Source organism: Paenarthrobacter sp. FR1 (assembly GCF_051106045.1).
Classification (GTDB): domain Bacteria; phylum Actinomycetota; class Actinomycetes; order Actinomycetales; family Micrococcaceae; genus Arthrobacter; species Arthrobacter nitroguajacolicus_A.
The window spans coordinates 111,815-166,198 of sequence record NZ_JBPFSF010000010.1; the positions used below are offsets into that span (position 1 = coordinate 111,815).

Sequence of the window (54,384 nt, forward strand, 5' to 3'; positions counted from 1 at the left end):
ACGGTGATGTGGGTGGACGGTCCGGTCACCCTACCCCGGGGTTCTGCGAGGGACAACGGTTGAAATTTGAAGGACGGTGGGTCAGGGGGAATCAGTGATCGTGCACAAGACGGCAGGGGAGACCTACCGAGCGCGGGTAGGATCGTCGCATGGGGACCAAAAGCAGGACCAAAATGTTTGCTGTTTTAGCAGGGGTGCTGGTGGCAGCGTTTTCGCTTTTCGCGGCACTATGGGTGAACGGAAACATTCCTTGGCCCGCGGCCACGGCCACGTCACTTATTCTCGGCGTGGCAACATTTCTGGCAACCTTCAAGGGCAACGCCAGACAAGCCGGTTAGCTAGCAGGCCCTCTTTGCGAATGTACCGTTGAGCGATGACGATCAACTTTGAGGTGCGTGGTGCCGAGCCGGCGGACGCGCCAGGCATGGCGAAAGTTCACGTTGACACCTGGCGTGAAACCTACCGGGGGTTGATGAGCGATGAAGTGCTGGACGATCCAGGGCTACTGGAATTTCGGGAGAAGTTCTGGACCGCAGCGCTCACTGATTCTCGCTATGAACAGAACAGCGTCGCCGTTGCTTCGCACGAAGACACCGTGATTGGCATAGCGATGTCGGGCCCCATTCCTGACTCCGCTGAGGAGTCACAGCAACTGTATGTCCTTTACGCCTATGCCGCCTTCCACGGTTCAGGGGTGGGCGAGGCCCTGCTTAACGCTGTCATCGACCCTGCCGCACCCGCTTTCCTCTGGGTCGCCGACCCTAATCCGCGCGCCCAAGCGTTCTACCGGAAGCACGGATTCGTAGCGGACGGAACGGTGAACATCGAAGATGACGTGCGGGACGTTCGTATGGTCCGCAGCATCCAAGCGATGACAGCCCGCTAAGGGGCCCTCAAGAGGTCGTTCGGGCGCACCGTGTTCACAGGCCGGGCAAGCTAACCCACGGCTTTTTGGGAGTTCCCGCGCGCTGCGATGGCACGCGCTCCGACGCCTGCGAGTGCGATGGCCAGTGCCGCCAAGATGGTGGGCAAAGCCCCACCGTCAGGCCCGAGTGTAGCTGCGAGGATTTGCCGGCTCATCAACAGCATTTCCTGGACATCGCCGGCCAGAGCCCGGGTTCCGAGGACGTATTGCACCGAGGTGAACAGAGCGGGCATCAGCCACAAGAACGCACAGTTGAGGACCCACGCCACCCCGCGGCGGATGGGACTGAGTCCACACCAAGCCAAAGCACAACCGACAAGTACCGCAGGAACCCATCGTGCGATGGTCGGCACAACTGGGGGTACGTTGATGTACCCCACTGAACCGACAACCCATTCCACCGCCCACGACGTGAACGGGATGGCCATGAGTCCAGCGCCCAGCGTCGTGGCCACTCGCGACGTCGAGGCGAACAGGAGTACTGCTCCGATGCTGGCGGCAAGGGAAAGAATGACTCCTGCCAGCAAGCCGAAGAAATAGAGGCTCGCCATCTTCCCGCTCTCCAGCCCCTGGTTGAGCACAGTGAACGACTGCGCTGCTGCCAAGATTTGGACGACGAGGACACCGCCCACTGCGCACCACGTTGCCAGCCTGCGGTACTCCGGCGACCAGATCCGGACTGCCAGTCCTGCCGCGGCTCCGCCCACGGTCACGAGGGCAACAATGGTGGTGAGCTCGTATTGGCTGAGGGGCAAGAGTGCTAAAGGCATGTGCTCGGGAAGAGCCTCGGACCGCCACAAGTTCTGCAGCGGCAGCTTCGCTCCGCCGATCAGCCACGGCGCGAGGCCCAGTGCGCCTGCCAGGAACCCGAGTAACCAGGCCCGCGCGGCAGTGCGACCACCCGAAGTGGTGGCCTTGGGAGCACGGACTTGTTCCGCGGTTTGCTCGGGATGGCTCAAGGGAGCTCCTCGGGTTGAGTCAGGAAGTGAGGCCCAGGGCATGAAGAAGCGGGCCAATCCATAAATAATACACCGAATGGATTAACCCGCTGCTGCTGATCAACGAGCTTAGGCTCAGAGGTAGCTCTTTACGCTCGCTCGGAGAGCCTCAGTGTGTTCGTAGATCTCCTCCAAAGAGCTAATCGGAACGCGAGTCTCCTCCTTGTTGGCATCGAACAATCCGATATATTTCTGCGTTCGGTTAAAGTGAAGCCGCGCGATGGGTTTGCGATTGTTGTCGTCCAGAAGGACGGCAAAGTAAGACTTGGCATCGCGCTGGACCACTCGAGTGGGTTTCACCTCGCTGCAAACAATGGCGCGGACAATCTGATAGCCCTCTATTTCTTCGAGAGTGGTCTCGATTGCGTCAGCCTCCGCGAGGTCTGCTTCCGCAACGGGCTGGCTGGACACGACGGCGGCGGCGACGTCGTCATTTGGTGCGTAAGCCTGTGCGCCAAGAGCTTTCTTCAGGCGTTCGTTGACCTGATCGTTAAGGAACTGCTTGGTGGCTTTGCCGACCAGAGTTGTGAACTGCTCGCGGACGCGCTGCGTGTACGCTCCGGTGTAAACGCGAGCCGTAAGGAACTTGACCCATTCATCCTCCGGTTCCCGGAACTGTGCCGCAAGAGTCCTTTTGAGTTCGCCGATGTACTTCAGTTCACCCGCCGCACTGATGATGGAATCCAAATCGAAAACGTCCTTGGACAATTTCTGAAGTTCAGGCAGGAGGGTCTCGTCGATGTCGTTCAGGTCGAGGACCAGGAACGGTTTCGCATCCATTCGGTTCGGTGCGTCGAGGTCCGTGAAGAACTGATAGGTCTCGCCGTTCGTGAGGATCGCTATCCTCGCATTGGTCACCGCGAAATAGCGGAAAAGTTGGGATGCGTGCTCGATCTTGACGGGCTCAATGGACTTCTTGCATTCGATGAGGATCTGAACTTCCCCGTCTTTCACGATGGCGTAGTCAACCTTTTCGCCCTTCTTTACGCCTACGTCGGCCGTGAACTCGGGGACAACTTCCAGCGGATTGAAGACGTCGTAGCCCAAGATGGACGAGATGAACGGCATGACGAATGCATTTTTCGTTGCCTCCTCAGTCTCTATAACCCCACGCTGCTGTCGTACTTTGGCCGCCAATGCAGACAGCCGTTCTGCAAATTCCATTTGACCCCCATGGTCTCAATTTCGACAAGTGAGCCAACATTAGCGGAGGTTGCGGACAAAGCCGGGCAAGTAGAGGATCGCCGATGTGGCGGGCAAGCGCCTAGCGACGTTTCCCCGCGGGCTCAAACAACCAACCGCAGCGGCCGCTGCCCCAGCTTCACCGTGATCTCCTGTCCCCACGAGGCAGTGAGCCGGTCGTCCTCCATGCCGTCGCCGAACACCACGAGCTGGTCTGATGCCACGGTGATCCGCAGCACTTCACCGGCCTCCAGCACGCCTTCAGTCAACGAAGCGCCGGTGACGGGGGAGGGCCACGCTTCCCGGACGAACCACGCGAGCCGCGGATCGGTGGGTGCCGGCAAGGCTCGCCCGCCGCGTTCCAGGGCAATCGAAGCGCACCATCCGGTTGCGCCGGTGCCGGTGGAAACGATAAGGCCCGACGACGATTGCCGCTCGGTCTGTCCGCCGGTCTGGGTGAAACTCGGCGCAGCGAGCGTGTACTTCGCCGACTGGTGCGAGGCGTGCCCCACGAAAACTTCGTTGAGCGCCGAAAGCTGCTGACCGTCGTCGAGCGTTGCCGTCACGGTGGTGAGGTCCTGCAGGCGCAGCCGCCCAACATCGCCACTGGCCAGCAGGGCTGCGGCGGCTGCCGGCGTGTGCCGGACCAGGACTCCGGGGTTTGCTCCGGGTTCGGGGTCGATGCCGATGACCGGTTGTCCGTTCAGGTACTTGGCTACGTTCGCCACTAAACCGTCCTGTCCCACCACGGCGATGATGTCCTCTGCCGTGAGAAGGAAGCGGCTGAGGTCCGCGCGTTCAACTTCCGCCTGCCGCCAGTCGGACGGCACCGCTGCCCGAATTGTTGCGAGGGCGGCGGTGAGGCAATCATGCCGGTCCTGTACGTCCTGGATACTGCGGCCGCGGGTGCTGAGGAAGAACTCTGCCTGGCCGCGGGTTGCGTGCCGGTCCAGGAGTTCCTGCAGTTCGGTCCGCCGGTGGACGAGGACGATGCGAGGGGTTGCCATGACGGGTCCTTACTTGGTGACTTCGGCGGTGGCAGCGGGTTCCTTGAGCAGTCCGGCAAGTGCTCCGCTGAGCAGGTCGGGGGTGATGGTGAGGTTACCAATGTTCGGCAGGCTGCCCGCTGCATCCTTGAGGGCCAGTGCCAGCAGGGTGGCTTGCTCCATGCCGCGGTAGACCTCCATGGTGGCGGCTTCGCGGGCTGCGGCTGCTTCGCCCACCAGGCGGATTTGGTTCGCTTCAGCGGCGGCGCCAATGCCCTTGCGTTCGGCAGATCCCTGGGCTTCGATCAGGCCTGCGGCTGCCTTCTCTTCGGCGGCACGCCGGGCATTTGCGCCCTCCTGGGCCACCAGGTTTTCGCGGCGGACCGCCAGTTCGATCTGGCTTGCCATCTCGTTCTCGGAGATAGTGCGTTCACGTTCGACGGCGACTGCCCGCCTTTCGTAAACCGCCCGGTCCGCTTCGGCTTGGAGCTGTTCGCGGACGGGTGTCTGCAAGGCCCGTTCCACGTCGGCTTCGGGCCGGACCGCCAGGACCTGCACACCGAGGATCTCGATGCCCGTGGACTGGAGCCTTGCATCGGCGCGGAGGGCATCGGTGAGCACCACCCGGAGTTGGCTGACCCCACGTTCCAGCGCTTCGGCGAGTGTGGTGGTCGCGATCTGGTCGATCGCGTGGCTCTGGCACAGCTGGCCGATGATGGTGGAAACCTGTTCGCGACCGGTGGCCGGCGCCTTTCCCGCGGTCTGCAATCCGAAGTCGAGGCGAGTGGATACGGCCACCGGATCGATAAAGCGGTAGGTCACGTTGGCCTGAACGCTGACGTCCTGGTGGTCGCGGGTGATGGCGTGGAAGAGGGTGGGCAGTTCCTGGTCGTCCACCGGAACCTCACTCAGCACCGAGTTCGCGGGGCGGAAGAAGAACGCTTGGCCCACTCCTTGGTGCCTGACCGTGCCCTTCTGCAGGTGGACGACGTAGCCCGTGGGGCTGCCGAGAAAGTGGCTGATCCAGGGGTAGCGCTTGATGATTGCCATGATGTTCTCCTTCGTTTGTTGTCGTCACCTTGACGATAACTAAACAGTAGGGCGAGTCGGGATTATTGTCAATGTGACGATAATTTCCTACGATTGATTTATGCCTGAATCCCATCCGGCGCCCCAGCGCTTCACGGTGACCGTCGACGTCGTCGCCCTCACCGTGCGCGACGGCGAACTGCGCGTACTGCTCATCACCCGCCTCATCGAGCCCTTCCGCGGCAAGCTGGCGCTACCGGGCGGCTTCGTCCTCGCAGGTGAGGACCTGCAGGAGGCGGCGGTCCGTGAACTCGCGGAAGAAACCGGCGTCGAGCATCTACCCGGGCACCTTGAGCAACTGGGCAGCTACGGACCCAAGGGCCGTGACCCCCGCGGCGACGTCCTCACCGTGGCGCACCTGCTGCTGGCGCCGGACTTCCCGGTGTTGGCTGCCGGCAGCGACGCGGAGCATGCCGCGTGGTACCCGGTGAGGGAAGTCCAAGGCGGCGCGCTGGAACTCGCCTTCGACCACCAACGGATCCTCGACGACGCCCTGGAACGTGCTAAGTCGAAGCTCGAATACTCCCCCCTGGGCGCGGCGTTCTGCGGAGAGGAATTCACCATCGCCCAACTTCGTGCCGTGTACGAGGCCGTCTGGGGCACCCGCCTGGATCCGCGCAACTTCCACCGGAAGGCGACAGGGACGCCCGGTTTCCTGGAGGACACCGGCCGTATGACAACAGGCGACGCCGGCCGTCCGGCTGCGCTTTTCCGGCTCGCCCCCGAGGCACGTCCGACGGCGGGCCACCCCACCCGCGCGGTGCTTAACCCGCCGCTGATGCGCCCCGCTGTACCAAAGTAGGTCTACCCAAGTGGGTCTACCCAAGTAGGGGGCAGACAACGCCCTTTCGAGCTCAGTAGGACGTTACCCGTCCCTCAGTTTGCCGGCGTGGGCGAGAATCGCCGCTGCTGTCGCCTCCGGCTCTGGCGTGGAGATGATCCATGTGCGGTTCGGTGTCTCCACCGTGATGGCTGGACCGCCCACCAGCAGGCCCCACGTTTTCTGCCCCAAGTACCGGATGCCGAAGCCCTCGGTCATGGAACTGGACGGGGCGGGGGAGGCGTCGACGATGTCTGCCAGCGGGATGGTCTTCGCGTGGAACGGCCGGCATCGGACCACCAGGTTTTCGGCTGATGCTTCGATTGTCACCCTCATACGCAGCACCAGCGCGGTCAGCAGCGCCATAAGAACAGCCAGGGTTGTGGTGATCAGCAGCACTCCGCTGGGAATAGCAGTCGCGATGATGAAGAAGCAGGCCACCCCCACGACGCCTGCGATGACCTTCTGAGAGTCGGGGCCGATCCGCGCCTCAGAGATTATTGTCTTCAAAGCTGGCCAACCAGCGTCTTGGTCCGGGACAGGAAACGGTCCCTCAACCCGGCGTTTGGGGCTACCGAATCAAAGACAGCGGCCAACATCACGGCTGCGTCCAGCCTGAGGAGCGGCCAGGACGCGCTCCCGACGTCGATGCTTCCGCCGCCTTGGGCGTAGCCGTCCAGGAAGGCGCTGAAGTTGATGCCGTTTTCCTCAATGATCGAGTACTCCTCAAGCCGGGCAAGCTCCAATTCGGGAGGCGCCACGAGGGCATTGCTCCAGTCGAAGATTGACGTCGGCTCACCGCGGCGGACCCTGACGTTTTGGCGTCTGAGATCCAGATGGGTGAGGCGAGGCGCGCTGGTATTGCTTTCAAGGGTTGCCAGCAGAGCTGCCGAGTCGGGCAGTACTGGAAGGACGTGGCGCTGACGGAGTTCCCCGTATCGCCCCTCCAGGCGATGTAGGAGCCGGGCTGCCAAGGGAACTCCATCCTGGGCGACCAACGTGATGTCGGGACAGGGCCGGCGATGCATGGCAGCAACTACTGAGCCGAGGGTAGCCGAACTCAGCTCCGAGCCATCGTCATCCACGACTTCCAGAATCAACACGGGAGAACCGTTCTGCTCGACCATATCCACGATGCCGGCAGTGGGGATTCCGTTGTCAGCAGCCCACCGGGCCAGGGCCATCTCCTGATCTTGAAGACTCCGGGCCGTGACGCCCCGGTTGTTGGCTGTGTTGAATTCGACGGAACGAGGAATTCGGTAGCCCTCCCGGTTCCCGCCCAAAGTTGCCTCGTAGAAGACGAACTCAGTTCCGGCTCCGGCCCATTTCACCGATCCGGCACCCCGGCGAGCCGCAAGCGCCAAGGCGATTCCCGCCGTCGTGCTTTCCGCTGGTTGGCTCAACGCGGCAGCTGCCGGTCGGCGGGGATATCGGGGGCCTTGATGTCAGCATGTTTGCTGCTGAACCTGAGTCGTAGCCATCCATCCAAGTAGATGGCAGCCGCGGCCACCAGAAGGCCCAGAAGGAGGGCCTGTAGCGGGCCCAACGTGGACAACAGAATGGAGTAGGCCCCGAATCCGCAGATGAAGATCAGAAGCCCTCGCCGGGTTTTGGCGCTCATTAGTTTCCCCCAAAATCACTACCCACGCCGTTGCCGGCATTTGGGGCGAGCCTACCCGGCGAGCGACAGAGAGCAAGTCAAACGGCGCCGCTGCTGGAAATGTAGGGGACAGCAAACGCGCTCATAAAGGCTCAAGAGGACGTTATCTGTCCCGTGGCTGGGTGATGGGTGGGTTCCGAGGCCGCGATCGCCCGGTTCAGCTGGGCCACGACATCGCCCGGTGCCCCATTGGCGTCCACCACCACGAAGTCGTCGAACTCAGGGAGCGAGCGGTAGGCGGACCGGAACGCCTCCAGATCGGCCAGCGATTCATTGTCGGTCCCACGGGCCGTGACCCGTTGGTGGGCGAGACGCGGATCGACGTCGAAGTGCACGTGGACATCGGGGCTTGGGAGTTTCTCGAGTAGCCAAGGAATCAACCAGCCCCGCTGCAACCCGCTGGCGTGGCGCAGCGCCAGTTGGCAGTGCAGGTGGCGGTCCATCACCACCAAACCGTCGAAACGCTGGGCGCGGGCGTGGTTGACCAGCACGTTGAACAGGCGAACGCCGGTCTCGATGAAGTCCGCAACGCGTGGCGGCAACCGCCCGCCGAAGCGCTCGCTGAGCAGCGACATCCGCCTCCGGGCAGCGTGGTTGCTGAGCAGCAGGGCTTTCCGGCCGTTAGTGCGTGCCGAGTCGACCAAGGCGCGGGCCGCCGTCGTTTTTCCTGAACCGTCAATTCCCGTCAGAACAATGAGCATGAGGCCTCCCCTCGTCACTGTTACAACGCAGGGTGGGCCGGGGATGTGCCGAGGTGCGGCGTGAGTCACCCCACAGGCAGTTCCAGTGACGACGCACTAAATTTCCTGACCAAAGCACTTCGCCGTAACCCAAAGGGTGCTTATCATGATGCTGTGAACGTGCTCCGCCCGGCACAGTTCGGTTTGAACCTTTTTCGGGTGGGTACGTAAAAGATATGGAGATGAATTTCTCCGATCGGTGCCCGTTGGCATGGGTGGCGCTCCATTACGGGGTGTCAGCGGACGCCTTCCTGAATAGACATCATTTATTGAAGGGATGCGTAGCTCAATGAATACACTCCTCATCATCGCCGGCGTGATCGCAATCATCTTGCTGCTTGTCGGTGGATTCAACCAAGCCCTCAGTTTCCTGCTGTGGGTAGGAATTATCTTGCTGGTGTTGGCCCTTATTGGCTGGGTTGTGGGCCGGGGCCGGTCGTCGCGCGTATGACAACTGATCCCAGCGAAGTCGCGGGCTTTGCCCAGGTTCGCGATGGAACCACCACTCCCGGGCATCCCATTCCACGGGATCCAAATGAGCCCGGCACCGGTGGCCAGGTTCCGGTGGGTGACGCAGCTTCGGAAGGTCCGGAGGATGCCGTTGACGCAGGTCCCAGCGAGTCTGCGAATCCACCCGGACCAGCAGAGGAGAAAGATGAGAAAACCGCTGATAATCGCGGTTTGACCACAGAGGCCAATCCCACCGACTGAGTGCGGACGAAGCGGCTGCGGGCCGGGAGTATCCCGGCCCGCAGCCGCTCTTCTTTGCCCTATCGCGCTTTCGTCAGTATGCTTACTAATAGCTGGGGTCTTAGCAGTCTAGCGATTGGGGCAGTGATGCGAATCGGGTCAATTATCGGTCTAATTGTCATCGTGTGGCTCGTTATTGGGGCGGTTGCCGCCGGTCAGCGAGGCTACTTCACCACTCCGCCGGCGCAGTGCTCGCAGGTGGCAACCATTGCGTTGAATATCGTGGCGGGTCCGTTGAATTACACCGGATTGGATCCTCAGGGTGGGTGTGAAATTCCGCAGCCATCGTGATTTCGCGGGAAGTCCATGCCGAACAGTAACGCCTCCCTCCGCAAATCGCTAAGATTACTGACTAATTTCGTCAGGGCATGGACATGCCACCAGAGGCACTTATAGGTTCGAAGAGTTCCATTAACACGTTCACCGTTTGGAAAGGACAGGTCACATGGACAAGCAGAATGCCACTCCCGAAGAGGAAGTAGGCGGTTACGGCACCCCTACCGCCGAGCAGGAAGCCGGCGGCGGACAGGCCCAGCCCCGCGTGGAAGAAGACCTCTCGGAGGCCGGATTGAGCCAAGACAGCCCCGACGGCGAAACTTACGCCACGGGTGCACCGAACCTTAGCCACTTGGATCCGGAGGACTCGGACAGCTCAGGCGAACCGGGAGCCGGACGCTTTGGCGGGATCGACGAGCAGTCCCACGCCGAACAGTCCCTGCAACCAGACTCCAGCGATGACCTGCCTGACGGCAGCGGCAACGACCTTCCCCAGGAAGAGTCGCCCAATGACGATGACGAAGAGAGTTTCGACGCCGGCTAGAACCTTTGGCTGGCGCGCTTAGACTGGCGCGCCACTGGTTAAGCAGCCAGCTGGCTGGCGCGCCGCCCAGCAGCAAACACATGAGCACCCGAGACACGATCGAAGGAGCAAACCCTATGGCTACTGTCAATAAATCAATCGAAGTAGACGTGCCTGTATCTGTCGCCTACAACCAGTGGACGCAGTTCGAAACCTTCCCCGAGTTCATGAACGGGGTGGAATCGGTGGAACAGATCGACGAAACCGCTCTGCACTTCTCCACCAACGTGGGCGGTGTGAAGCGAGACTTCAACGCACAGATCGTTGAGCAGATCCCGGATTCGTTGGTGAGTTGGGCGAGCGTCGATGGCCCCCGCAACGGCGGCACCGTGAGCTTTGAATCCCTGGAACAGACCAAGACCCGCGTCAATGTCGAGATCGTGTGGGAGCCCGAAAGCCTCACGGAAAAGGCAGGCTCGGCGCTCGGCGTGGATGGCATGCGGGTGGGCGCGGACCTGGACAAGTTCAAGAAGTTCATCGAGGCGCAGGGCCATGAAACCGGAGCTTGGCGCGGAACCGTGTCCGGCGGCGACGTAGACGACACGGGTGAGCCCACTCTGCCGCGCTCAATCGGGATCTAGCGCGGCACCCTAGTCTGATTCACACTGGATACAGCACCAATACATAGCTCCAACGAGGGCCGGCCACCGCAACGGGCCGGCCCTCGCGGCATTTTCCGGAGTTGGCAACCACAGAGGAGAACCGACAGTCATGGCAACGTCCAGCAATGTGGAAGCTGAGCGGAAGTTCGATGCCGAGGAGTCAACACCCATACCTGCCCTCGACACGATCGATGGAATCGGAAAAGTCGGTGAACCGGGGAGCCACAGCCTGGATGCCATCTACTTTGATACGCATCATCTGGCTCTCGCCGCCCGTGGCATTACCTTGCGTCGCCGCACTGGAGGACCCGACGCCGGCTGGCACCTCAAATTGCCCCTCGGCCCTGGTAAACGGACAGAGATCCAGGCGCCTTTGGGCACTGCAGAGACCGTCCCGGTGGAACTCATGGACCGTGTTCTGGCCTATACCCGCGGGCATGCAGTAGCGGCCATAGCCAACCTCAACACCGAACGCACCAGCTACGCACTGTACGGCAGCGGCGGGGAGCGGATAGCCGACTTTGTGGACGATCACGTCAGCGCTCACATCATTATCGGCCAGGGTCGCGAACTCCAGTGGCGGGAATGGGAAGTGGAGCTGACTGCGCAGGATGAGGCTGACGACGCGCTCTTGGACAGCCTGACCGAACAGCTTTCGGACGCGGGAGCAAAGCCCAGTCAGCGAACCTCCAAGTTGGCCACCGCACTGGGCGAATCATGGCCCGCGCCCCGGGCACCTGATCGCGGAACGGCCAGCGCCAAAGCACCGGCAGTAGTTCCCGTCCTGGACTATTTGGAAGCCCAAGTTGCCGATCTGCTTCTTCAAGATGCCCACGTGAGGCTGAATCGGGAGGATTCAGTCCATCAAATGCGCTCGCTGATCCGCCGCATCCGATCGGTGCTGCATACCTATCGCAAGCTCTTCGACGTAGAGGCCGTCCGCGGCCTTCAGCGAGAGCTGAAATCTCTGGCCAAAACCCTGGGCCGCTACCGGGACACCGAGGTCCTGCACCAACGCCTCAGGAACAGCATTGGTGAACTGCCCGAAAAGCTCGTTTTCGGTTCACTGCACGATGAACTTGACCAGCGCATGACGGTCCGGGCTGACACTGCGTTGTCTGCCGTCAAGACCCGGCTCAACAGCCCCCGGTACTTTCGCTTGCTGGATAACCTTGATGCCTTCATCAGCTCGCCGCCCGTGGCCCCGAAGGGGACAGAACCTGCACGGAAAACCACCGCAAAACTCGTCAACAAGGCAGTGAAACGGCTAGGCAAACGCCACGACGCAGCGGTGAGTGCCGCCGTCGGGCCTCAGCGCGACACGGCCTTTCACGAGGTCCGGAAGTCCGCCAAGAAACTGCGGTTCGCCGCCGCGGCCGTGGAGAGTGTTCACGGCAAGCGGGCGGCGAAGCTGGGCTACGCAGCCCACAAGGTGCAGTCCATCCTGGGCGAGCATCAGGACAGTGTGATGGCCCGCGAGGAACTGTTGAAGCTCGGCTCTGCGACGGACACCGGCAGCAGTGCTTTCACGTACGGAGTGCTCCACGCCATGGAACGCAACGCCGGCGACGCTACCGAGCAGGAGTATCTCCAAGGCGGTTCGAAGGCGCGGACGTTACGGCTCAAGAAATAAGGGTCCCGACGCCGGTACGACCGTGCGTCGGGACCCTCGCCTGTGGAGCGGCTACTTCTTGAGGAAGCCCAGCAAGGCGTTGTTGATTTCGGCGCCGTGCGTCCAGAGCAGTCCGTGCGGAGCGCCCTCGATTTCCAGGTACTCAGCGCTGGGGAGGGCGTCCTTGAAGCGGCGACCCGTGACATCGATGGGCAGGATGTTGTCGGCCGTGCCATGGACGATCAGGGCCGGAACATCGATCTTGGGGATGTCGGCGCGGAAGTCCGTGAGCCAGGTGGGCTGGGCAGCTACCGATGCAAAGGCGCCGGACTTGCTGGCGAGGTTCCAGCTGGCGTCCACGGATTCCTGGCTGAGACGTTCGGTGCCCAGAAAAGTGTCGCTGTTGTAGAAGTTCTTGAAGAAGTCGGTGAAGAAGGCGTAGCGGTCTGCTTTGACGGCGGACAGAAGCCCGTCGAACACGTCCTGCGGGACACCGTCCGGGTTGTCATCTGTCTTCAGCAGGAACGGTTCCAGGGAGCCAAGGAACACAGCCTTGGCAACGCGGGCCGAACCATACGTGCTGATGTAGCGTGCCACTTCTCCGGTGCCCATGGAGAAGCCCACCAGGACGGCGTCGTTCAGATCCAGGGTTTCCAGCACGGTCTTCAGGTCAGCGGCGAAGGTGTCGTAGTCGTAGCCCTCCGTGGGCTGGCTGGATTTGCCGAAACCACGGCGATCATAAGTGATCACGCGGTAACCGGCGTCGAGCAGGGCCGCGGTCTGCTTCTCCCAGGACGAGCCATCCAACGGGTAGCCGTGGATCAGGACCACCGCCTGGCCGCTCCCATGGTCCTCGTAGTAAAGCTCGATCTCAGTGCTGTTTTCGTTTCCGACAGTGATGTAAGCCAAAACTCAGGTCCCTTCGATGCGTTATCTACTCGAACCATTCCACCCTACTGTCCGGCTACGGCGGCGGCACGGTCCCTGTCATGTTGCTGCCGGGAAGCAGCAACGGCGTCCATATTGTCCTCTGCCCACTCCTTCATGTCGAAGATGATCGGAAGGAGGGATCGTCCACGGCGGGTGAGTTCATAGTCGGTCCGGACCGGAACGGACGCGGTGACCTCCCGCCCAATCAGGCCGTCGCGTTCCAGGGAACGCAGCGTGGACGTCAGCATCTTCTGGCTGGCTCCCGGGATCTGCCTGCGTAAATCACTGTGCCGCTGCGGCCCCTCCTCAAGGGCGAGCATCACCAGCGTCACCCATTTGCTGCTGATGGCCTCCAGCAGTTGGCGCGCCGGGCAGAGTTCCAGGGAAGCGTTGTAGCGGTGCTGTGCTTTCCGGCGGTTCTGTTCAGCAGTGAGTGTCATGCATCCATCATTGCCGGTGGCAGGCACTTAGAGGTTCCCTAGGCACAAGTAAGTGCGTTCTTACGCCGGGCGGGGCGTCCGGGCGAGGGTGGTTTTAGGGGCGCATCGCCCCCGAACCGCCTGAAAGGAATCCCATGCCCTCCATCCTCCATATCAACGCCTCACCCCGCTATTCCAACAGTGACTCGTTGCGGCTGGCCCGGCACTTCATCGACTCCGTGCAGGCCGCCGCCCCAGAGACGTTCGAACTGGAGACCGTGAACTTGTTCGACGACGGTGCGCTGCCGGCCTTCGGTCGGATCGCCGCCTCCGCGAAGATGGCCGTCTTTACCGGCCAGGACCAGACGCCCGAACAGGTTGCAGCTTGGGAATCAGCCCGTGCCGTGTTCGACCAGTTCGCCGCCGCAGACGCCTACGTCTTCAACATCCCCATGTGGAACTCCGGTGTGCCGTACGTCCTGAAGCAGTGGATCGACATCATCACCCAGCCCGGGTGGAGCTTTGGGTTCGATCCGCAACAGGGCTACCGCGGGCTGATGGAGGGCAAACATGCCCTGGCCGTCCACACCAGCGGCGTTTACGCTCCCGGCGTTCCGGCAGCTTTCGGTTCCGACTTCAGCAGCACCTACTTTGCCGACTGGTTGAACTTTGTTGGCATTGAAGATGCAACGCATGTCCGCTTCGCGCCCACCGTCCTCAACGGTGATGTGGACGGCACTCGGCAGTTTGCCGAAACGGAGCTGAGTGACGCGGCACTGCTGTTTACGGGGAAGCTTAGTGCTACAGGAAAGCAGCAGTTGGTGACCGACTAAAACACCCGCAATTCTCTAGTTGCCCGCAGCAACCAGACGTAAACTGGCCTTCGGTTCACACGGTGTCTGCTTGGAGTTCCCATGCTGTGGAAGGTTCTTGTTCGGTTCCTGCGGCCGCATCAGCGGCTGCTGATCGCCGTCGTCGTTTTCCAGCTGGCGCAGTCCATCGCTTCGCTGTACCTGCCGACGCTCAATGCCGACATCATCGATCACGGCGTCGCCACCGGGGATACGGACTACATCCTGCGCATGGGCGGGCTCATGCTGCTGATCACCCTGCTGCAGATCGCGTGCGCAGTGGTGGCCGTGTACTTCGGCGCCAAAGCCGCAATGGGGATGGGCCGGGACGTGCGCGACGCCATTTTCAGCAGGGTGGGCGAGTTTTCGGAGCAGGAAGTCACCAGGTTCGGGGCACCGTCGCTGATCACCCGTTCCACCAACGACGTCCAACAGGTGCAGCAGCTGGTCCTCATGTCCTGCACGCTGATGGTCGCGGCGCCCATGCTCAGTATTGGTGGCGTGATCATGGCCGTGCGGCAGGATGCACAGTTGTCCTGGCTGATCGCGGTCTGCGTGCCGGTGCTGCTGGTGGCCGTGGGGCTGATCGTGACGCGGATGGTGCCGCTGTTCCGGAAGATGCAGGTCCGCATCGACGCCGTGAACCGCGTCCTCCGCGAACAACTCACCGGTATCCGCGTGGTGCGGGCGTTCGTCCGGGAGGACATGGAAGCCACCCGGTTCGGTAAAGCGAACGACGACGTCACTGACGTCGCGCTAAGGGCAGGGCGTCTGATGGCGCTCATGTTCCCTGTGGTCATGTTGGTGATGAACGTTTCCAGCGTGGCGGTCATCTGGTTCGGATCCTTCAGGATCGAGGACGGCTCCATGCAGGTGGGCACACTGATCGCCTTCCTGAGCTACCTGATGCAGATCCTCATGTCCGTCATGATGGCAACGTTCATGGCCGTGATGATCCCCCGCGCGTCCGTCTCTGCCGACCGAATCGGCGAGGTGCTGGACACCGACTCAAGCGTGCAGCCGCCGTCGAACCCTGTCACAGGCGGGATCCGCCGTGGCGAGTTGGAGATGCGCGACGTCGGATTCGCCTACCCGGGTGCGGAGCAGCCGGTCCTGAGCGGCGTCACGTTCACCGCGAAGGCCGGGCAAACCACCGCGATCATTGGCAGTACCGGCGCCGGCAAAACCACGCTGGTGAACCTGATGCCCAGACTGTTCGACGCCACCAGCGGGTCCGTGCGGATGGACGGTGTGGACGTCCGCGACCTGCACCCCGACCTGTTGTGGGGGCACATTGGCTTGGTGCCGCAGCGGCCGTACCTGTTCTCCGGCACGGTTCGCAGCAACCTTCAATACGGCAAACCCGACGCCACTGAGGACGAACTGTGGCAAGCGCTCCGCGTGGCCCAGGCGGATGATTTTGTGCGGGAGATGGAGGGCGGCCTGGACGCCGTGATCTCCCAAGGGGGCACCAACGTTTCGGGCGGGCAGCGGCAGAGGCTCGCCATTGCGCGGGCGCTGGTGAAGCAGCCGGAACTCTACATCTTCGACGATTCCTTCTCCTCACTGGATACCGCCACTGACGCCCGGCTCCGGCAAGCCCTCAAGCGCCACACCAACGGCGCCACCTTGGTGATCATCGCCCAGCGTGTGTCCAGCATCGCCGACGCAGACCGGATCCTGGTGCTCGACGACGGCAGGATCGTTGGGCAGGGAACGCACCATGAGCTGTTGGAGACTTCCGAAACGTATCGGGAGATTGTGTCCTCCCAGCTCGCGGCTGAGGAAGCAGCATGAGCGCCGTATCAGCCGGTCCGCGTGGACCCCAGCGGCCGGCGATGGGACCTGGCCGGGGTGGGCCGTTCGCGGGGATGAACATCCCGGCGGAGAAGGCGTCCAACTTTGGTGCCTCTGCCCGCAGGTTGTTGGGAACGCTTCGGCCGGAACGGTTCTGGCTGACCCTGGTGCTGGTGTTTGCCGTGGTCAGTGTGGCTTTGTCCGTGATTGGGCCCAGGCTCCTGGGGGAGGGCACCAACCTGATCTTCGCCGGCGTCGTCTCCAAACAACTGCCCGCAGGGGTTTCCAAAGCCGACGTGATCGCAGGCCTGCGCGCCTCCGGCGACGACAGCAAAGCGGACATGCTGGGCGCCATGACCCTGACACCCGGCGTCGGAATCGACTTCGGTGCGCTGTCCTCCGTCCTCCTGTGGGCGCTGGCCCTGTATGTCCTGGCCTCAGCGTTCGGTTGGATGCAGGCGTACGTGCTCAACGGCGTCGTGCAGCGGACCGTCTACCGGCTGCGCCATCGGATCGAAGCGAAAATCCATCGGCTGCCCCTGCGCTATTTCGACTCCATCCAGCGCGGTGAGCTGCTCAGCCGGGTGACGAACGACGTCGACAACATCTCCCAAAGCCTCCAGCAGTCCATCAGCCAGGTGGTGTCGTCCCTGCTGACGGTACTGGGTGTGCTGGTGATGATGTTCCTGCTCTCGCCGCTCCTTGCCTTGATCGCCCTGGTGACCATCCCGTTGACGCTGGGGACCACGCTGCTGATCGCCAAGCGCTCGCAGAAGCTGTTCGTGGCGCAATGGAAGAACACCGGCGAACTCAACGGCCAAATCGAGGAAACCTACACCGGGCACGCGCTGGTGAAGGTCTTTGGACGGCAAAATGAGGTGCAGGAGAAGTTCCGCGCGAAGAACTCGGAGTTGTACCAGGCGAGCTTCGGTGCGCAGTTCGTGAGCGGCTTGATCATGCCCGCCATGACGTTCATCGGGAACCTGGTCTACGTGGGAATCGCCGTGGTGGGCGGTTTGCAGGTGGCCTCCGGTTCCATGCAGCTTGGTGATGTCCAGGCCTTCATCCAGTACTCGCGGCAATTCACCATGCCGCTGGCGCAGCTCGGGTCCATGGCCAACATGCTGCAATCCGGCGTAGCGTCGGCCGAGCGTGTGTTTGATTTGCTGGACGAGGAGGAAGAATCGGAGGAGCCCGCTGCTTCTGCTTCCGGCCCTTCACGCGGGCGGCTCGTGTTCGAGAATGTGTCGTTCCGGTACACGCCGGACAAGCCGCTGATTACGGACCTCAGTTTGGTCGCGGAGCCCGGGCAAAGCATTGCGATCGTTGGGCCCACAGGTGCGGGCAAGACCACCCTGGTGAACCTGATGATGCGCTTCTACGAGTTGGATTCCGGGCGCATCACGCTGGACGGCGTGGACATCGCCTCACTTTCGCGGCAGGAACTGCGCTCGCGGATGGGGATGGTCCTTCAGGACACATGGCTGTTCGGCGGGACCATCCGCGACAACATCGCGTACGGTCGGCCCACTGCTTCCGAGGAAGAAATCATTGAAGCGGCGCAGGCGACCTACGTGGACCGTTTTGTTCGCTCGCTCCCGGAGGGCTACGACACCCTGCTGGATGACGAAGGCGGAAACGTCTCAGCCGGTGAGAAGCAGCTGCTGACCATTGCCCGGGCTTTCCTGTCCCGGCCATCGGTGCTGATCCTGGACGAAGCGACCAGCTCCGTGGACACCCGCACCGAGGTGTTGGTGCAGAAAGCCATGAACGCCCTGCGATCCGACAGGACCAGCTTTGTGATTGCCCACAGGCTCTCCACTATCCGGGACGCGGACCTCATCCTGGTGATGGAGGCCGGGCAGATCGTGGAGCAGGGAACCCACTTGGAGCTGCTGGCAGTCGGCGGGGCGTACTCCCGGCTGTACGAGGCCCAATTCGCGGCGCCGGCGGCGGAAGAAGTTTGAGCTTTCCGGTTGCGGGGCATGTGGCTTCCTGACCCTCTTTGGACTGCGTAGGCCCTCCCATCAACCTGAGCGGGTTGAATTTGAATTCCCCCGCGTACTAAAAGGGTCAGAATCTATTGCTCGCCTGGAAATGTCGGCGCCGTATGTAAGATCCGCAGATCTGAGAGCTTTTGTCGAGTGGATGACAACCCATGAACGGGAATGCGCCGAGCAAGTCCAGGATTGGATGATTCGCTCACTGCCGGTGCCAACAGCTCTGCTGAGGCAACTTTGGGTGGATGAGAGCTGGCGCGGTTGGCTGTTGGACGTGGTGGTAGTGCCCTGCACAGCGGATGGCTCGCTGGTTGCCGGGGAGCAAGGCGGGTTCCTTCGAGATGTGTCCGGGCGGGACGACATGCTCGGGCGGAGGATACTGCCAGCACGCCAAAGTGTTGATCATCTGCCCACATGGCTCGCCTCAGCAGAGAGGCTGGGCAATGAGCGGGAAGCGGATACCACCTTGCTCAAAGGTGCCAGTCTGGCTCAAGCAGAGATCCCGCGTGGACCACTGTGGAGATTCGTCATTGAGCAGAGCCGGGACGCACAGGACGACGGGTTGTTCGCGGACGAGGCCGGTGCTGCGACGTGGCTCCACTCGAACCGTGACGTCGTCGTCGCTGAGGCAACCCGACGACTGGATGCATTCCAAGCCGCGGTGGAAATGAAACACGGCAGGCGGTCCGCTCCCTGACCCTCCGTGAGTTTGGACGCAGCGGGACTAAGGCAACCTTGATGGCCGCAGCACGTTGGCGTCTCCGGCCTTTGCAGGGTCAAGCGGCACAGGGCTGAGCAACACCGCCGGTCCGCGATGCAGCACGCCGCCGGCGATCACCTGGCACCTGACACCGCCACGCCCACGCATCGCCTTGTGTGCCCCCGGAGCGAGCATTTCATCCATCCAGGCGCAGGGGTGAGCGGGCCGGCCGGCCTTCAGCCTGACGGAGTCGTCCCCGGATTCCAGGGTGAACTCGTGCCCGAGCAGGGGAGCCAACTCAACACCCCTCAGCACAACGTTTCGGCGCGTCAGGAGCGGATCAAACGGGCCGGCTCCCAGCTCGGCGGCGATGGATTCCAGGGCTTCCACCGCGAACAAGGTCACGGCGGCATCCATGTGCGCCGCCTTGCCGAAGAACCTGTCGCCGACAATTCCCTTGCCAGCCACCAACTCGGCCTGATCGGCATCTGTGGTGGGCACGTCGGCCGCCCCTTCCCGGGCACGGCCAAAGTAGGCATGTGCCGGTGACACCAAAAGGTGCAGCACCTCGACGTCGTACCTGTAGTCAGCGGTCATCACTCAACGCTAGCTCCAGCTGGCAAAGAGCGCACCGTCCTCAGCGCCCGAGACCCTTCATCGTGGTGAGCAAGGTGTCGTGAATGTACACGAGTTCCGGGGTGGTTTCTGGGGTCCAACCGGTATCCTCCTCAGTGTTCATTTCGCCCCAGTCAGTGCCGCTGTTATCCCACTCAGGCGCTTCCCCGCTGTGCTGATAGATCCACCACAGATTGCTCCATGGGTCCACGAGGCGCGAAAGGCGATCGCCGAAGAATTCGGTTGGAGTAGTCACCACGGTGGCCCCGAGGCCCTGTGCAGTTGCCAGCGTCGCGTCAATGTCATGCACATACACCTGCAAGAGGCTGGGAGTGAATGGCCAGTCCGGTTTCCTGGCCGCCACCATCACTGTGGAGTCGCCTACCTTGAGTTCGGAATGAAGGATTAGGCCGTCGTCGTCGAGCGTGTGAGCTTCGGGGACTTCATGGGCACCGAAGACAGTGGTGAGGAAGGAGATCATTCCGGGTGCATCCTCAGTGATGATGAAGGAGTTGACGGTGTTGTAGCCGCCCGGGGCTTTGGGAGTGCTCATGATAACGGCCCTTCGAAGTCGGTGGTTGTTACCTACAAGTCAGCCATCTTTCGTGCGGGGTGGCTTGAAGAAAAACGCCAACTCAGCCCGCGATGTGGCGGGCAATGATTTGCGCTGGAGTTTCAGCTCGGAGCAGGCGCAGAGAGCGGGTCATGTGGGCTTGGTCCGCGTATCCGGCGGCTGCGGCGGCTGAGCTGGCGGAATATCCGCTCTGGAGCAGAAAGAAGGCGGCGCGTGCGCGTTCGAGCTGCTGGATCTGCTTCCGGCTGAGGCCCGTGACCCAACGGATATGGCGTTGCCAACTGCGCGGCGAGTATCCGCCCACATCGCCAGCCAGGGACCGGCTTACGTCGTCGCGACTGGTGATTGCGCCGTCGTTGAGCAGACGCCCTACGAAGGCCTCCAGGCCTTCGTACTCCGGGACGCCGTACCGCCGCCCGAGGAAATTGAAGAGCTCTCCCTCCACCCCAAGATCCACGGTCTCCCCAAGGATGTTTTCCTTCGACGCGCCGCCGATGACCACATGGGCCCGGAATTCGACGCCCCAGTACGTGTCGCCTTTGACGCTCTGGAGAAGCCGTGGCTGGAGCGACGGGCCGATCAGCTCGGCTCGGAGCGTGGAGTCCTTGCGACGAGTGAAAGCCAGGCCCCAGAACTCGTTCGCTGGGTCCGTGTACACGTCTGGCTCTTCGACATAGGCCCTCCATATGGAATTGATGGCCGGCGACGAGCTGGATTTCTGCTCATACATCACCGCCAGCCTAGTGTGCAGGGCGAGTACATTGACTAAATCCGAGGCCATTGCCTCCCGATGTAAAGGGTGCTTTACTTTTCATTATGAGTAAAGCTTCCTTTACATCCCGACGTGCGCCGGTCCACCACTACGTTCTCGCCTTCATCCTCGGCGCCATCCTGACCATCGCGGTTTCCGTGCTGGTCGGGGCATCGAACCCCGGTGACTTCTGGCTCGCTGCCGGGATTGGTGCTCTTTGCGCTGCCTACCCGGCTATGTCGCTGGGCGCCAAGGTCTTCGTATCGAACCACACGGTGGCCCGCGATGCCCACGGCGAACAAAGCGTAGAGCTGCAGTGGATGCGCCAAGCCGGAGCAGGTGCGTTCCTGGATATTCTGGTCGCGGTGCTGGTTGCTGTCCTGGTGCTGGTCATCGGACGGTTCACGGTTGATGCGCTTCCGGTCCTTCTTGGCCTTATTGGATTGAGTGCAGTGGATGCGGGAGTTCGGTATCTGGTCATCCGCTACCGGGCTCTGAAGTGAAGAACAACCTCGCCGAGCGCCGGGCCGGACGCAACTGGACTCAAGCTGACTTGGCGGCTGCGCTCGGCGTTTCCCGCCAAACGGTGATATCCATCGAACGGGAGAAGTTTGACCCCTCGCTTCCCCTGGCGTTCCTCATTGCGCGGACCTTCGACTGTGCCATTGAGGACATTTTCGTCGCAGAGTGACGCACTGTGTTCCACGCCGCAGCGCCCCGCGGACGGCAAAGATACAGTGTCACGGTGAACTTCACCACCGCCCCCGACGGCGCCGAACTCGCCTGGACCGAGTCGGGCGAGGGCGAGCCACTGTTGCTGATCGCCGGACAGGCCACGGCAATGGACGGTTGGGGCCCGACGGCGGAGCTTCTGTCCCGCTCCTACCGCGTCATCCGCTTCGATCACCGGGGGACTGGACGCAGTGGGAAGGGCGACGCCGAGCGCTACACCACCAGACTCCTTGCCGAGGATGCTGCCGCCGTCCTCAAAGCGGCGAATGCGGATTTAGCACACGTGTACGGTCACTCGATGGGCGGGCGAATCGGGCAGTGGCTGGCCATCGATCATCCCCAGGCCGTCCGGACCCTGATCCTCGCGGCAACGAGCGGAGGCAAGTGGCCGGACGTCAGCGTACAACCGGACAAAGACGCCTTGGCGGCCCTGGCCAGCGGCGACATGGCCCGGCTGGAAGATCTCTTCTTCGATGCCGAGTGGGTCCGCGCCAATCCCGAAGCGACGCACACCTTCTTCAATTCCCACGCTTCGGCCTGGGCCAAAGCGCGTCATTTCAAGGCCAGCCGTGATCACGATGCCTGGAGCCAACTCGGCTCCATCAAGGCTCCTGCTCTGATCCTTCACGGCACGGACGACCGGCTCACCCCGTTGCCCAATGCCCTGCTCCTTCGTGAGCACATCCCTCGCTCGATTCTGGTGCGGGTACCCGGCGCGGGGCATGGCCTGCACTTGGACCACCCCCAGACGGTCGAGTGGATCCGGCAATTCATCGCCAGGAAGAGCGGCTAGCTGCCAATCGTGGTGAATGTTCGACGTCTGTGTAGCTCATAGGACGGCACGCGTGGTCGCGAACGCCCGCCCCGACAGGTCAATATCAGCCATGGATTCTCCCCAATCGAAGTACTCGGTCGGGCCACACGATATCCACGGAAAACGGCATCTAGGTGCTCAAGTAGCCCACCCCTAGTCCAAATCACGCCAAATTAGGTGGTGAAAACGACCAAGACTTAGTTCTGGAGGAGGCCATCTAGGTGGTGAATCGCTCGGGATGCTCAGTGGCGTCCGACGGCGGCCGACCAGCTTTTCAGGGCAGCCGCGCCCGGGGTGCGTGTCGGGTCAGTCCTTCGCGCCGCCGTCGTTGGCCTGCCCGCCAAGGTGCCGGACCAGTGCGTCCACAATGGGCAGCTGTCCTTTGACGAGCTTGTTCCGGGCTACGGATTCCTCAAACCAACGGGCGTCGTCAATTTCCGGGAAATCCTTGATGGTGCCTGAGCCCTTTGGCCATTCCATGGGGAACGTGTTGCTGACAATCTCCTCGGGCTGAAAGTCGCCGGCCTCCGCGGCGAAAGCGGTAATGAGTTTGCCTGAAGGCTGTTTGAAAACACCCAACAATTCGTAGTCTGCGGGCGGGGGAGGGGAACCGATTTCTTCTGTGAATTCGCGTTTCGCGGCTGCCAACGCGTCCTCATCTTCGGGGAATTCACCCTTGGGAATGGACCAGGCGTGCTGGTCCTTCCGAGCCCAGAAGGGCCCGCCCATGTGGGCGATCCACAGTTCCAATGGCCCGGCCGAGGTGTGCCGGTAAAGGAGTATTCCTGCGCTGCGAATGGCGATGAGTGCTCCCGGGTGATGGTGCTGCGGGTGAATCGGACGGACAGGTCAAGGCTACTCCGCCTTGCAGCGCCGTTATCCAATTGATGTTGAATTACCGATCTTGCTCGTTCGTTTCGCTTCCAGCAGGTCACTTACTAATCGATAATCGAGGAGTTGCACGTTCCTCGGGGGTGGAACGTGACTGCGGTCTCCGGTAATTGCCGGAGACGATTCTGGGCGCATCAGCAGGAGGACACAGCTATGGCATTGTCAGTGAGGCTCCTTCCACATGGGGGAAGAAAAGCAATGGGATTGGCCGTCATTATGGCGGTAGGTTTATCGATGTTCACGGGCATGAGCCCGTCAAAAGCCGCGGATACAACACCAATGGCTGAGGATCCTGGCCCTGTGGGCAGCTTTGCGTGGAAAGGGTTCAACTGGCAGAAGCGATTCTGGGGTGGAGCGCCCATGTACAACGCGAGTTGGGACGCCAACAACGTGAGCAGCCCCGACGCCAACGGGTACGTTAAGCTCTCCATCAGCAATCCCACGGGCTCCGCCCCGAAGGGTGCCGAATTCCAGTCCACCCGTGAAGGGTTCGGCTACGGAACGTACAGCACCACGGTTGAAAAGGATGTCAGCGCACTGCAGAAGGAAGTGGTGTGGGGCTGCCTGTTCACGTACGACCCCGCCGCGGAGCCGGGGTACACAGAAATAGACCTCTGCGAAGCATCGGCGTGGGGTGGCGGAGCTGCCTACGGTGAAAATTGGCCTGTGACCCAGGGCCATGGCTACTGGTTCGATGCCACGAAACCGCCCGGGCAGGGCAACAACACGGTCACGTTCGATGTCACGAATGCTCCAATCCTGACGCACAGGATGGTCTGGGAACCGGGCAAACTCACTTTTGAGACGTTTGCGGGTGAGGGTTATAGCGGGACTCTGTTGAAGAAGACGGTCCTCCAAGGCTCCACGGTGCCTCTACCGGCGAACGAACAGATTCACTTCAACCTCTGGGTGACCGGTGGGGGCGGTGGAGATGCGGCACATGTTGCCCCCGAAACCGTCACCATTCGCGATTTCTCCTTCGTCCCCGGAATTCCACTGACAGCGCCGACTCCCACCGTCGCAGGCACGGCAGCGGTCGGCTCAACGTTGACAGCAGCTCCGGGAACCTGGACCACAGGTACTGCCCTGACGTACCAGTGGTACCGGAATGGCGCGGCGATCTCCGGAGCTACTGGCTCCACTCGTGTTCTTGCCGCCGCAGACCAAGGCACCAAGCTGACGGTTCGGGTGACGGGAACCAAAGCCGGTTATGCCACCACCACCAAGGAATCGGCTCCAACGGCCACAGTGGTAGCGGGAACCCTGGTGGCACCCATTCCCACCATCACGGGGACGCTGGCTGTGGGCTCCACGCTGACAGCCAACACCGGTACCTGGACCTCCGGGACCACCCTGACCTACCAGTGGTACCGATCCGGGGTGGCGATCACGGGTGCCACAGCCAAAACGTACGTGTTGGTGAGCGCTGACCAGGCGGACACCATGAGCGTGAAGGTCACTGGCACCAAAGCCGGCTACACCACGGTGGCCAAGACCTCGGCCAGCACGGCTCCGGTCACGTAGGGACAGGAAACAACAAACCCGCAGTTGTGTCGCGCTGGGGGGAAATAGCGACACACCTGCGGGCTTGTTAGTTCTTCTGTGCCCTGACCGGGACGATCCTCTTGAGGGCCAGGCCCAGGGCCAGCATGGCGAAGGCCGCCAACGCGAACCAGAAGAGGTCCCCGGCTCCGGTCGCTGCAAGTGTGCCTGAGCCCAATCCGGCTGCGGTGGCACCGGCGAGGGGAGCTACTGGGTTGTTGTACATGGGTGTTTACCAAACTTTCTTGCGGTTGAGTGCTGCATCCAGGTAGGCCTTTGCGTGCACGGCCTGGAGGAAGATATCGATGACGGTTTCGTACATGGTTGCGGCCAGCAGCATGTACCTCCAGCCGCGGAACCGCACCGTGACGATGCGTTCCAGGACGAAGATGCCGGTGACGGCGATCCAGAATGGCTGAAGGTTCAGGCCCATTCCGGTGGTCAAAGCGAAGATGATGGAGCCGAAGTAGGCCAGGGTCACCAAGACACCGATCATGGAGAGGAACTGGCGTCCCCAGTACGGCCTGGTGATTTTGGTCCACCCGTACTGCACGCAGTTCTCCACGGCGCCGCGCTTCCACCGGAGCCGTTGGGCCCACAGTTCACGCCACGTCGGCATGACCTCGGTGACCAGTGTGCAGTTGGACGGTGATGCGATGCGGTATCCAAGCGTCAACAGGGCGAAGGAGAGCTCGTTGTCCTCGGTCAGGACTGACGTGTCATAGACGCCACCCTTGCCGTTGCCTGGGGGAAGCGTGCCTTCCAAGCGCGCTGCCACCACGTCCCGCAACGTCTTGACCCGGAAGAGAGCGGCCGTTCCGGTGACTACCAGGCATTTGCCGTGGAGGCGCTTCACATCCCGGGCGTAGCGGGCGTATTCGTTGCGCTGCAGGTGTCCGACGAAACCGCCGCCGGGACCTCCGCTGAAGACTCCACCCACGGCGCCAAGCATTTCGTCGGTCAGCAGGTTCTGGGTGGCGTTCTCGATGAAATCGAGCGCGAGCTGCGAGTCGGCATCCTGCACCAGGACCAGGTCCTCGGGGTCGGCGTCAGGGAGGAGCTCGCTGAGGGCGAAGTTGAGGGCGCCGGCCTTCTTGTCCTTGTTTCCGACGGTCCGGATGACCTCCGCACCCTGGGCAAGGGCAAGCGTCTCGGTGTCGTCGGTGCAGTTGTCCGCCACCACAATGACGCGGTCCGGGCGGCGGGTTTGGTTGTTCAGCGAGACCAGAGTCTCGGTGATGCCAGCGGACTCGTTGTGTGCCGGGACCAGGACTGTGACCACTCCGCCGGCGGCACGGTGGGATCCGCGAGGTGCAGAAGCCGTGTCCGGTGCGTCTGCGTGAACCGTGATTTCCGTGAGCATTGTGATCCCTCCGTTCGAGCGTTGAAGTGTTGACTCACATAGAGTTCCAACGCGAACGCAAGATCAGGGCACGGAAACAGTCAAGGAAATCTCAAGGTTCGCTCAGGGTTTCCCTGAGGCGCCACGAACAGGGCTTGAGTACCACTCAGACGGTTGAACGCGTCCGGGGACGCGCTTAAACGCAAGAGGACGACGCCGGAAAGTACCGGCGTCGTCCTCTTGCTTCTAGTTTGAGCTGCTTAGCGGCTCAGGCTGACCGTAAAGGTTTTCGGTCCGCTGAGGGTCACTGCGATTCCGCAGTTTTCTGCGGCGGCGCGGTGTGAGAGGGACTGGATGGCGGCATCGATGGTGTGGTCGATGGCCGACTTGTCCCAGATTTTCAGCGTGATGGAGTCAGTATGTGTCGTCATTGTCAGTACTTTCACTCAGGCCGTTATCAGCCCCAAGCTTCTTTGCAGGGGCCGCATCCTCGTCGGTGAGGATTGCTGATTCAGCTTGTATGGGAAACGAATTCCCTCATTCATGGTTCATGCTGCCCACCACGATTGACAAGCGAATCCGGCCAAGTGTGACCGATTACACGCTGCTCATTACTCCGTGTAACCGGTGCCGACAGTGAGTTCCCGCCACCGGTCCACCTCGGCCCGCTGAGCTTCCAAGCGGCTTCAGTTCCTTGTGCAGCGGGCCGGACAATCCCTCAAGAGCCGCTTTGGACGCAGAATAGTAGCTCGATCTCGGCGCGGTAGCCGTAGCCGGCGTTGTTGACCAGGACATCCACACCGCCGAGGCGCTCCACGGCCTGCTGCACGGCCGCATCCACCTGCGACTGAACGGTGACATCCAGCGTCACGGCGAGTGCCGTCGTCGGGAATTCTGCGGCGAGGTCCTGCAGGGTGGAGGTGTCGCGGGCGGTGACGACGGCGTTATCGCTTTTCGCGAGGACCGCCCGGGCAAGTGCGCGGCCCAGTCCGGTGGAGCAGCCTGTGATGAGCCAGGTAGTCATGATGTTCCTTTCCTAGGGAACCATTCCATTGGAGGAATCTCCGATATGCGGCGCGCAGGGCTCTCATCGTCCCCACGACAGTCCAGGCCACGCCGCCGCTGGTCAGCCGTTGACGTAGCCCATGTGCTGGGCGTTGTACCGATCGCCGTGGACGCCTATGCTCCGGACGATCGCGTCGAGGTCGGCGCGCTCATCGGCGGACAGCGCGACCTGCGTTGCGGCCGCGTTTTCTTGGATGCGCTCGGTGCGGCGGGTGCCCGGGATCGGTACGATCCACGGTTGCTGCATCAGCAGCCAGGCCAAGGCAATCTGTCCGGGCGTCGCGCCCTTCGCCGCTGCGAGCGTCTTCACGTGGTCGACGAGTGCCTGGTTTGCCGCGAGATTCCCTGCCTCGAAACGCGGCACCCGGGAGCGGATGTCCCCCTCGGTGAAGCTGGTGGACGTGTCCACGGTGCCGGTGAGGAACCCCTTGCCGAGCGGGCTGAACGGTACGAATCCGATGCCGAGCTCGGCAAGGGCAGGCAGCACTTCGGCCTCGGGGTCGCGGGTCCAGAGCGAATATTCGCTCTGGACAGCGGTGACTGGGTGCACTGCGTGAGCACGCCGGATTGTGTCCGCGGAGGCCTCAGAGAGGCCGAAGTGCTTGACTTTGCCCTCGGCTATGAGCTCGCCGATCGTGCCGGCGACGTCCTCGATCGGCACGGCGGGGTCAACCCGGTGCTGGTAGAACAGGTCGATCACGTCGGTACGCAGCCGCTTTAGCGATTCCTCTGCGACGCGGCGAATCTGGTCTGGCCGGCTGTCGAGGCCGACGCTCTTGCCGTCGCGAATGTCCCAACCGAACTTGGTGGCGATGACGATCTGGTCGCGGATCGGCTCCAGAGCCTCACCAACCAGCTCCTCGTTGACGTAGGGCCCGTAGACCTCTGCGGTATCGAAGAAGGTGACCCCTTCGTCGACGGCCGAGCGCAGCACGGCGACCATCTCGTCCCTGCTGCCCGGGTTGGGACCATAGCTCTGGGACATGCCCATTGCGCCGAGTCCGAGTGCGGAGACCTTCAGGCCCTGGCCGAGTGTTCTGGTGTGCATGATCAGTCCTTCGTAGTGGAGGTGTCCGTGAGCGCCGGAAGTCTTGGGTACGTCTCGGTCTCCGTGGCAGCGAGGCTCGCCAGCAGCTTCAACTGCTGTTCGCTCGGAGAACCGGGCTCGGCGGTGTATATCAGGAATGAAAGGCCGGGTTCGGCGGTGAGCTCCAGACCCTCATACGTGAGGGTGAGATCGCCGACCGCGTGATGGTGGAAGTTCTTCGTGCCCGAGCCATGACGGCGGACGTTGTGCGCACCCCACCGGGTGCGGAAAGCATCGCTGCAGGTGGACAGTTCTCCAACAAGGTCGTGGAGATGCTTGTCGTGAGGGTCGTGACCGGCTTCGGTGCGCAGGATCGCCACGGTGACGTCAGCCGCTGCTTCCCAGTCAGGGTAGAAGGACCTGGCACGCTCATCGAGGAAGCAATAGCGGGCGAGGTTCCCTTGTCCAGGCCCGTCGAAGACTTCATCGTAGAAGGCGCAACCCAAAGCGTTGGTGGCCAAGATGTCCATCCGTCCGTTGCGTACGAACGCCGGGCCGTTCACGATCACGTCCAATGCACGGGTCAGGCTCTCCCTCGCAACCCACGTCTTCGGCTTGCGCCGCCGCACGGACTGCGCGCCTCCATTCGCGGCCCGCGCGAGATCGAAAAGGTGCTCACGCTCGGCGTCGTCCAGCTGCAAGGCCCGGGCGACCGCTTCCAGCACGGAGTCGGACACCCCGAGGAGGTTGCCTCGCTCTATCTTGGCGTAGTACTCCGGACTCACACCCGCCAGCATCGCGACCTCACCCCGTCTCAGGCCCGCGACGCGACGGTGCCCTGAGACCGCCAGTCCGGCCTGCCCGGGGCTGATATTCGCCCGACGGGACATAAGGAACTGGCGTGCTTCGTCCCTGGTATTCATACAGACAACGCTATTCCGGCCACCGCCTCAGAGGGAGTCCCCACTGGTACACCCTTCACTGGAGACTCCCTCCACTGCCGCCGTGGCGGTGGAATGGAGGCATTCGAGCAATTACGACGGAGGAGAAAGACTATGAGCAACGAAGAGCGGAGCACCGGTTGGAGCGGCGGGAAGAACACATTCGGCGACTTCGCCGCGGGCCTGGTGCACTATACCGACCGGGTCCTCTTCGATGAAGTCTGGGAACGCGATGATCTGTCCAAGAGAGATCGCAGCCTGATCACAGTCGCGGCGCTGACCGCCATGGGCAAGATGGACCAGCTGAAGTTCCACCTCGGTTTTGCCCGCCAGAATGGTGTCACCGACGAAGAACTCAAGGAAGCGCTGCTGCACTTGGCGTTCTACGCTGGCTGGCCCAACGGTATGAGCGCAACGACCGTGCTGAAGAACGTCATCGAGAACGCCTGACGGACCTCGGAAAGACTCGATGCCGTGGGCCGGCGGAAGTTGTACCGGTCACCGGACTTAAGTCCGGCAACGAGCTCGGCATCTCACGGTTTTGAGGTATCTGCTCCCTTAGGCCGACGGCAAATCCAGCGTGTAGACCACCAGTTGCACCTTCGGCGCGGGCCGTTCCTTTTCACGCTCGGGCCGGCGGACGTAGCCCAGGCGACGGTAGAGGCGCTGGGACGGTTCATTGTCGACGGCGGTGTCCAGGACCACGCGCTCGGCACCTCTGGCGGCGGCCAAGCGGGCGGATTCGTCCAGGAGCTTTTGGCCAAGGCCCGCGCGGCGGGCATCCGGCAGCACAGCCAACAGCCTGAGCTCCACCTCGCCTTCTTCGGCCTGCCGGCTGAGGTGCGAACCAAACGGCAGAAGGCTGGCAGTGCCCACCAAGCGGCCGGTTTCCACGTCCTCGGCCACCAGCAGCACACCTTCGCGGGCCCTGGCGGCAGCGTCCAGCAGGAGCTCGAGCCGTTCGTCGTCCGGTTGATGCGCTCCGGGAAGATGGTGACCGAAGCCTTGGTACGTCAGCCGCCCCACGGCGTCGTACTCTGCGTGACGCGCCTGGCGGATCACATAGGTGCCGGTGGCGACGCTAGGTGTGGTGGTCATGGATTTCCTTTCTGCTGCGGATCGAGTCCGAGGTGAGATTTGAGCGTGGTTCCCGAGTACTCGGTGCGGGCGAGGCCACGTTCTTGGAGCAAGGGAATGACCCCGGAAGCGAAGCGCTCCAGATCCTGGGGCAGGAGGGAGAACATCAGGTTGAAGCCGTCGGCGGCGCCCCCTGCGTGCCAGCGTTCCAAGGAATCGGCCACGTGCTGTGGGGTGCCGATGAAGTCATGGTTGCGTTTGTCGCCGGTGAGGATCGAGTAGAGGTCCTTGAGAGTGACTTGGTCCTCGCGGCCACGGATCTGTTCCCCGGCGGAGCGGAAATCGGTACGGGGCTGCGTGATGCTGGGAATGCCGGATTGGGCTACCGTTGCGTCCGCTCCGAGCCCGGTGAAGTCGACCGTGCCTTCGCCGGTAGGACCCGCGAAGTATTCCTTCAGGAAGTCCAGGACCTGTTGATCGGTGATGAGGCCGTCCAATTCACGGATGCGCTCCAAGGCTTCTTCGCGGCTGTCCGCGACGACGGGCGAGATGGCTTGGTAGACGTAGAGCTCGTCAGGATTCCGACCGAAGGCCGCTGCCTGGGCACGAACCGATGCTCGGTAGCTCCGGGCTTGCGGAATATCCGGATGGCTTGCGAAGAGGGCGTTGGCGAACCTCGCGCCGAGTTTCTGGCCGGGCACGGAAGTACCCGCTTGGGCGAGCAAGGGGGAGTGCTGCGGCGAAGGCCCGATGTTGAGCGGCCCGGCCACCTTGAAGAACTCACCCTGGTAGTTCACCCGACTGAGTTTGTGGCGGTCGAAGAAGGCACCGGCTTCCTTGTCGTAGAGGAAAGCGCCCTTGTCCCACGAATTCCACAGGCCCTGGGTCACCTCGACGAACTCTTCAGCCCGGCGGTACCGGAGGCTGTGGTCGAAGTGCTCCTCAGCGCTGAAGTTGCCTGCCGTGCTGTTGGTGAGGTCCCGGGTGGTGACGATATTCCAGCCAACGCGACCGCCGCTGATGTGGTCCGCGGTGAGGGCCGCACGGGCAAAGTTGAAGGGCTCGTCATAGGAGGTGGAGGACGTGGCGATGAGGCCGATGTTGCTGGTGACTGCGCCAAGAGCCGTGACCAGGCCGATGGGGTCGAAGCGATTGAGGATGCCGGGGTTGGAAGTCTCGTCGATCGCGAGGGAGTCGCCCAGGAAGATGGCATCCAGCTTGGCATCCTCCGCGGCTTTTGCGAGCTTCACTTGGTGTGCGAAGTCGATGCTGGCCTGTGGGAACGCTGTTTCGTGGCGCCACGAAGCCAGATGGATGCCGGTGCCCACCAAGTAGGCGAAGAAATGGATCTGCTGGCGTTCACGGGTGAGTGTCTGGTTCATGGGCCTGTTCCTGAAACGTTTCCAGGGTGCCCGTTGGGTACGGGCACCCTGCAACAGCTACTTGGTCTTCTTGATCGCTTCTTCTTCGGCCGTGAGGACTTCCTGCAGCTTGGCCGCAGTCCAGTCAGCCTTGAACTGCAGGTTGCCGTCGTTGAGCTTGGTCACCGAAGCCTCAACTTCAGGGGAGTGGTACGCATCCACGATCTTCTTCCACGTGGGATCGTCCTTGCGGTCAGCCTTCACCACGAAGCCGTTGATGTACGGCGCCAGGGATTCCGAGTTCAGGTCTTCCTTGAAGATGATCTTCTCGTCGCCCAGGCCGCCCTTCTGCGCCTGCGTGTTGTTCACGACGGCGGCATCCGTGGTTCCCTTGAGCGCGTTCACCGTCTGGTTGCTGTCCACCGGGACAACCTTGATTTTGGTTGAGGTGATCTCAGCGGGAGTGGACAGCGAGTTGCCGCCGTCCTTGAGCTGGAGCAGCCCTGCGGTCTGCAGGTTCAGCAGGGCGCGCGCCTGATTAGTGGGGTTGTTGGGGATGGCAACCTCGGCGTCGGCCGGCAGTTCCTCCACAGACGTGAACTTCTCCGAGTACAGCGCCAACGGGTACACCGCGGTGGCACCCACCGGAACCAGCGTGCCGTTGCTGTTCACGTTGAACTGGGACAAGTACTTCAGGTGCTGGAACAGGTTGATGTCCACCTGGCCCTGTTGGGTGGCCGTATTGATCTGGGCACCGTCGGTGAAGTTCTTGACCTCAAGGTCGATGCCCTGATCCTTCAGCTTGGTCTTCAGGAGGGTCCAGTGCTCCTCGGCGCCGTCGTCCACACCGATCACCACCTTGGTGTTCGCGGAAGTTGACGAACCACTTGACGCACCCCCGCAAGCCGAGAGCGATAGGGCGGCAACCAAGCCGACGGCGGCAACTAACAAGCGGTTCTTCATGATGCTTCTCCGTACAAAGGGTATTGATGCGAATGGAAGGTACGGGGTGTTCCCCCTGCCTCACGCTAGGCAGTTGCCACGGTGAGAAACGAACGCTTTCGCAACACTCCGACGCGCACCGTCAAGGAAAGAAACCGCAGGTCACAGGGGGTCATTGGGTTCGATGCATCGGCTGGGGCGCTGCTGGAATGGGCATCCAATCAACCCCCAAAGGAGGCTCCGGTGAGCGCGATCGTTTCGCTGCGCGGCGTCAGCAAACTGTTCCCGGTCCAAGGAAGCAAACGCACCCAACGCACCGAAGCTGTGCGCGCCGTCGACGACGTCACCCTGGACATCGAAGAGGGAACCGTCGTCGGCATTGTTGGCTACTCCGGTGCCGGAAAATCCACGTTGGTGCGCCTGCTCAACGGCCTGGAACGCCCCACCGAGGGCCAGGTTTTCGTCAAGGGACAGGACATTTCCTCACTCCCCGAGGGTGAACTGCGGAAAGTCCGCGCTGGCATCGGCATGATCTTCCAGCAGTTCAACCTCCTGAAGTCCCGCACAGTGTCCGGCAACGTGGCCTACCCACTCAAGGTGGCGGGCTGGCCCAAGGACAAGATCAAGCCGCGCGTGGATGAACTTCTTGAGTTCGTGGGTATCGCGGACAAAGCCGGATCCTACCCGCGGCGACTTTCCGGCGGGCAACAGCAGCGTGTGGGCATTGCCCGGGCGCTGGCTAACGCACCGGACATCCTGCTCGCCGATGAAGCCACCAGCGCCCTGGACCCGGAAACCACCCGCGACGTCCTGCGCCTGCTCCGCCGCATCAACAAAGAACTCGGGACCACCGTTGTGGTGATCACCCACGAAATGCACGTGGTCCGTGAAATCTGCGACACCGTGGTGATGATGGAATCGGGCCGCGTGGTGGAGGCCGGGCCGACGTACTCGGTGTTCGCCGACCCCCAAAGCGACTCCACCCAGCGCTTCGTTTCCACGGCCGTGCACGGCACACCGGAACCCGATACCGTCAGTCGGCTCTCCGCGGCGCATCCCGGGCTGCTTGTTTCAATCGGCATCTCCGAAACCGCACCCACGCCTCTGGTCGCCGCGACCTTCGAGCGCCACGGTGTGGGATCCAGCGTGGTGTTTGGGGGTGTCACCGAGATCCAGAACAAGATCCTCGGCACCCTCACCTACGAACTCACGGGCAGCGCCGCCGCGATTGACGCCGCGCTCGCCGACCTCGGCGACGTCACCGCCGTCGAACGCCAAATCCCGACGGCGGCACCCACCGCAAGTGCCGTCCCGCACCTTCGAGCCCCCGTCCCCGCGACCGCCGGAGAATAGCCATGACCGACTGGACAACCCTCCTGCCCGTCCTGGGCGAATCATTCCAACAGACCATCTACATGGTGGTCATCACCGTCCTGCTGAGCGGCGCGGCCGGGCTGGCACTGGGCGTCACTCTCTACGCCACCAGGCCGGGAAACCTGTTCGCCAACAAGACCGTGTTTTCGTTCCTGAACTTCCTGGTGAACATCATCAGGCCCATCCCGTTCATCATCTTCATCACGGCGATCGCGCCACTGACGCTGATCGTCATGGGCACCACCATCGGGACCACCGCGGCAATCCTGCCCATGGCGCTGATGGCCGGTGTGGTGATCGGACGCGTGGTCGAGCAAAACCTGGTGGCCTCCGATCCCGGTGTGGTGGAAGCCGCCAGGGCCATGGGCGACAGCCGGCTGCATATCCTGTGGGCCGTGGTGATTCCCGAGTCGCTGGCACCGCTGATTCTGGGCTACACGTTCATGATCATCGCGATCGTGGACATGTCCGCCATGGCCGGGTACATCGGCGGCGGTGGGCTGGGCAACTTTGCCATCATGTACGGCTACCAGCAGTTCAACTGGGAGGTCACGTTGGTGACTGTCCTGATCATCATTGTCATGGTCCAGGCCGCGCAGTTGCTGGGCAACTTCCTGGCCCAGCGCATCCTTCGCCGCTAAGTCTTTTGGAGATTTCTTATGCCTATCGAATTCCTTGGTATGGGTGCCGGCAACGACTCCACGGAGACTTCGCCAGCCACCACGCCCTTCTTTGACCCCGCATATGCTGCCAGGATTGCGAGGATCCACGAGGACAACAACTGGGACCACGTCCTGTTCGCCTACAACTCCAGTACGCAGGATCCTTCCGTCCACGCGGCGTGGGTGGCCGCGAACACTGAGCGAATCCAGTTGCGCCTGGCGCACCGTCCCAACGTCTCGCACCCGACGTTCGCAGCCCGGTCCTTCCTGACGCTGGACCACATCGCGCAAGGCCGGTTGACCGTGCACTTCATCACCGGCGGCAGCCAAGCGGATCAGGCCCGCGAAGGAGATTACCTGGCCAAGGACGCCCGCTATGGCCGGACGCAGGAGTACATGCAGATCGTGCGGCGGGCGTGGTCCGGCGACTCGTTCGATTGGGACAGCGAGCACTACCGCTTTGAAAACTTTGCCTCTGGTTTGGGGCCCTTTGCCGGAAAGCGTCCGGGGATTTCCTTTGGTGGGTCTTCCGAGGCTGCCTGGTCAGTAGGCGCCGCCGAGGCGGATATCTATGCGCTGTTCGGTGAACCGCTGGCCGACGCCGCATCGCAGCAGGAGCAGATCCTTGCGCGGGCTGCTGCGCTCGGGAGGACCGAGCCGTTGCGCTGGCAGATCGCGTTCCGGCCCATTGTTGCTGCCACCGATGAGTTGGCGTGGGAAAAGGCACATGGCGTCCTTGGGACGTTCCAGGCCCGGCGGTCAGCGGGTGAGGTGATCGATCCTGTTCGCCACTACAACCAGAAGCCGGAGGCCGCCGGGACCCAGCGCTTGCTGGCGGCGGCTGAGCGCGGCGATCAACACGACCGCGCCTTGTGGACGGCCCTCGCCAAGGCCGCTGGTGGGGGAGGAGGAAGCGCGACGGCGTTGGTCGGCTCTTATGACACCGTCACCCAGGCGATCCTGGACTATCACGAGCTTGGGTTTGAGATCTTCGGACTCCGTGGCTACGACTTCGTCCCGGATGCCCTTGAGTTCGGCCAGCACGTCATTCCGCAGTTGAAGCAGGAAGTTGAGCATCGGGAGCGCGGCAAGACGGCCGGGGAACTCCGGGCAGGCCAAGCCGCCGCCCGGGCACGCGTCCTTTCGGTGGCTTCCTGACCCGCTTTGACATTCACATGCCCCAAATTTAACCATTGCTGGTTGTTTTCGGGCCCAACCTACGGCAAAGAGGGGCGGGAAGGAACGCATGACCGGCCACGGAAATCACGCTAAACGTTCCGCTCTCTGGCTTTGCCTCGGCGCAGGATTCATCACGCTGTTGGACCAGTCAATGTTCGTGCTTGCGGTTCCCGCGATGTCCGCTTCCCTGCATGCCGACTCAGGCTCGGTGCAATGGATCCTTGCCAGTTACTCCTTGGCGTTCGGCGTCGCGTTGGTTCCTGCGGGCAGGCTCGGAGACATCGTGGGACGGCGCACGCTCTTTATCGCGGGTATTGCAGTCTTCGGAGCGTCGAGCTTGTTGGGTGGGCTGGCCTCGGACCCATCTTTGGTCATCATCGCGCGGCTCCTCCAAGGTCTCGGCGCAGGCACCCTGAATCCGCAAGTGCTTGGCCTCCTGCAGGACATCTACTCGGGACATGACCGCGCGAAAGCGCTGGGTGCCTACGCTGCCGCCGGCGGTTCCGCCGCGGTCTGTGGCCCGCTGATCGGCGGACTTGTCTTGTCCGTGGGCGACCCCGCGATCGGATGGCGGATCCTGTTCCTCGCGAATGTTCCGCTGGTGCTGATCCTCGTGCCGCTTGCGTTCAGGCTCCTGCCACATTCGGCCAAATGGTCCGAAAACAGCAAACCTTCGATAGACGTTTTCGGCGCCTTGCTGCTCGGCGGAGTGGTGATCGCCTCGCTCATTCCCACGATCTACGGTGCGGGCATTATTGCCGTGACGTCGCTGGCAATCGGGGCCGGCGCGCTGCTGGCTTTCGCCGGCTGGGAGATTCTCTACCACCGGCGCGGCCGAACCCCGTTGCTCAGTGCCTCGTTGGTGAAATCCAAGGGCTACACCTTGGGCACGGTGGTGGCGCTCTGCCAGTTCGGCGTCGGCGCCGGAATGGCCGCGGTGACCGCCTTCTACTTCCTCTCCGGGACAGGGATGGCGCCGTTGGCAGCTGCAGCCATCCTCGCGCCGCAAGCAGCCGGGATGTTGTTGGCGTCAAGCTTCAGTTGGCGCTTCGTAGCCCGGTACGGGCGCGCCGGAATCGTCTACGCACTGGTAGGCAGCCTGGCTTGCCTGATTGCCAAGGACCTTTTCGTGCAAATGCTCGACGGCGGGACAGCGGCTCTCGCGGTAGCCGCCGTCGGGCTTGCCCAAGGTGTGGCCACCGGGCTGGTGGTTGCTCCGAACCAGACACTCACGCTTGCGCATGCACCTGCCGGCACGGCCGGAGTGGCGGCAGGTTTCTACCAACTCAGCCAACGATTCGCGGCGGCACTGTGCTCAGCCGCCGCCGCGGGAATGTTCCTGCAAGCCCAAGGAGCGGCCACTGGCCAGGCCTCCAAGGATGCTTTCCACCAAGGCATCGTGATGTGCTGTGTCCTGCTGGGCGTCGCCTTGCTCGCCGGCGGACTCGACTGGTTCCGCGAGGCGCGGGACCGCAGAAACGCAAGTGCCGCCGTCGTGACTTCCGGGAAGGAAACCGCGACGGCGGCGGTAGCACTTACGTCGGAACGTCCGACGGCGGCCGGTGCTCAGCGTTCGGAAGCCACCGAATCAGTGGACGCCTGAGCTACGGGAGCCGGCGGGGCCGTCGGCCCGGTGGTGGGGACGCCGGCGTCGCGGAGTGCCGGGAAGCCGCCGTCCACGTGGACGGCGTTGGCGTAGCCGAGGACTTTGAGCTTCTGCGCGACGGGACGTGAACCGTTCACGGAGCCGCAGAACACCACGATTTTCTGGTCGGTGCCGCTGACCTGGGCAAGGCGGTGCGCGGATTCGGGGCTGAAGTCTTCCTCAACGTGCTCGCGGTTGACTACTACGGCACCGGGGACTGCGCCGGTGCTGGCGCGCCCGCCTTCGCTGCGGACATCGATCAGGAGGGCGCCTTCTTCGATGAGTTTGGCCGCGGCATCGGCGGTGATCAGCTGGGTGTCTTCTTGTACTGAATCCTGGACTGTGGTTTCGATGGACATGATGCTCCCTTTGATAGGTGGTGGGTGGAAAATCGGAAAAGTTAGAGCCCCCAGGCCTCGGCGAGCAGTTGGTAGGAGTTCTGCCGGTCGGCGGGGTCGTGGGCAATGGTGGTGATGAGCAGTTCCTGGGCGCCGGTGACGCGCTGCAACGTGCGCAGCTTGGCGCTGACTTGGTGGGGGTCGCCCACCAGCCTCGTGTCCACGCGGTCTTTGATCAGTTCCTCGGCTTCCGCGTCCAAAGGAAGATCCAGGGCATCGTCCGGCGAGGGGTAGGGGATGGCGCCCTGGCCGCTGCGGATACCGTAAACCCACTGGGCGTAGCCGCGGGCGAGTCGCTGTGCTTGATGTTCGTCCGGGGCTACCAACACGTCTGCCGAGACAATCACGTACGGTTCCTGCAAGATGGCGGACGGTTCGAAGTGGGCGCGGTACTCGGCGATGGAGTCCAGCACGCCCGCAGGCGCAACGTGATAGTTCGCACCGAAGGGCAGGCCCAGTTTTCCCGCTAACCGTGCGCTTGGCCCGGCTGTTGAGCCGTGGACCCAGAACTGCGGCGCCTGTCCCAGAGCCGGTGTAGCCGTGACTTCCTCGCCGTGTTTCGTTCGGTAGTGGCCCGTGAAGAACCCGATGATGTCCTGGACGTCGTTCTCGAAGTTGTCCGTGTCCCCGGGGAAGCGGCCCAGCAGTTCACCCTGCAACCGGAACTTCCTGGGCAGGACAGCGCCGAAGATGGGGCGTGGTGAAGGGATCAGCAAACCGTCCACCACGCGATCACTGACGGCCTCCGCAGCGGGAACCACTCCTGGTGCTGGTTCGCTGGGCGACTTGGGCGGACCTGAGCGACCAAAGCCCAGGTCCAGGCGGTCAGGGAACACTGCCGCGAGCGTTCCTATGCTCTCTGCGATCTGAAGCGGCCTGTAGTTCCCCAGCAGGGTGGCCGCAGTCCCTACGCGGATGGTCTTGGTGGCCGATGCCACCAAACCGGCAAGGATATGTGGGGCAGAGCCAGCAACGCCGGTATTGAGGTGGTGCTCGGCCAACCAGTAGCGCGAGTAGCCGGAAGCCTCGGCAGCAGCTGCGAGGTCAAGCGTGCTGCGCAGTGCCTCGCCGGGGGTCTGCCCGGCCGAGACCGGAGTCAGGTCAAGGACGGACAGGGGAATAACTGAAGGCTTCGGCATGGCACGACACTACGGAGCGCAGTGCCCCGGCCAAAGCCCATCCGTCACCGCGCTCAACCGGGCTAAATCCAGCGAAATCCGGAGCAACGGACCGTCATGGAAAACTTCCGAACGCAACAATGCGGTCGGTACAAATGTGAACATTTCTCATCGAAGTCGCACAGTCATTTCCTGTCAAACCCTTGACCGGGGAGTTGAACCGCTGGTAAACCTTGTTGGCGGAAAGCGTTTTCTCGCAACGTCCTCACTACCCGCCTGAAGTCCGGGAGGTTTTGGACCGAGATTATGAAACGTTCCAAAAGGCGCGCGCAGACCCCCTGCCGCCCTGCATCAAAGGAGATGTTCTTTGGCTCACCCCTCGAAATGTTCCTACCCCACCTCCCGTCGTCATGCGTGGAAAGCAGTCCCGCTCGCGGCGTCGGCCTCCCTGGCTGCCGCCGCCATCGCCCTGACAGGTGTCCCACTCGCGCAAGCAGCTCCCACCCAACTGCCGCAGGCGGCACAAGCCGGCCTTCCCGGCGTCGTACCCGCCGCAAAGGACCCGGCTTCGCTGAAGCGCCAAGTGGAAAACCTGGACCGCGCACCCGTAGCCGTCCTGACGGATCAGGGCGTCACGGTGAGCTGGCGAATGCTCGGCCTGGACAAGGACAGCATCGGCTTCCAGGTTCTGCGCGACGGCGTCAACATCACTCCAGAGCCCATCCGAAATGCCACGATGCTCGTGGACCCGGATGGCACCGCAGAATCCAGCTACGTCATCAAAACCGTCGGCAACGGGCAGGGCCAGGACAAGCTGACCGAGGCCGTCACGCCGCTGGCCCAGAACTACCTCGCGATCAAGCTGGACAAGCCGGCCGACGGCGTCACACCGGACGGCAAGCCCTATACGTACTCGGCCAACGATGCCACCGTGGCGGACCTCGACGGCGACGGCAAGTACGAAGTGATCCAGACCTGGTCGCCATCCAACGCCAAGGACAACTCCCAGTCCGGCTACACAGGCAACGTCTACGTGGATGCCTACAAGCTGGACGGGACCAAGCTGTGGCGCATCGACCTGGGCCGCAACATCCGCGCCGGTGCGCACTACACCCAGGTCCTTGCCTACGACTTCGACGGCGACGGCAAGGCTGAGGTTTCCCTCAAGACAGCGGACGGGACCCGCGATGCCGCCGGAACGGTGATCGGAAACGCCGACGCCGACTACCGCAACAGCGCCGGTTACGTCCTTTCGGGCCCCGAGTTCCTCACTGTCTTCAAGGGTGAGACCGGCACCATCCTGGACACCGTGACCTACGAGCCTGAGCGCGGTGCTGTGACCGGCTGGGGCGACAATTACGGCAACCGCGTGGATCGTTTCCTGGCAGGCGTGGCCTACCTTGATGGCGAGCACCCCTCCATGATGTTCAGCCGCGGTTACTACACACGCACGGTCCTGGTCACCTACGACCTCGTCAACGGCAAGCTCGTGAAGCGCTGGACCTTCGATTCCAACCTGGCCGGTGATGAGTACAAGGGGCAGGGCAACCACAACCTGTCCGTCGCCGACGTCGACCAGGACGGTAAGGATGAGTTCGTCTTCGGCTCCATGACCATCGACGACAACGGCCAGCCGCTCTACAACACCAAGCTCGGCCACGGCGATGCCATCCACACCAGTGACCTCGATCCGTCCAGGCCAGGGCTGGAAACGTTCGCGGTCCACGAGAGCATGAGCCAGAGCGGCAACCGCGGGGCAACCTTCCGTGATGCTGCAACGGGCGAAGTCCTCTGGAGCATCCCGGCCATCAAGGACACCGGCCGCGGCGCGGCAGGTGACATCGATCCCCGCTATGCGGGTGCAGAGGGGTGGGCCATCGGCGGCAGCGCTGCCTGGGATTCACCTGTTGGCCAGTTGATGTCGGCCAAGGGTGAGCTGATTGCCGAGAAGATCCCGGCCGCCAACTTCCTGGCATGGTGGGACGGTGACCTGCTCCGCGAAATCGTGGACCACGACTACGACGCCACCGTGTCCCGCGGCGTTCCGACTATCTCCAAGTGGAACTGGGAAACGGAGACCAGCGACAGGCTCCTGACTGCTGAGGGTGCCCGCAGCAACAACACCACCAAGGGCAACCCGTCCATCCAGGCTGACATCCTGGGTGACTGGCGCGAAGAGATCGCTTGGCCGTCCACGGACAGCACCGAGCTGCGGATCTACACCACCACTGCTCCCACGGAGGTTCGCCTGCGGACCTTGATGCACGACACCGTCTACCGGACGGCTGTTGCGCGCGAGAACGTGGCCTACAACCAGCCGCCGCACCCGAGCTTCTTCATCGGTGAGGGCATGCAGGCTCCGGCGATTCCCGCCGTCGTCTACACCGGCACCAAGAAGTAGCCGCTTTCCTTAACAGCAGTGCCTCCAACAGCAGTGCCGCCCGGGTCGTATCGGACCCGGGCGGCACTTTTCTTCTGATTGTTACGGCAGGGCACTTGGCGGCGGCGGGATGTAGCCCGGACGGTTGTCGTCGCGTCGCTTCCGTTCAGCTGCACTGAGGGTGTCGCTGTCTGCGGTTTCGTCGGAATCGCCCTCGAGGTCCACTAAGCCGTTGGTCTGGTCGAAGACGTGCGTTGCGGGGTCGATCACTGGCGTTGAAGCCGAGGCCGCGCCGGCGTCCGTGGTGGCAGCAGCTCCGGTGTTCGGGGTAGCAGTAGTCGCGGTCCCAGGAGTCGGAGTTTCGGCTTCCGGTGCCTGCTTCTCGATATACTCCTTGAACTTCTTCAAGTCTGACTCAGCCTGCCTTTCAACAACGTGCAACTTGTCCCCCAGGAATTCCAGGACGCCGTGCGGTTCGTATTCCAGGGATAGGTGAAGGGACGTCTGGCTGGGGCCGGCCTCCTTGAATTCAACCCAGCCGGCGTTCTTTGCGCCCTCCACGGCAGCCCACGCCACGGCGCGGTCCAGGTCCTGCTGAACGATCTTTGCTTCCCAGTGGCGATGGACGCCCGCAATCTCGGCCACCCATTCCAAGCGGTCCTCGCTGAGACGTGTCACGCGTTCGACTCCGCCCATGAAGTGCGGAAACTCCTCGAATTTGGTCCACTGCCTGTACGCCGTACTGACGGGAACGTTGACCATGATCGTCTTGTTTACTTTCGTGGTCACGATGTCCTCCTCCTGCTCGATTCTGCATTGATCAGCATACTTACAGTATCGATCCTTGAGCAGCCGATGAACAGGCCTTGCGGCGGTTCGGAGGGAGTGTCTAGGAGATCACCCGGCCGTTCTGGATGAGGTGCTCCAGGTGCTCCGAAATGTCAGCCAGTACTGAGATGTCGGCTACTGGGTCAGCACCCAGCACCAGCATGTCTGCATCCGCGCCCGGGGCAATCACGCCGAGTTGCCCTTCGCGCTCCAGCAGCAGCGCCGCCGTGGTGGTTGCCGAGCGGATGGCGTCGATCGCAGGCTGGACCTTTCCGAGCAGCCTGAACTGCTCGTTCTGGTGGCGGTGCATTCCGCCCAGGAGGTCGGAACCGAACGCCATTTTCACCCCGGCTTCGTGGGCGCGGGCAATCGCTTCGAGGCCGCTGGTCAGCACGGAGTCCACCTTGCCCCACATTTCTTCAGTGAGTCCGAACTCCTTGCCTTCTTCCTTCAGTGCCCAGTATGTGACCAGAGTGGGGACCAAGAACGCGTCCTTCTCAAGGAAGAGCTTGAGGCTTTCGTCGTCCAGGAGGTTGCCGTGTTCAATCGAACGCACTCCGGCTTCCAGCGCCCGGTTGATGGCTCGCGCAGTGTACGCGTGGGCCGCGACGTAGCGGTTGGCCGCCTCGGCTTCTTCCACTGCTGCCCGCATTTCCTCCATGGAGTACTGCGTGGAGTCGATGCGGTCGGTGGGGGAGGAAACTCCGCCGGATGCCATGATCTTGATGTGGTGGGCGCCCTTGCGGATTTCGTCGCGGGCAGCGGCCCGGACCGCGTCCACACCGTCGGCAACGCGTCCGATGCCGCAGCAGCCGCGGCCATTGGGATCGTGGTCCTCTCCGGGCAAGCGCATGTCGCCGTGCCCGCCGGTCTGGCTCAGTGCATGGCCGCAGAAGTGGATTTTCGGACCTTCCAGCAGCCCCTCTTCCTGCGCCATGGCCAGGCCAAAATCTGCTCCGGAAAGGTCGCGGACGGTGGTGAAGCCGCGGCGAAGCATCTCGCCCATGATGCGGGCCGTCTGGGCGTAGACATACGACGCCGGAGTGTAGGTGAGCGAGCGGAAGTCGGCGCTGGACGCCACCACGTGGACATGGGCATCGATCAGGCCCGGTATGACGAACTTTCCGGTGCCATCGATGACGCGGGCACCTGGAGGCGCTTCAAGGTCAGTGCCAACGCTGGCTATCTTTCCGTCAACACTTACGACGTCGGCAGTGGAGTAGGTGCCTGCCTGGACGTCCAGCACGCTTGCGTTGCGGACGACCAGCGGGGTGGTTTCGGGGGTGGTGCTCATGCTAAACAGTGTCCTTCCCTGGGACTTCTGAGACTTCGGGGACTTCTGGGACTTCGGTGGGGTGGGATGCAAAGGCCTGGACCAGCTCGTCCAGATTCTGGTTGACCACGCCAACGGCGGTGTCCACGCTGTGCTGCGTGTACTTGCCTTCTTCATCCAAGAGAGCCAGAACGCCCACGACGTTGCTGTGGGGGTCGAGCACGGGGACGTTGATGACGGCGCCGCAGCCCAGTTGCTGGATGAGCTTGGAGTCTGCAAAGACGTCCCTTAGCGCTGTGAGATCGGCAGCAATGAAGGGCACCTTGTCCTCAATGACGGTCCCAAGCCAGCCTGGTGAGATTTCCACTGTCTTTTCTCCGCCTACCGGATACTCTCCCGGGTGGCTGGTGAACAGCCGCTTAAGGCTGGAGCGCTGGGGGATCCACTGGAGTGCCGTGAAGAGGATGACTCCAGGGTCCCGCTTCAGGGCGTCAAAGGCCTGCTGGAAAGTGGTGTCGGTTGTCATGAAAGCTCCGCTCACTTGCTTGCTGTTCCTGCCGCTGCCGGATCATGTTCCGCGCGGGCGTTGATGTCCTCCAGGGACTTTCCTGCGGTGGAGGCGCCGAAGATCACCACGCCAAGGACGCCGATGGTCAGCACCACCGTGGTCATGGTGAACACCCCGCCGAAGCCCAGGGAGGCAGCGAAAATGCCAATAATGGATGGTGCCAGGATGCTGCCGATGCGGCCCACTGCGCTTGCCAGGCCAACACCGGTGGCGCGCATCCACGTGGGGAAGAGTTCCGGAGTGTAGGCGTAGACGCCGGCGTAGGTGCCATTGAGGAAGAAGGACAACGTTGCTGCGGCCACCAGGATCATGCCGGAGTCGTTGGACTGGCTCAGCCAGAAGGCGCTGATGGCCGATCCCGCCAGATAAAGGGCAATGGTGTTCTTGCGGTCGATCCGGTCACACAACCAGGCGGCGGAGAAGTATCCGGGAATCTGCGCCAGGTAAATGAGGATTGAGAATTCAAAGCTCTTGGTGATGGTGATGCCCCGGCCCACCAGAAGAGTGGGAATCCAGGAGAAGAAGCCGTAGTAAGAGAACGTGATCACGAACCAGATCAGCCAAATCACGGCGGTCCGGCGGCGCATGGCCTTCGACCACATGAACTTGAGAGCATTCCAGATGCTGATCTTCTGCTCGTGCTTGGTGATCTCTTCCTCTACGGCCGGCAGGGGAGCCAGAGGCTTCCCGGTGGCCTTCACAACGCTCTGCTCGAATCGGTCCACCACGTCCGTTGCCTCTGCCATGCGGCCGCGGCTGATGAGGTACCGGGGTGATTCCGGCAGGCTGCGCCGCCACCACAGGAGAAGAAGGATGGGGATGGCAGTGATGACCTGCGCCCAGCGCCAGCCGTCCTCGCCCAGCGGGACAACGAAGCGGCCGATCAGTGCGGCGCCCACGAAGCCGAAGGAGAAGAAGCCGGCCAAGGTTCCGATAAACCATCCCCTGCGCTTCGGGGGAATGAACTCGGACAGGAACGGCGCGATGATCACACTTTCAGCGCCGGCTCCCAATCCTGCAAAGATCCGTGCAATCAGGAAAATTTCGAAGTTCGGAGCCATGGCTGCCACCACTGACATGAGGCAGTAGAAGGCCAAAGCCCAGAGCATGACCTTCTTGCGGCCAAAACGGTCACCCATCCAGCCGGCCAGAATTGCGCCAAAGAAGAAGCCAAAGGGGGCCGCCGAGCCCACTAGTCCGAGGCTGGCGGTGCTGAGCCCCCACAATTCCTGGATGCGCGGGAGCAGGAAGGCAACCACTGCACCGTCCATGCCGTCGAACGAGTAGCCGAGGCCTCCGATGAGGAGAAGCTTGTAGTGTGGTCGACTGAGAGCCAGTCGATCCAAGCGTGCTGTGAGAGACATGGGGATTCCTACCAAAGTGGGCCAAGTTGTACATTTTGAGGAATATGCACGGATCTGTGCAGATGTGATGTATCGAAGTTAAGGCCAAAGTGTGAGGTAGGTCAATAGGTGGAAGAAGATTTCGACTCGTCAACGTTGACCGAGTGGCTCGATAGCCGTGTCCAGGGGCGGAAGCTCGCGGCACGCCAAATGCAGGTCATCGGCATCCTGCGGTCCCAGCCGCGCCTGGCCTCCTACGGCTCGGTCAGCGACATCGCCGCAGTGGCCGCTTCGAATGCCTCCACCGTCACCAGAACCGCGCAAACACTGGGATTCAAGGGGTGGGCGGACTTCCAGTTCGAGCTCCGGTCCCGCTTCCTGGCGTCGCTTAGCGCCCTGGAAGTCGCGGCCGAACACAATGGCCATATCAGTAGCCCTGCGCAGGCCGCGGTCTCCACGGATCGTGCCAATTTGGCCCATTTTGAACGCACCTTGGACGCCGACACAATCCACGCAATTGCGAAGGCTATTGCAGGTGCACGGCAGACCTTCATTGTCGCGGCAGGCAGCTACGCCATCCCCGGCAAGGCGCTGGAGCACAATGCCATCATCGCCGGCTACAACGTGCGGCTCCTCGATGCCGACGTCGCAGCCCTCACCAATGCCATTGCACGGCTCGGTGCAGAAGATTTGGTCATCGCCATCAGCCTCTGGCGGGTCTACGACAGCACCATGCGCGCCGTCGATATCGCCCACAACCTGGGCACGCCCATTGTTTCCATTACGGACAGCGCGGGTTCGCCGGTGGCCGTGCATGCGGATCACAGAATCGTGGTGCCCACGGAGGGCGCCGGCTTCTTCCCGTCCCTGACGGGCGCTGTAACCGCGGTCCAGGCGATCGCCGTCGAGCTTGCCTCACTGGATCGGGAACGCTCCAACCAGAACATCGCCGCCTCGGAGCGGACCTGGGACCAGATGCGGATCATGCACCCGCGCTCCAGTTCCTAGGCCCGCCCCCAAAGCAACGGAATTTACGACGCCGGGACCTCCTCGGCGGGCAGCTCGCCACCGATGAGGGCCAGGTTTTGGATGACGGCCAAGCCAAACTGGGCGGTGTCGTTAGTGGAGACCGTTGGGGCCTCCTCCACCGGCTGCAAAACATACGGCGGCAGAATGGTCTTCACGGTGAAGGCCTCTTCATGGTTCAGGTTCTCCCCGCCCTCGGCAAAGCTCTCCCACGCCAACCCGGCCAGTTCCGGTGATCCGAGCTTCGCTGCAGCGTAGGCCGTGAGCCTGCTGTGAGCCTGTGTGAGGTAGATACCGGCCAGGGGCTGACCCACCTCGGCCGCCTGCTCTTCCGGAGTGGCCAGGAACAACCGGCAATACTGCATCCAGGCCGCCTCGAAGTCCTTGTCCGGCACCAGATTGATCAGCTCGCTGCAGATTTCCACCAAACCGAACACGGCACTCAGGTGCGAGACGCTGATGACTTCCCGGCCGACGTCGAACCTTCCGGCATCCAGATCGTAGAGCGCCTCGCCTGTCAGGAATCCGTACTTCAGGGCGCCGATGTCGGCCATCGTGCCCAGCAGGCGATCGCGGGAACGCGGATTGCCGGTGCGTTCCCAGTCCGTGAGCCAGGTGGCTGCCAGCGAACCCCAGTCGGTACCGAGCCCGACGCCCAAGGCGCCGCGGTCCGGACGGTAGGTATCGGCGTCCGGCCGTACTTTGCGGACGGGGTCCAGTCCCAGGAAGTTCTGGTCGCTGTCCACCAGCTCGGTGAGGAGATCGCCCGTGCGCTCGTCGGCGGTCAGGTAGTAGTAGAACCGGCGGTAGGCTGGGGTGCTGATGCGCAATTGCTTGGCGCTGCAACCCCAGTGCTGCACATTGTGCCGGGAGCCCAAGCCACGCCACGGGCCGAGGTGGTAAACGTCCACCTCGCCGGTATGACGGGTCATGGCTTCGGCGTAGCGGAACACGTCCGCTCGGCCCGTACGCAGGTACATGTACCAGAGCCAAAGGTCCGGCGAGAGCTCGGAGTTGTCCCAGGCGTAGCCGCCCACATCGTAGCGCCAGACGTGCCGGTCGGTGTCGTAGGTGTGCATGACATCGCCGTAGTTCCAGAACCCATACCAGCGCCGCTGTTCCGTTTGGCCTTGGTAGAAGTCGAACAGGAAGTCCAATTTGTCTTCCAGCTCGGCCCGGGCTGGAGTGCTGCGGTCCACGGGGGCCCAGTCGCCGAAGACTCCGGCCGCGTGCAGGTACTGCGGCGTTGGCTGCAACAGCGGGGGAGTGGACGCGGCCCGGGCATCCTCGGCGAGGCTCTCCGTGCTGGGCGTGGTGTCATAGGCGAACAACGTGAGTTCATGCGTTCGTGCGATGCCCGTGGGGTTTCCGAAGCCTGGCTCGTAGTCCTCGTAAGTGATTTCCAGGCCCTCGAGCTGGTCCTCAAAGGTGTCCTGGCCCAATCCATCGTGGTAGAAGCGAAGGTCCATTGGCTGGGCTTCCGGCGAGTACAGCCATGCGGTCACCGTCGCCTCCGCGGAGGCTGCCCCGCGGATGTCCAGCTGGCCAGGGTGGGATTGCCAGAAGTCCCGGATGCCGATGCCAAGGCCACCCCCGAGATCGCTCACGGAGCAGAAGCCCGCTGATCGCGTGCCGCCGGAGATGCCAACCCATCCATGACCGGCCGCTGTGCGTTTGCGCAACTCAAAGCCATCGGCGGTGAGTTGGGTCAAGGTGTAGTCGTTCCAGCTCGGAATGAGGTGGAGACGCTCGGAGGCCAGCGGACTCCACTCGTTGAGCGGCGGCGTGGGCCGACCAGCCACCTGCGCCGTGCGAACAGCCTCGCCCGGGTCCCGCCGCAAACCGGTCAGCCCGCGGACAGCCTCCACCAGGAAGCCACCGTCCGCGCCTGCGATCCGGATATGCCGATCATGCAATTCGCTGGCCAGGGGAACCGTGAATCGAACCCCGAGTCCGGCAAGGAAATCCCGTTCAGCGTCACCGTCCCAGATGAACGAGTGCATCAACCTGACGCTGCGGGCACCCGCGTAGAAGTAGAACCGCAAGGTGAACGGAAGCCACTCGCGCTCGCCGGCATCGGCGCGGTGCTGCCCTTCCACCCGGATTACCGCGCGAACCGGCCCACGCTGCTCCACCGTGACGCTGGTGGTGCGGCCGGTAAATCCTTCACGCGTGGTGCTGCCCGCCTCCTCGCCCAAGTCGTTTTGGCGGAGGCTCACCAGGCGGGCGTCTTTCGCCACCACGGAACCATCACGGGTGAGCCTGCTGAAGAGACTCGCGCCTGAACGCTGCAGGACCATGTCCAAGGATCCGGTGGAGACCGTCACGGACTCTTCTGTCTCGGTGACCGTCACCTCGGGTGAGCCGTGGACGGCGGCTTTCGGGCCGCCGTCGGGAGTCCCGGTGAAGTGGGTTACCTGGTATTCCGATGCGGGCTGATCCGTTGCGCCGAGGGCGATGCCTGCCCACTTAAGGGATCCATCCGGCCAGGTGGCGAGTGGCCACGTTTGCGCGGTGACGTTGCTCCCGCCCGAGTCGAGGACCCTGAGGGCGGCTGCGTCCGGGACTGTGCCGCGTTGAAACGGCATCCCCCACGTCGTGCCGCCGCTGAGTCCGGCGGGCGGTTCGCCATCGATCCACGTGATCGGGGCGTGCTGAGTCATGATCGAATCCACCTAAGGGGTCGGGAAGCCAGGGATGGGAAAACGCTTTCTTGAGACGTTTCAATAACTTACCCGCGAGCCGCGTGGCCCGCAAGGGGTGGCCGGGTGCTGGTCGCAGTGGGGGTTGCGGTGCGGTGCCGCCGGCGCCACCCAAATCCCCCGGCGCCACCTAAACTCCCCGGCGCCACCCAAATCCGGGTGTCGCCACTGAATTTGGGTGTCGATAATCCATTTCAGCGTCGGAGTGACCGTTGACTCTCAACCGGCGGGGGCGTATCGTACAACCAAATGGTTGTAGATCAGCTCAATCCGGCACCCGGAAAAGATGTAGACATCGATCGCCTGTTCCAGGCGTTGGCCGACACCACTCGGCGCGACATCTTGGCGAGGGTGACAGCGGGGGAGTACTCCGTCTCCGGGCTGGCTGCGCTCTACGCCATGAGTTTCGCGGCCGTGCAGAAACATGTTGCGGTCCTGGAACGGGCCTCCCTGGTGACCAAGGAGAAGCGTGGGAGGGAGCAGATTGTGCGGGGAAACCATGATGGACTGCAAAAAGCCCGGCATCTGTTGGATCAATTCGAAATGATCTGGCGGCAACGCGCCAGCCGGATCGCGGACATACTCGCTGAAGATGATGAAAGGGATCTGCCATGACTGTTGTCAGCGTGGACAAGGATGTTGAGGCCCTGAGCCTCACCGTTGTCGCCGAGTTCGATGCCGATGTGAAGCGCGTCTGGAGAATCTGGGAGGACCCGCGGCAGCTTGAACGGTGGTGGGGCCCACCAACCTGGCCCGCCACCTTTGAGACCCACGAGTTCACCGCCGGCGGGAAGGCCGCGTACTACATGACCGGCCCGGATGGCACCAAAGCCCGCGGATGGTGGCAGTTCACCACCATCAACGCCCCGGACCACCTCGAATTCGACGACGGATTTGCCGACGAACAAGGCGCCCCTGTGGACGAACTGGGTGTCACGCACGCCACCGTCAGGCTTGAACCCGTTGGCGACCGCACGCGAATGACCCTCACTTCCACTTTCGAGTCAGAAGAACAGATGCAGAAGATGGCCGAGATGGGCATGGAAGAGGGGCTGCAGGAAGCCATCGGCCAGATCGATTCCCTCCTTGCCGAGCCGGCCAACGCCTGACGACCGGCACCACAGCAAAAAGAAGCCGACGACGGCGGGTGCCTCCCGCCGTCGTCGGCGTATGGTTTAAGTCCCGGCCGCCTCTCGAAACGGACCAGTGTCATGGCGCGATTGATCATCATGGGACCTCCGGGTTCCGGCAAGGGCACGCAGGCCGAGCACATAGCGAGGCATTTCGGCATTCCTGCCATCTCCACGGGAGATCTGTTCCGCGCCCACGTTCGGGACAAGACTGAGCTCGGCTTGGAAGCCGGGGAGTACATGGACCGGGGCGAGTTCGTGCCGGACCACGTCACCACGGACATGCTCAAGCAGCGCATGGAGGAAGCCGATGCCGCCGACGGTTTCCTGTTGGATGGCTATCCCCGAACGGTGATCCAGATCGGCGCGCTGGACGAAATGCTGGCCGCCCGGGGTAAGCCCCTGGAAGCCGTGCTCGCGTTGACTGCCTCCGATGACGAGCTGGTTGCACGCATGCTCCGCAGGGCCCAGGAACAGGGCAGGAGCGATGATACCGAGACCGTGATTCAACGCCGCCTGGAGCTGTACCGGGACGAGACGCAGCCAGTGGTGACGGCCTACTCGCAGCGCGGGATCCTGGTGACCGTGGACGGATCCGGCGAGCGCGAAACCATCACAGCCGCCGCCATTGCCGCCGTCGAAAAATCCTTGGCCGCCTAACCTGCAGCGGGAAGTCCGGCGCCGAGGGTTCGAAGGTAGGCCGCGAACCCCTCCGGTGCCCGGGCCTGCATCCTGCCGGACGTCACCACCCGGGTGGTGTCCGTTGCGGTGACGGCGAACCCGTGCCGGCGGAGCCGGTCAACAAGGATCCGGTCCTCGTGGGCCCTCAAGGTGGGAAAGCCGCCTGCGGCTACGTAGGCAGAGGCCCGGACGCCGAAGTTGGCCCCGTAAATGTGGGGATGGTCCTCGCGGAACGGGTGCAGTTCCAGCCAGCGGCCCAGTACTGTCGGATCCACGTCGTTTGGGTCTGGTTCCACGGAGCCCAGGATGGCGTCCGCTCCCGCGTTGGCCAGTTCCACCTGCCGCACCAGCCAGTGCTCCGGAACAATGGAGTCGGCGTCGGTAGTCGCCAACCAGGTATTCGCGGTCCCGTCCGCGGGCATGCGATCCAAGGCGGCCCGAATGCCGGAGTCGCGGCTGGCTCCGGTACTCCGGAGGTTCACGCTAACGGCGCCGAAACGGGGGTCCCCAGAGGCGTGCATAGCTGTGATGTCAGCTGAGCGGTCCGTGCAGCTGTCCAGGACCACGGTGATTGAAGCCGTGATTCCTGGGTGCTCCCGCTGCAGGGCATTGGCGGCGGTCTTCAACGCAGCTAGTGCCGGGCCGATGTGCCGGTCCTCGTTGTGGGCGGGCATCACCACCACTACGCTCCTGATGTCCTGTGGTGCTGGCCTGGTCATGGCGCCTCATGCGGGGCCAGCAGGACCTCCAGGACGAAGTCCTTTTCCCGGTAGAGCCCCTGCGTGGGCCAAGCGAGTTGGCTGCGGGCCATGGAATGCACCGCTTCAGCATCCAGTTGCCAGCCGGAGATGGGGTGCCGCCAGTGGCACAGCAGCAGTGTCCCGCCTGGCCGGGCTGCGGCTTGAATCCGGGCCAGGAGCTCGCTGAGTTCCTCCGCGGACAGGTAGTAGCCCGTCTCGGACAGCACCACCAGATCGAAGCTTCCCTCGGGCCATTCATGCGGCATGGTGAGATGGCGGGCTTCCGCAGCCGGGAACCGTGCCAGCCGCTCTGCTGCCTGGGTCACGGCTGCGCCGCTGGCGTCCACTCCAATGAACTGCCGGCAACGCTGGGCGAGCTCCTCGCTGAGGGTGCCGATGGAACAGCCCAGTTCAAGTCCGGATTCATACGATTCCTCCGGCAGGGCCGCCAACGTCAACGCACGCTTCCGCCGTTCGTACCAGCTGCTGGTGTAGTTCCACGGGTCGTCTTCCCGCGAATGAACTTCGTCAAAGATGCGCTCTGCGTCCGCTGCGCTGTTGCTTCCAGCCTTGGACGGGTGCCACGCGAAAGTTTCGAAGGGGCGGGTAAAGTGCTCCAGGAAAGTCTGTGACAGCAGCGTCTCATCGCCCGGTTGCTCGGATAGAGGTTCTATTTGGGAGGCATGGGCCCGCATGGCGTCGGCCTTGGCGCGTTGATCCGCCGGTGTGAGCGGGACGCGAACCCATGACTTCCACGTGGCGTCCTCGGGTTCTGCCCACAGCCAGTACCAAATGGGGTACTCCAGCAAGCCATGGCCTCCGGCTGCGGCAACGTCCCCGGCGACCGTTCCAAGGGTGTCGTGGTCAGTGTGCCCGTCGGAGCGGTACGGCGCTACGACCACCACGTTTTCCGCCGGTTGCCCGGTGACGGCCTCGCGCACCGCCTCGGCGATTCGATCCGCATTGGCCGCCAACTGCCCATCGCGCAATTCCAAGAACCGCCACGTCGCGCTGGGAGCCAGCCCGGACACAGCCGTGTCGAATTCAGCGAGCCTCACAGCGGCAAGCTGTTCCGGCGTCGTGGTTTGGGAGTCCGGGTGCGAGGCCTCGCCTGCCGTGCAGAGCAGGATGGTCACCGTTGCCCCGGCGGAGCGGAGCTTGGCCAGGAGGCCGCCGGCGCCCAGCGTTTCGTCGTCCGGGTGTGCGGCGAGAACCACGAAGGTCATGGCCGCGAGTTCACCCGCGTCGAGCGGCAATTCCGGTAGGGCGGCGACACCACTGGCCGCCCATGCCGCCTCCGACGTCCCAGTGTCTGCGTGCGAGAACGTCACCATCCGGCGTCCCCCTTCAAGGTCAGGGCGCCCAGTTGCGCATCGTCCCGCATGGCGTGATGCTGGCGGATGTACAGCGAGAGATCGGCCATGCGTTTTCCGTACGTCCCGTTGAAGGCCAGCGGGCCGGGACCGAGGTTCTGGGACACCACTGTTTGAACACGTTCGACGGCGGCGGCAACAGTTCCGCGGACGCGCAGGGCTTCGCTCCAGGCGCCGGGGCTGTCCGTGGTGAAGCCGGCGTCGATCCGCTCTGCAGCCTGGGCAAGATACCCGGTGACGGACGTGATGATCCTGTCCGCCTCACCCAAGGAAGCGAGGGCGATCTGATCGGGTTCCCGACCGTTGTCCGCGGCTTTGGCCAGCGCGGTTCTGAAGTCCCGGGCCACGGCCACCGCTCCGCCGAGCCAGCACGCGGCCACGCCCATGCCTCCCCAAGCGAAGCCGGGCCGTTTGAAGTACCAGCCCTCGTCGCCCACCGGTGTTGCGGGAACTTGGTCGAAGTGGACCGTGCCGCTGGGGATTTCCCGCAGTCCGCGGCTGGTCCACTCGGGAGTCTCGCAGGACACTCCGGCGTCTTTGAGGTGCACGGCGAAGGCTGCCCGGCTGTTGTCTCCGGTGTAGGCGGTGATCACGGCGCCGTCCAGTTGGGCAGCGAGCGAGCACCACGGTTTGGATCCGTTGAGGACGTAGGACCCGGCGTCATCGCGCTTTGCCTCGAGCTTGAGTCCGGGGCCTTCGGCGGCGAACACTCCCCAGGCGCCTTCCGGTGTAGCGGGTACGGCTGCTTGGGCATCGTCTGCTTGGGCGAGGATGGCTACGGCATCGAGGTGGGGTTCCAGGACCCGACCGGCTGCCACGTCCACGGCTGTGACGGATGCCAGGAGCTCCCAAAGCTTGGCGGTGTTGCCCTCGCCGGGCTTCGGTGCCGTCAGCCCGATTTCCTTGGCGATGGCCAGCAGTGCAGGGACGTCGCCCACAGCGGCTCGCACTTTTTCCAGCATCGGTTCCAGGGCTTGTAGTTGAACCGGCTCGGAACTGATGCGGACGGGCTGGGCTTCGGTGTCGCTCATGGAGCCAAGCCTATTCTAAGGAGCCTTAGGTTATGTGTGCGGAGGGCAAAAGAACGACGGCGGGTGGTTGCCGCCGTCGTTCTTGAATATTTTGTTGGGGGAGGCCTTGGCCGCTAAATGATCGCGTTCATGACGTTCCAGCCGGAACCGGCTTGGACCCGGGGAAGCCAGCCTTGCTTGCCGTTACCGGGGTAGAGCCAGAGGGTGCCGGCGGAGTCGCGGGCCAGGAGGTCCACGTTGCCATCGCCGTTGAAGTCACCGGGAGTGGCGATAGCTGTCATGGCGTTCCAACCCCAGCCAACTTGGATGCCCCAGCCAAAGGAAGTTCGCGGCTCACCC

At 62.9% G+C, this 54,384-nt stretch carries 60 protein-coding genes (1 of these 60 running past the window's edge); 26 read left to right on the forward strand and 34 right to left on the reverse strand.

Annotated features, from left to right (window positions below; all coding sequences use genetic code 11):
• The first annotated feature begins 149 nt into the window (after positions 1-149).
• Positions 150-338, forward strand: a complete 189-nt coding sequence (locus ACR30Z_RS18195) for a hypothetical protein (RefSeq protein ID WP_144649410.1) — start codon at positions 150-152, stop codon at positions 336-338.
• 35 nt (positions 339-373) lie between these two features.
• Positions 374-886, forward strand: a complete 513-nt coding sequence (locus ACR30Z_RS18200) for a GNAT family N-acetyltransferase (protein ID WP_434374027.1) — start codon at positions 374-376, stop codon at positions 884-886.
• 50 nt (positions 887-936) lie between these two features.
• Here ACR30Z_RS18200 and ACR30Z_RS18205 read toward each other — a convergent pair whose 3' ends face one another.
• From ACR30Z_RS18205 to ACR30Z_RS18220, 4 genes are all read right to left on the reverse strand, one after another.
• Entirely contained in the window at positions 937-1,884 is a 948-nt protein-coding gene (locus ACR30Z_RS18205) for a hypothetical protein (protein WP_434374029.1), read from the reverse strand.
• Positions 1,885-1,998: 114 nt separating this feature from the next.
• Entirely contained in the window at positions 1,999-3,087 is a 1,089-nt protein-coding gene (locus ACR30Z_RS18210; protein ID WP_144649412.1) for a type I restriction endonuclease, read from the reverse strand.
• A 122-nt stretch (positions 3,088-3,209) separates the two neighbouring features.
• Positions 3,210-4,112 carry a hypothetical protein gene (locus ACR30Z_RS18215; protein ID WP_434374031.1) on the reverse strand — a complete coding sequence of 301 codons (903 nt, stop codon included), beginning with the start codon at positions 4,110-4,112 and terminating at the stop codon, positions 3,210-3,212.
• 9 nt (positions 4,113-4,121) lie between these two features.
• A complete protein-coding gene (locus ACR30Z_RS18220; protein ID WP_434374033.1) occupies positions 4,122-5,141 on the reverse strand; it encodes an SPFH domain-containing protein in 1,020 nt (339 codons plus the stop codon).
• A gap of 100 nt (positions 5,142-5,241) precedes the next feature.
• Here ACR30Z_RS18220 and ACR30Z_RS18225 point away from each other — a divergent pair, with 100 nt between their 5' ends.
• Positions 5,242-5,982, forward strand: a complete 741-nt coding sequence (locus tag ACR30Z_RS18225; RefSeq protein ID WP_434374035.1) for an NUDIX hydrolase — start codon at positions 5,242-5,244, stop codon at positions 5,980-5,982.
• Positions 5,983-6,045: 63 nt separating this feature from the next.
• On the opposite strand, the gene ACR30Z_RS18230 is transcribed toward ACR30Z_RS18225, so the two are convergent.
• The 4 genes from ACR30Z_RS18230 to ACR30Z_RS18245 form a co-directional block, all read right to left on the reverse strand.
• Positions 6,046-6,510: a hypothetical protein gene (locus ACR30Z_RS18230; RefSeq protein ID WP_434374037.1), complete on the reverse strand. Its 465-nt coding sequence runs from the start codon at positions 6,508-6,510 to the stop codon at positions 6,046-6,048.
• A complete protein-coding gene (locus ACR30Z_RS18235; protein WP_434374039.1) occupies positions 6,507-7,403 on the reverse strand; it encodes a phosphotransferase family protein in 897 nt (298 codons plus the stop codon). Before ACR30Z_RS18235 ends, ACR30Z_RS18230 begins: the two co-directional genes overlap by 4 nt.
• On the reverse strand, positions 7,400-7,621 hold the full coding sequence (locus ACR30Z_RS18240; RefSeq protein WP_434374041.1) for a hypothetical protein: 222 nt from the start codon (positions 7,619-7,621) through the stop codon (positions 7,400-7,402). The genes ACR30Z_RS18235 and ACR30Z_RS18240 overlap by 4 nt, the downstream gene beginning before the upstream one ends.
• A gap of 131 nt (positions 7,622-7,752) precedes the next feature.
• Positions 7,753-8,361 (reverse strand): dTMP kinase, encoded by a 609-nt coding sequence (locus ACR30Z_RS18245; protein WP_434374043.1) that lies wholly within the window; start codon positions 8,359-8,361, stop codon positions 7,753-7,755.
• A gap of 328 nt (positions 8,362-8,689) precedes the next feature.
• On the opposite strand from ACR30Z_RS18245, the gene ACR30Z_RS18250 reads away from it, so the two are divergent.
• The 5 genes from ACR30Z_RS18250 to ACR30Z_RS18270 all read left to right on the forward strand — a co-directional run bounded on the left by ACR30Z_RS18250 (position 8,690) and on the right by ACR30Z_RS18270 (position 12,244).
• Positions 8,690-8,851: a hypothetical protein gene (locus ACR30Z_RS18250; protein ID WP_167510445.1), complete on the forward strand. Its 162-nt coding sequence runs from the start codon at positions 8,690-8,692 to the stop codon at positions 8,849-8,851.
• Positions 8,848-9,111 (forward strand): hypothetical protein, encoded by a 264-nt coding sequence (locus ACR30Z_RS18255; RefSeq protein WP_144649427.1) that lies wholly within the window; start codon positions 8,848-8,850, stop codon positions 9,109-9,111. The genes ACR30Z_RS18250 and ACR30Z_RS18255 overlap by 4 nt, the downstream gene beginning before the upstream one ends.
• 484 nt (positions 9,112-9,595) lie before the next feature.
• Positions 9,596-9,970: a hypothetical protein gene (locus tag ACR30Z_RS18260; RefSeq protein WP_167510446.1), complete on the forward strand. Its 375-nt coding sequence runs from the start codon at positions 9,596-9,598 to the stop codon at positions 9,968-9,970.
• A 116-nt stretch (positions 9,971-10,086) separates the two neighbouring features.
• Positions 10,087-10,590, forward strand: a complete 504-nt coding sequence (locus tag ACR30Z_RS18265; protein WP_434374046.1) for an SRPBCC family protein — start codon at positions 10,087-10,089, stop codon at positions 10,588-10,590.
• A 130-nt stretch (positions 10,591-10,720) separates the two neighbouring features.
• The gene (locus ACR30Z_RS18270; RefSeq protein WP_434374047.1) at positions 10,721-12,244 is read left to right on the forward strand and encodes a CHAD domain-containing protein; all 1,524 of its coding nucleotides are present in this window, start codon (positions 10,721-10,723) and stop codon (positions 12,242-12,244) included.
• Between the two features lie 51 nt (positions 12,245-12,295).
• Here ACR30Z_RS18270 and ACR30Z_RS18275 read toward each other — a convergent pair whose 3' ends face one another.
• Both ACR30Z_RS18275 and ACR30Z_RS18280 read right to left on the reverse strand, forming a co-directional pair.
• The gene (locus ACR30Z_RS18275) at positions 12,296-13,132 is read right to left on the reverse strand and encodes an alpha/beta fold hydrolase (protein ID WP_434374049.1); all 837 of its coding nucleotides are present in this window, start codon (positions 13,130-13,132) and stop codon (positions 12,296-12,298) included.
• A gap of 44 nt (positions 13,133-13,176) precedes the next feature.
• Positions 13,177-13,593, reverse strand: a complete 417-nt coding sequence (locus tag ACR30Z_RS18280) for a winged helix-turn-helix transcriptional regulator (protein WP_144649437.1) — start codon at positions 13,591-13,593, stop codon at positions 13,177-13,179.
• 134 nt (positions 13,594-13,727) lie between these two features.
• Here ACR30Z_RS18280 and ACR30Z_RS18285 point away from each other — a divergent pair, with 134 nt between their 5' ends.
• The 4 genes from ACR30Z_RS18285 to ACR30Z_RS18300 all read left to right on the forward strand — a co-directional run bounded on the left by ACR30Z_RS18285 (position 13,728) and on the right by ACR30Z_RS18300 (position 18,917).
• Positions 13,728-14,405, forward strand: a complete 678-nt coding sequence (locus tag ACR30Z_RS18285; protein WP_434374052.1) for an FMN-dependent NADH-azoreductase — start codon at positions 13,728-13,730, stop codon at positions 14,403-14,405.
• 81 nt (positions 14,406-14,486) lie between these two features.
• Positions 14,487-16,220 carry an ABC transporter ATP-binding protein gene (locus ACR30Z_RS18290; RefSeq protein ID WP_434374054.1) on the forward strand — a complete coding sequence of 578 codons (1,734 nt, stop codon included), beginning with the start codon at positions 14,487-14,489 and terminating at the stop codon, positions 16,218-16,220.
• The gene (locus ACR30Z_RS18295; RefSeq protein ID WP_434374056.1) at positions 16,217-18,187 is read left to right on the forward strand and encodes an ABC transporter ATP-binding protein; all 1,971 of its coding nucleotides are present in this window, start codon (positions 16,217-16,219) and stop codon (positions 18,185-18,187) included. Before ACR30Z_RS18290 ends, ACR30Z_RS18295 begins: the two co-directional genes overlap by 4 nt.
• 181 nt (positions 18,188-18,368) lie before the next feature.
• On the forward strand, positions 18,369-18,917 hold the full coding sequence (locus tag ACR30Z_RS18300; RefSeq protein ID WP_434374058.1) for a hypothetical protein: 549 nt from the start codon (positions 18,369-18,371) through the stop codon (positions 18,915-18,917).
• Between the two features lie 27 nt (positions 18,918-18,944).
• Here ACR30Z_RS18300 and ACR30Z_RS18305 read toward each other — a convergent pair whose 3' ends face one another.
• The 3 genes from ACR30Z_RS18305 to ACR30Z_RS18315 all read right to left on the reverse strand — a co-directional run bounded on the left by ACR30Z_RS18305 (position 18,945) and on the right by ACR30Z_RS18315 (position 20,767).
• The gene (locus ACR30Z_RS18305) at positions 18,945-19,517 is read right to left on the reverse strand and encodes an MOSC domain-containing protein (RefSeq protein ID WP_434374060.1); all 573 of its coding nucleotides are present in this window, start codon (positions 19,515-19,517) and stop codon (positions 18,945-18,947) included.
• 40 nt (positions 19,518-19,557) lie between these two features.
• Positions 19,558-20,088, reverse strand: a complete 531-nt coding sequence (locus ACR30Z_RS18310; protein WP_434374062.1) for a VOC family protein — start codon at positions 20,086-20,088, stop codon at positions 19,558-19,560.
• An 82-nt stretch (positions 20,089-20,170) separates the two neighbouring features.
• Complete coding sequence (locus ACR30Z_RS18315; protein ID WP_434374064.1) at positions 20,171-20,767, reverse strand: helix-turn-helix domain-containing protein; 597 nt, start codon at positions 20,765-20,767, stop codon at positions 20,171-20,173.
• A 158-nt stretch (positions 20,768-20,925) separates the two neighbouring features.
• On the opposite strand from ACR30Z_RS18315, the gene ACR30Z_RS18320 reads away from it, so the two are divergent.
• The 3 genes from ACR30Z_RS18320 to ACR30Z_RS18330 are packed head-to-tail and all read left to right on the forward strand — an operon-like array spanning position 20,926 to position 22,385.
• The gene (locus ACR30Z_RS18320) at positions 20,926-21,363 is read left to right on the forward strand and encodes a hypothetical protein (RefSeq protein ID WP_434374065.1); all 438 of its coding nucleotides are present in this window, start codon (positions 20,926-20,928) and stop codon (positions 21,361-21,363) included.
• Positions 21,360-21,551, forward strand: coding sequence for a helix-turn-helix transcriptional regulator (locus tag ACR30Z_RS18325; RefSeq protein WP_144649454.1), 192 nt, complete (start codon positions 21,360-21,362; stop codon positions 21,549-21,551). Before ACR30Z_RS18320 ends, ACR30Z_RS18325 begins: the two co-directional genes overlap by 4 nt.
• A 54-nt stretch (positions 21,552-21,605) precedes the next feature.
• Positions 21,606-22,385 carry an alpha/beta fold hydrolase gene (locus ACR30Z_RS18330; RefSeq protein ID WP_434374067.1) on the forward strand — a complete coding sequence of 260 codons (780 nt, stop codon included), beginning with the start codon at positions 21,606-21,608 and terminating at the stop codon, positions 22,383-22,385.
• Between the two features lie 327 nt (positions 22,386-22,712).
• Here the strand turns inward: ACR30Z_RS18330 and ACR30Z_RS18335 are convergent, their stop codons facing one another.
• Entirely contained in the window at positions 22,713-23,210 is a 498-nt protein-coding gene (locus tag ACR30Z_RS18335) for an NUDIX domain-containing protein (protein ID WP_434374162.1), read from the reverse strand.
• 366 nt (positions 23,211-23,576) lie between these two features.
• Here ACR30Z_RS18335 and ACR30Z_RS18340 point away from each other — a divergent pair, with 366 nt between their 5' ends.
• The gene (locus tag ACR30Z_RS18340; protein ID WP_434374069.1) at positions 23,577-24,821 is read left to right on the forward strand and encodes a hypothetical protein; all 1,245 of its coding nucleotides are present in this window, start codon (positions 23,577-23,579) and stop codon (positions 24,819-24,821) included.
• Between the two features lie 67 nt (positions 24,822-24,888).
• On the opposite strand, the gene ACR30Z_RS18345 is transcribed toward ACR30Z_RS18340, so the two are convergent.
• From ACR30Z_RS18345 to ACR30Z_RS18370, 6 genes are all read right to left on the reverse strand, one after another.
• Complete coding sequence (locus ACR30Z_RS18345; protein WP_167510448.1) at positions 24,889-25,065, reverse strand: hypothetical protein; 177 nt, start codon at positions 25,063-25,065, stop codon at positions 24,889-24,891.
• A gap of 6 nt (positions 25,066-25,071) precedes the next feature.
• Positions 25,072-26,202 (reverse strand): glycosyltransferase, encoded by a 1,131-nt coding sequence (locus ACR30Z_RS18350; protein WP_434374071.1) that lies wholly within the window; start codon positions 26,200-26,202, stop codon positions 25,072-25,074.
• 239 nt (positions 26,203-26,441) lie between these two features.
• Positions 26,442-26,612, reverse strand: coding sequence for a hypothetical protein (locus ACR30Z_RS18355; RefSeq protein ID WP_018778796.1), 171 nt, complete (start codon positions 26,610-26,612; stop codon positions 26,442-26,444).
• Positions 26,613-26,899: 287 nt separating this feature from the next.
• On the reverse strand, positions 26,900-27,205 hold the full coding sequence (locus ACR30Z_RS18360; RefSeq protein WP_434374074.1) for an SDR family NAD(P)-dependent oxidoreductase: 306 nt from the start codon (positions 27,203-27,205) through the stop codon (positions 26,900-26,902).
• A 102-nt stretch (positions 27,206-27,307) separates the two neighbouring features.
• Positions 27,308-28,294, reverse strand: coding sequence for an aldo/keto reductase (locus ACR30Z_RS18365; RefSeq protein WP_434374076.1), 987 nt, complete (start codon positions 28,292-28,294; stop codon positions 27,308-27,310).
• Between the two features lie 2 nt (positions 28,295-28,296).
• Positions 28,297-29,196, reverse strand: a complete 900-nt coding sequence (locus tag ACR30Z_RS18370; RefSeq protein ID WP_434374078.1) for a helix-turn-helix transcriptional regulator — start codon at positions 29,194-29,196, stop codon at positions 28,297-28,299.
• Positions 29,197-29,328: 132 nt separating this feature from the next.
• On the opposite strand from ACR30Z_RS18370, the gene ACR30Z_RS18375 reads away from it, so the two are divergent.
• Positions 29,329-29,664, forward strand: coding sequence for a carboxymuconolactone decarboxylase family protein (locus ACR30Z_RS18375; RefSeq protein WP_144649462.1), 336 nt, complete (start codon positions 29,329-29,331; stop codon positions 29,662-29,664).
• Positions 29,665-29,772: 108 nt separating this feature from the next.
• Here ACR30Z_RS18375 and ACR30Z_RS18380 read toward each other — a convergent pair whose 3' ends face one another.
• Genes ACR30Z_RS18380 through ACR30Z_RS18390 form a run of 3 tightly spaced genes read right to left on the reverse strand, consistent with a single transcriptional unit; the run spans position 29,773 to position 32,615 of the window.
• Entirely contained in the window at positions 29,773-30,312 is a 540-nt protein-coding gene (locus ACR30Z_RS18380; RefSeq protein WP_434374080.1) for a GNAT family N-acetyltransferase, read from the reverse strand.
• On the reverse strand, positions 30,309-31,673 hold the full coding sequence (locus ACR30Z_RS18385) for an LLM class flavin-dependent oxidoreductase (RefSeq protein ID WP_434374082.1): 1,365 nt from the start codon (positions 31,671-31,673) through the stop codon (positions 30,309-30,311). The genes ACR30Z_RS18380 and ACR30Z_RS18385 overlap by 4 nt, the downstream gene beginning before the upstream one ends.
• A gap of 57 nt (positions 31,674-31,730) precedes the next feature.
• A complete protein-coding gene (locus ACR30Z_RS18390) occupies positions 31,731-32,615 on the reverse strand; it encodes a MetQ/NlpA family ABC transporter substrate-binding protein (protein ID WP_434374084.1) in 885 nt (294 codons plus the stop codon).
• A gap of 222 nt (positions 32,616-32,837) precedes the next feature.
• Between ACR30Z_RS18390 and ACR30Z_RS18395 the strand changes: the two genes are divergently transcribed.
• From ACR30Z_RS18395 to ACR30Z_RS18410, 4 genes are all read left to right on the forward strand, one after another.
• On the forward strand, positions 32,838-33,947 hold the full coding sequence (locus ACR30Z_RS18395) for a methionine ABC transporter ATP-binding protein (RefSeq protein WP_434374086.1): 1,110 nt from the start codon (positions 32,838-32,840) through the stop codon (positions 33,945-33,947).
• A 2-nt stretch (positions 33,948-33,949) separates the two neighbouring features.
• A complete protein-coding gene (locus ACR30Z_RS18400) occupies positions 33,950-34,609 on the forward strand; it encodes a methionine ABC transporter permease (protein WP_434374088.1) in 660 nt (219 codons plus the stop codon).
• 18 nt (positions 34,610-34,627) lie between these two features.
• Positions 34,628-35,788, forward strand: coding sequence for an LLM class flavin-dependent oxidoreductase (locus ACR30Z_RS18405; RefSeq protein ID WP_434374090.1), 1,161 nt, complete (start codon positions 34,628-34,630; stop codon positions 35,786-35,788).
• Positions 35,789-35,876: 88 nt separating this feature from the next.
• Entirely contained in the window at positions 35,877-37,412 is a 1,536-nt protein-coding gene (locus ACR30Z_RS18410; RefSeq protein WP_434374091.1) for an MFS transporter, read from the forward strand.
• On the opposite strand, the gene ACR30Z_RS18415 is transcribed toward ACR30Z_RS18410, so the two are convergent.
• Positions 37,376-37,813, reverse strand: coding sequence for a rhodanese-like domain-containing protein (locus ACR30Z_RS18415; RefSeq protein ID WP_055972450.1), 438 nt, complete (start codon positions 37,811-37,813; stop codon positions 37,376-37,378). The two genes, ACR30Z_RS18410 and ACR30Z_RS18415, sit on opposite strands and share 37 nt — an antisense overlap.
• Before the next feature lie 41 nt (positions 37,814-37,854).
• On the reverse strand, positions 37,855-38,991 hold the full coding sequence (locus ACR30Z_RS18420; protein ID WP_434374093.1) for an LLM class flavin-dependent oxidoreductase: 1,137 nt from the start codon (positions 38,989-38,991) through the stop codon (positions 37,855-37,857).
• Positions 38,992-39,337: 346 nt separating this feature from the next.
• Between ACR30Z_RS18420 and ACR30Z_RS18425 the strand changes: the two genes are divergently transcribed.
• Positions 39,338-41,371, forward strand: a complete 2,034-nt coding sequence (locus ACR30Z_RS18425) for a rhamnogalacturonan lyase (protein WP_434374095.1) — start codon at positions 39,338-39,340, stop codon at positions 41,369-41,371.
• An 81-nt stretch (positions 41,372-41,452) separates the two neighbouring features.
• On the opposite strand, the gene ACR30Z_RS18430 is transcribed toward ACR30Z_RS18425, so the two are convergent.
• From ACR30Z_RS18430 to ACR30Z_RS18445, 4 genes are all read right to left on the reverse strand, one after another.
• The gene (locus ACR30Z_RS18430) at positions 41,453-42,139 is read right to left on the reverse strand and encodes an SRPBCC family protein (RefSeq protein WP_144652973.1); all 687 of its coding nucleotides are present in this window, start codon (positions 42,137-42,139) and stop codon (positions 41,453-41,455) included.
• Between the two features lie 100 nt (positions 42,140-42,239).
• Positions 42,240-43,472: a metal-dependent hydrolase family protein gene (locus ACR30Z_RS18435; protein WP_144652972.1), complete on the reverse strand. Its 1,233-nt coding sequence runs from the start codon at positions 43,470-43,472 to the stop codon at positions 42,240-42,242.
• 1 nt (position 43,473) lies between these two features.
• Positions 43,474-43,977, reverse strand: coding sequence for a GAF domain-containing protein (locus ACR30Z_RS18440; protein WP_144652971.1), 504 nt, complete (start codon positions 43,975-43,977; stop codon positions 43,474-43,476).
• 11 nt (positions 43,978-43,988) lie between these two features.
• Entirely contained in the window at positions 43,989-45,383 is a 1,395-nt protein-coding gene (locus ACR30Z_RS18445; protein WP_144652970.1) for an MFS transporter, read from the reverse strand.
• 108 nt (positions 45,384-45,491) lie between these two features.
• Between ACR30Z_RS18445 and ACR30Z_RS18450 the strand changes: the two genes are divergently transcribed.
• Positions 45,492-46,370: a MurR/RpiR family transcriptional regulator gene (locus ACR30Z_RS18450; RefSeq protein WP_144652969.1), complete on the forward strand. Its 879-nt coding sequence runs from the start codon at positions 45,492-45,494 to the stop codon at positions 46,368-46,370.
• Between the two features lie 23 nt (positions 46,371-46,393).
• Here ACR30Z_RS18450 and ACR30Z_RS18455 read toward each other — a convergent pair whose 3' ends face one another.
• Entirely contained in the window at positions 46,394-49,051 is a 2,658-nt protein-coding gene (locus tag ACR30Z_RS18455) for a Tat pathway signal sequence domain protein (RefSeq protein ID WP_434374098.1), read from the reverse strand.
• 288 nt (positions 49,052-49,339) lie between these two features.
• Between ACR30Z_RS18455 and ACR30Z_RS18460 the strand changes: the two genes are divergently transcribed.
• From ACR30Z_RS18460 to ACR30Z_RS18470, 3 genes are all read left to right on the forward strand, one after another.
• Positions 49,340-49,705, forward strand: coding sequence for an ArsR/SmtB family transcription factor (locus ACR30Z_RS18460; protein WP_434374101.1), 366 nt, complete (start codon positions 49,340-49,342; stop codon positions 49,703-49,705).
• Positions 49,702-50,199 carry an SRPBCC family protein gene (locus ACR30Z_RS18465; protein WP_144652966.1) on the forward strand — a complete coding sequence of 166 codons (498 nt, stop codon included), beginning with the start codon at positions 49,702-49,704 and terminating at the stop codon, positions 50,197-50,199. The genes ACR30Z_RS18460 and ACR30Z_RS18465 overlap by 4 nt, the downstream gene beginning before the upstream one ends.
• Positions 50,200-50,301: 102 nt before the next feature.
• On the forward strand, positions 50,302-50,880 hold the full coding sequence (locus ACR30Z_RS18470; RefSeq protein WP_144652965.1) for an adenylate kinase: 579 nt from the start codon (positions 50,302-50,304) through the stop codon (positions 50,878-50,880).
• Here ACR30Z_RS18470 and ACR30Z_RS18475 read toward each other — a convergent pair.
• The 4 genes from ACR30Z_RS18475 to ACR30Z_RS18490 form a co-directional block, all read right to left on the reverse strand.
• Positions 50,877-51,620, reverse strand: a complete 744-nt coding sequence (locus ACR30Z_RS18475) for a glycosyltransferase (protein WP_434374102.1) — start codon at positions 51,618-51,620, stop codon at positions 50,877-50,879. The two genes, ACR30Z_RS18470 and ACR30Z_RS18475, sit on opposite strands and share 4 nt — an antisense overlap.
• A complete protein-coding gene (locus tag ACR30Z_RS18480) occupies positions 51,617-52,975 on the reverse strand; it encodes a PIG-L family deacetylase (protein WP_434374104.1) in 1,359 nt (452 codons plus the stop codon). The genes ACR30Z_RS18475 and ACR30Z_RS18480 overlap by 4 nt, the downstream gene beginning before the upstream one ends.
• A complete protein-coding gene (locus tag ACR30Z_RS18485; protein ID WP_434374106.1) occupies positions 52,969-54,045 on the reverse strand; it encodes an acyl-CoA dehydrogenase family protein in 1,077 nt (358 codons plus the stop codon). Before ACR30Z_RS18485 ends, ACR30Z_RS18480 begins: the two co-directional genes overlap by 7 nt.
• A 113-nt stretch (positions 54,046-54,158) precedes the next feature.
• Positions 54,159-54,384, reverse strand: partial view of an FG-GAP-like repeat-containing protein gene (locus tag ACR30Z_RS18490; protein WP_434374108.1) — the final stretch only. Its footprint extends 1,841 nt past the window's final position; the window shows 226 of its 2,067 coding nt (coding positions 1,842-2,067); the start codon falls outside the window, past its right edge; it ends in the stop codon at positions 54,159-54,161.

Coding starts and splice junctions, on each gene's coding strand:
- ACR30Z_RS18195 (WP_144649410.1), top strand. CDS start 150: ATGGGGACCAAAAGCAGGACCAAAATGTTTGCTGTTTTAGCAGGGGTG.
- ACR30Z_RS18200 (WP_434374027.1), top strand. CDS start 374: ATGACGATCAACTTTGAGGTGCGTGGTGCCGAGCCGGCGGACGCGCCA.
- ACR30Z_RS18210 (WP_144649412.1), bottom strand. CDS start 3,087: ATGGAATTTGCAGAACGGCTGTCTGCATTGGCGGCCAAAGTACGACAG.
- ACR30Z_RS18215 (WP_434374031.1), bottom strand. CDS start 4,112: ATGGCAACCCCTCGCATCGTCCTCGTCCACCGGCGGACCGAACTGCAG.
- ACR30Z_RS18220 (WP_434374033.1), bottom strand. CDS start 5,141: ATGGCAATCATCAAGCGCTACCCCTGGATCAGCCACTTTCTCGGCAGC.
- ACR30Z_RS18225 (WP_434374035.1), top strand. CDS start 5,242: ATGCCTGAATCCCATCCGGCGCCCCAGCGCTTCACGGTGACCGTCGAC.
- ACR30Z_RS18240 (WP_434374041.1), bottom strand. CDS start 7,621: ATGAGCGCCAAAACCCGGCGAGGGCTTCTGATCTTCATCTGCGGATTC.
- ACR30Z_RS18245 (WP_434374043.1), bottom strand. CDS start 8,361: ATGCTCATTGTTCTGACGGGAATTGACGGTTCAGGAAAAACGACGGCG.
- ACR30Z_RS18250 (WP_167510445.1), top strand. CDS start 8,690: ATGAATACACTCCTCATCATCGCCGGCGTGATCGCAATCATCTTGCTG.
- ACR30Z_RS18255 (WP_144649427.1), top strand. CDS start 8,848: ATGACAACTGATCCCAGCGAAGTCGCGGGCTTTGCCCAGGTTCGCGAT.
- ACR30Z_RS18260 (WP_167510446.1), top strand. CDS start 9,596: ATGGACAAGCAGAATGCCACTCCCGAAGAGGAAGTAGGCGGTTACGGC.
- ACR30Z_RS18265 (WP_434374046.1), top strand. CDS start 10,087: ATGGCTACTGTCAATAAATCAATCGAAGTAGACGTGCCTGTATCTGTC.
- ACR30Z_RS18270 (WP_434374047.1), top strand. CDS start 10,721: ATGGCAACGTCCAGCAATGTGGAAGCTGAGCGGAAGTTCGATGCCGAG.
- ACR30Z_RS18280 (WP_144649437.1), bottom strand. CDS start 13,593: ATGACACTCACTGCTGAACAGAACCGCCGGAAAGCACAGCACCGCTAC.
- ACR30Z_RS18285 (WP_434374052.1), top strand. CDS start 13,728: ATGCCCTCCATCCTCCATATCAACGCCTCACCCCGCTATTCCAACAGT.
- ACR30Z_RS18290 (WP_434374054.1), top strand. CDS start 14,487: ATGCTGTGGAAGGTTCTTGTTCGGTTCCTGCGGCCGCATCAGCGGCTG.
- ACR30Z_RS18295 (WP_434374056.1), top strand. CDS start 16,217: ATGAGCGCCGTATCAGCCGGTCCGCGTGGACCCCAGCGGCCGGCGATG.
- ACR30Z_RS18300 (WP_434374058.1), top strand. CDS start 18,369: ATGACAACCCATGAACGGGAATGCGCCGAGCAAGTCCAGGATTGGATG.
- ACR30Z_RS18305 (WP_434374060.1), bottom strand. CDS start 19,517: ATGACCGCTGACTACAGGTACGACGTCGAGGTGCTGCACCTTTTGGTG.
- ACR30Z_RS18310 (WP_434374062.1), bottom strand. CDS start 20,088: ATGAGCACTCCCAAAGCCCCGGGCGGCTACAACACCGTCAACTCCTTC.
- ACR30Z_RS18320 (WP_434374065.1), top strand. CDS start 20,926: ATGAGTAAAGCTTCCTTTACATCCCGACGTGCGCCGGTCCACCACTAC.
- ACR30Z_RS18340 (WP_434374069.1), top strand. CDS start 23,577: ATGGCTGAGGATCCTGGCCCTGTGGGCAGCTTTGCGTGGAAAGGGTTC.
- ACR30Z_RS18345 (WP_167510448.1), bottom strand. CDS start 25,065: ATGTACAACAACCCAGTAGCTCCCCTCGCCGGTGCCACCGCAGCCGGA.
- ACR30Z_RS18350 (WP_434374071.1), bottom strand. CDS start 26,202: ATGCTCACGGAAATCACGGTTCACGCAGACGCACCGGACACGGCTTCT.
- ACR30Z_RS18355 (WP_018778796.1), bottom strand. CDS start 26,612: ATGACGACACATACTGACTCCATCACGCTGAAAATCTGGGACAAGTCG.
- ACR30Z_RS18360 (WP_434374074.1), bottom strand. CDS start 27,205: ATGACTACCTGGCTCATCACAGGCTGCTCCACCGGACTGGGCCGCGCA.
- ACR30Z_RS18365 (WP_434374076.1), bottom strand. CDS start 28,294: ATGCACACCAGAACACTCGGCCAGGGCCTGAAGGTCTCCGCACTCGGA.
- ACR30Z_RS18370 (WP_434374078.1), bottom strand. CDS start 29,196: ATGAATACCAGGGACGAAGCACGCCAGTTCCTTATGTCCCGTCGGGCG.
- ACR30Z_RS18375 (WP_144649462.1), top strand. CDS start 29,329: ATGAGCAACGAAGAGCGGAGCACCGGTTGGAGCGGCGGGAAGAACACA.
- ACR30Z_RS18380 (WP_434374080.1), bottom strand. CDS start 30,312: ATGACCACCACACCTAGCGTCGCCACCGGCACCTATGTGATCCGCCAG.
- ACR30Z_RS18385 (WP_434374082.1), bottom strand. CDS start 31,673: ATGAACCAGACACTCACCCGTGAACGCCAGCAGATCCATTTCTTCGCC.
- ACR30Z_RS18390 (WP_434374084.1), bottom strand. CDS start 32,615: ATGAAGAACCGCTTGTTAGTTGCCGCCGTCGGCTTGGTTGCCGCCCTA.
- ACR30Z_RS18400 (WP_434374088.1), top strand. CDS start 33,950: ATGACCGACTGGACAACCCTCCTGCCCGTCCTGGGCGAATCATTCCAA.
- ACR30Z_RS18405 (WP_434374090.1), top strand. CDS start 34,628: ATGCCTATCGAATTCCTTGGTATGGGTGCCGGCAACGACTCCACGGAG.
- ACR30Z_RS18410 (WP_434374091.1), top strand. CDS start 35,877: ATGACCGGCCACGGAAATCACGCTAAACGTTCCGCTCTCTGGCTTTGC.
- ACR30Z_RS18415 (WP_055972450.1), bottom strand. CDS start 37,813: ATGTCCATCGAAACCACAGTCCAGGATTCAGTACAAGAAGACACCCAG.
- ACR30Z_RS18420 (WP_434374093.1), bottom strand. CDS start 38,991: ATGCCGAAGCCTTCAGTTATTCCCCTGTCCGTCCTTGACCTGACTCCG.
- ACR30Z_RS18435 (WP_144652972.1), bottom strand. CDS start 43,472: ATGAGCACCACCCCCGAAACCACCCCGCTGGTCGTCCGCAACGCAAGC.
- ACR30Z_RS18440 (WP_144652971.1), bottom strand. CDS start 43,977: ATGACAACCGACACCACTTTCCAGCAGGCCTTTGACGCCCTGAAGCGG.
- ACR30Z_RS18445 (WP_144652970.1), bottom strand. CDS start 45,383: ATGTCTCTCACAGCACGCTTGGATCGACTGGCTCTCAGTCGACCACAC.
- ACR30Z_RS18455 (WP_434374098.1), bottom strand. CDS start 49,051: ATGACTCAGCACGCCCCGATCACGTGGATCGATGGCGAACCGCCCGCC.
- ACR30Z_RS18460 (WP_434374101.1), top strand. CDS start 49,340: ATGGTTGTAGATCAGCTCAATCCGGCACCCGGAAAAGATGTAGACATC.
- ACR30Z_RS18465 (WP_144652966.1), top strand. CDS start 49,702: ATGACTGTTGTCAGCGTGGACAAGGATGTTGAGGCCCTGAGCCTCACC.
- ACR30Z_RS18470 (WP_144652965.1), top strand. CDS start 50,302: ATGGCGCGATTGATCATCATGGGACCTCCGGGTTCCGGCAAGGGCACG.
- ACR30Z_RS18475 (WP_434374102.1), bottom strand. CDS start 51,620: ATGACCAGGCCAGCACCACAGGACATCAGGAGCGTAGTGGTGGTGATG.
- ACR30Z_RS18480 (WP_434374104.1), bottom strand. CDS start 52,975: ATGGTGACGTTCTCGCACGCAGACACTGGGACGTCGGAGGCGGCATGG.
- ACR30Z_RS18485 (WP_434374106.1), bottom strand. CDS start 54,045: ATGAGCGACACCGAAGCCCAGCCCGTCCGCATCAGTTCCGAGCCGGTT.